The sequence below is a fragment of the Achromobacter sp. 2789STDY5608615 genome (genome assembly GCF_001298995.1).
GTDB classification, from domain to species: domain Bacteria; phylum Pseudomonadota; class Gammaproteobacteria; order Burkholderiales; family Burkholderiaceae_B; genus Achromobacter; species Achromobacter insuavis.
Genome location: NZ_CYTY01000026.1, coordinates 1 through 57671, shown reverse-complemented (window position 1 = coordinate 57671; position 57671 = coordinate 1). Strand labels below are relative to the sequence as shown.

Annotated in this window: 52 protein-coding genes and 1 pseudogene (1 of these 53 running past the window's edge); 10 read left to right on the top strand and 43 right to left on the bottom strand. The window is 63.5% G+C overall.

Annotated elements, in window-relative coordinates:
• Positions 1–660, top strand: the 3' portion of a protein-coding gene (locus tag AOZ49_RS32650; RefSeq protein ID WP_156355705.1) for a DUF4145 domain-containing protein. The gene continues 150 nt to the left of window position 1, outside the view; the window shows 660 of its 810 coding nt (coding positions 151–810); its start codon lies off the left edge, out of view; the stop codon is at positions 658–660.
• A gap of 1001 nt (positions 661–1661) precedes the next feature.
• On the opposite strand, the gene AOZ49_RS31885 is transcribed toward AOZ49_RS32650, so the two are convergent.
• Positions 1662–2782, bottom strand: a protein-coding gene (locus AOZ49_RS31885; protein WP_156355704.1) for an IS3 family transposase whose coding sequence is annotated in 2 segments (ribosomal slippage) — positions 1662–2524 and positions 2524–2782 — 1122 coding nt in all. Because the reading frame shifts where the segments join, the coding sequence is not laid out codon by codon here.
• 85 nt (positions 2783–2867) lie between these two features.
• Between AOZ49_RS31885 and AOZ49_RS34030 the strand changes: the two are divergent.
• Together AOZ49_RS34030 and AOZ49_RS32640 are read left to right on the top strand one after the other, a co-directional pair.
• A pseudogene (locus tag AOZ49_RS34030) lies at positions 2868–3128 on the top strand (H-NS family nucleoid-associated regulatory protein); the annotation flags it as partial.
• 329 nt (positions 3129–3457) lie between these two features.
• Positions 3458–4198, top strand: a complete 741-nt coding sequence (locus tag AOZ49_RS32640) for a hypothetical protein (protein ID WP_156355703.1) — start codon at positions 3458–3460, stop codon at positions 4196–4198.
• On the opposite strand, the gene AOZ49_RS21135 is transcribed toward AOZ49_RS32640, so the two are convergent.
• The 31 genes from AOZ49_RS21135 to AOZ49_RS21015 all read right to left on the bottom strand — a co-directional run bounded on the left by AOZ49_RS21135 (position 4182) and on the right by AOZ49_RS21015 (position 36270).
• Positions 4182–4442, bottom strand: coding sequence for a hypothetical protein (locus AOZ49_RS21135; RefSeq protein WP_054477561.1), 261 nt, complete (start codon positions 4440–4442; stop codon positions 4182–4184). The two genes, AOZ49_RS32640 and AOZ49_RS21135, sit on opposite strands and share 17 nt — an antisense overlap.
• Positions 4443–4555: 113 nt before the next feature.
• Positions 4556–4771 carry a hypothetical protein gene (locus tag AOZ49_RS21130; RefSeq protein WP_054477559.1) on the bottom strand — a complete coding sequence of 72 codons (216 nt, stop codon included), beginning with the start codon at positions 4769–4771 and terminating at the stop codon, positions 4556–4558.
• 161 nt (positions 4772–4932) lie between these two features.
• Complete coding sequence (locus AOZ49_RS32635; protein ID WP_156355702.1) at positions 4933–5823, bottom strand: tetratricopeptide repeat protein; 891 nt, start codon at positions 5821–5823, stop codon at positions 4933–4935.
• 184 nt (positions 5824–6007) lie between these two features.
• The gene (locus AOZ49_RS21125) at positions 6008–6469 is read right to left on the bottom strand and encodes a hypothetical protein (protein ID WP_156355701.1); all 462 of its coding nucleotides are present in this window, start codon (positions 6467–6469) and stop codon (positions 6008–6010) included.
• Positions 6448–6987, bottom strand: coding sequence for a lysozyme (locus AOZ49_RS21120; protein WP_054477556.1), 540 nt, complete (start codon positions 6985–6987; stop codon positions 6448–6450). Before AOZ49_RS21120 ends, AOZ49_RS21125 begins: the two co-directional genes overlap by 22 nt.
• Entirely contained in the window at positions 6984–7217 is a 234-nt protein-coding gene (locus tag AOZ49_RS21115) for a holin (protein WP_054434488.1), read from the bottom strand. The genes AOZ49_RS21120 and AOZ49_RS21115 overlap by 4 nt, the downstream gene beginning before the upstream one ends.
• The gene (locus AOZ49_RS21110) at positions 7217–9088 is read right to left on the bottom strand and encodes a glycosyl hydrolase family 28-related protein (protein ID WP_197286758.1); all 1872 of its coding nucleotides are present in this window, start codon (positions 9086–9088) and stop codon (positions 7217–7219) included. Before AOZ49_RS21110 ends, AOZ49_RS21115 begins: the two co-directional genes overlap by 1 nt.
• 396 nt (positions 9089–9484) lie before the next feature.
• On the bottom strand, positions 9485–15649 hold the full coding sequence (locus AOZ49_RS21105) for a PBECR3 domain-containing polyvalent protein (RefSeq protein ID WP_054477552.1): 6165 nt from the start codon (positions 15647–15649) through the stop codon (positions 9485–9487).
• Complete coding sequence (locus AOZ49_RS21100) at positions 15649–17712, bottom strand: transglycosylase SLT domain-containing protein (RefSeq protein ID WP_197286757.1); 2064 nt, start codon at positions 17710–17712, stop codon at positions 15649–15651. Before AOZ49_RS21100 ends, AOZ49_RS21105 begins: the two co-directional genes overlap by 1 nt.
• A 157-nt stretch (positions 17713–17869) precedes the next feature.
• Positions 17870–18358, bottom strand: a complete 489-nt coding sequence (locus AOZ49_RS31875; protein ID WP_231689893.1) for a virion core protein, T7 gp14 family — start codon at positions 18356–18358, stop codon at positions 17870–17872.
• A 25-nt stretch (positions 18359–18383) separates the two neighbouring features.
• On the bottom strand, positions 18384–18866 hold the full coding sequence (locus AOZ49_RS31870; protein WP_054434497.1) for a hypothetical protein: 483 nt from the start codon (positions 18864–18866) through the stop codon (positions 18384–18386).
• The gene (locus tag AOZ49_RS21095; RefSeq protein ID WP_054477548.1) at positions 18856–20940 is read right to left on the bottom strand and encodes a phage tail protein; all 2085 of its coding nucleotides are present in this window, start codon (positions 20938–20940) and stop codon (positions 18856–18858) included. Before AOZ49_RS21095 ends, AOZ49_RS31870 begins: the two co-directional genes overlap by 11 nt.
• Positions 20941–20943: 3 nt before the next feature.
• Entirely contained in the window at positions 20944–21627 is a 684-nt protein-coding gene (locus tag AOZ49_RS21090; protein ID WP_054434501.1) for a phage connector family protein, read from the bottom strand.
• A gap of 72 nt (positions 21628–21699) precedes the next feature.
• The gene (locus tag AOZ49_RS21085) at positions 21700–21882 is read right to left on the bottom strand and encodes a hypothetical protein (RefSeq protein WP_054434503.1); all 183 of its coding nucleotides are present in this window, start codon (positions 21880–21882) and stop codon (positions 21700–21702) included.
• A gap of 13 nt (positions 21883–21895) precedes the next feature.
• Positions 21896–22327 (bottom strand): Bbp16 family capsid cement protein, encoded by a 432-nt coding sequence (locus tag AOZ49_RS21080; protein ID WP_054434504.1) that lies wholly within the window; start codon positions 22325–22327, stop codon positions 21896–21898.
• Between the two features lie 17 nt (positions 22328–22344).
• Entirely contained in the window at positions 22345–23385 is a 1041-nt protein-coding gene (locus tag AOZ49_RS21075) for a major capsid protein (protein WP_054434506.1), read from the bottom strand.
• 12 nt (positions 23386–23397) lie between these two features.
• The gene (locus AOZ49_RS21070; RefSeq protein ID WP_156350565.1) at positions 23398–24117 is read right to left on the bottom strand and encodes a hypothetical protein; all 720 of its coding nucleotides are present in this window, start codon (positions 24115–24117) and stop codon (positions 23398–23400) included.
• Entirely contained in the window at positions 24074–24430 is a 357-nt protein-coding gene (locus AOZ49_RS21065; protein ID WP_054434510.1) for a Bbp19 family protein, read from the bottom strand. The genes AOZ49_RS21070 and AOZ49_RS21065 overlap by 44 nt, the downstream gene beginning before the upstream one ends.
• Positions 24431–24472: 42 nt before the next feature.
• Entirely contained in the window at positions 24473–24790 is a 318-nt protein-coding gene (gene gp10 / locus AOZ49_RS21060; RefSeq protein WP_156350567.1) for a capsid staple protein, read from the bottom strand.
• Between the two features lie 9 nt (positions 24791–24799).
• Positions 24800–26476, bottom strand: coding sequence for a portal protein (locus AOZ49_RS21055; RefSeq protein ID WP_054434513.1), 1677 nt, complete (start codon positions 26474–26476; stop codon positions 24800–24802).
• 2 nt (positions 26477–26478) lie between these two features.
• Positions 26479–26823: a hypothetical protein gene (locus AOZ49_RS21050; protein WP_156350569.1), complete on the bottom strand. Its 345-nt coding sequence runs from the start codon at positions 26821–26823 to the stop codon at positions 26479–26481.
• Between the two features lie 63 nt (positions 26824–26886).
• Positions 26887–27177 carry a hypothetical protein gene (locus AOZ49_RS32630; protein WP_156350571.1) on the bottom strand — a complete coding sequence of 97 codons (291 nt, stop codon included), beginning with the start codon at positions 27175–27177 and terminating at the stop codon, positions 26887–26889.
• Positions 27178–27190: 13 nt separating this feature from the next.
• Positions 27191–28711, bottom strand: coding sequence for a terminase (locus AOZ49_RS21045; protein ID WP_054434517.1), 1521 nt, complete (start codon positions 28709–28711; stop codon positions 27191–27193).
• Positions 28712–28819: 108 nt separating this feature from the next.
• On the bottom strand, positions 28820–29296 hold the full coding sequence (locus tag AOZ49_RS21040) for a terminase small subunit-like protein (RefSeq protein ID WP_054434522.1): 477 nt from the start codon (positions 29294–29296) through the stop codon (positions 28820–28822).
• A gap of 728 nt (positions 29297–30024) precedes the next feature.
• A complete protein-coding gene (locus AOZ49_RS21025) occupies positions 30025–32340 on the bottom strand; it encodes a phage/plasmid primase, P4 family (RefSeq protein ID WP_197286756.1) in 2316 nt (771 codons plus the stop codon).
• Positions 32341–32462: 122 nt separating this feature from the next.
• A complete protein-coding gene (locus tag AOZ49_RS32625) occupies positions 32463–32699 on the bottom strand; it encodes a hypothetical protein (RefSeq protein WP_156355700.1) in 237 nt (78 codons plus the stop codon).
• Between the two features lie 10 nt (positions 32700–32709).
• Positions 32710–33525 (bottom strand): NUMOD4 domain-containing protein, encoded by an 816-nt coding sequence (locus tag AOZ49_RS31865; protein ID WP_082380523.1) that lies wholly within the window; start codon positions 33523–33525, stop codon positions 32710–32712.
• Complete coding sequence (locus tag AOZ49_RS33030) at positions 33522–33731, bottom strand: helix-turn-helix transcriptional regulator (protein ID WP_082380522.1); 210 nt, start codon at positions 33729–33731, stop codon at positions 33522–33524. The genes AOZ49_RS31865 and AOZ49_RS33030 overlap by 4 nt, the downstream gene beginning before the upstream one ends.
• 371 nt (positions 33732–34102) lie before the next feature.
• Positions 34103–34426: a hypothetical protein gene (locus AOZ49_RS32620; RefSeq protein ID WP_156355699.1), complete on the bottom strand. Its 324-nt coding sequence runs from the start codon at positions 34424–34426 to the stop codon at positions 34103–34105.
• A 283-nt stretch (positions 34427–34709) separates the two neighbouring features.
• Positions 34710–35006 carry a hypothetical protein gene (locus tag AOZ49_RS32615; RefSeq protein ID WP_156355698.1) on the bottom strand — a complete coding sequence of 99 codons (297 nt, stop codon included), beginning with the start codon at positions 35004–35006 and terminating at the stop codon, positions 34710–34712.
• A 61-nt stretch (positions 35007–35067) separates the two neighbouring features.
• Positions 35068–36270: a tyrosine-type recombinase/integrase gene (locus tag AOZ49_RS21015; protein WP_054477536.1), complete on the bottom strand. Its 1203-nt coding sequence runs from the start codon at positions 36268–36270 to the stop codon at positions 35068–35070.
• A 405-nt stretch (positions 36271–36675) separates the two neighbouring features.
• Here AOZ49_RS21015 and AOZ49_RS21010 point away from each other — a divergent pair, with 405 nt between their 5' ends.
• The gene (locus tag AOZ49_RS21010) at positions 36676–37308 is read left to right on the top strand and encodes a class I SAM-dependent methyltransferase (RefSeq protein WP_054433440.1); all 633 of its coding nucleotides are present in this window, start codon (positions 36676–36678) and stop codon (positions 37306–37308) included.
• A gap of 25 nt (positions 37309–37333) precedes the next feature.
• On the opposite strand, the gene AOZ49_RS21005 is transcribed toward AOZ49_RS21010, so the two are convergent.
• The 5 genes from AOZ49_RS21005 to AOZ49_RS20985 form a co-directional block, all read right to left on the bottom strand.
• Complete coding sequence (locus tag AOZ49_RS21005) at positions 37334–38614, bottom strand: hypothetical protein (RefSeq protein ID WP_054477535.1); 1281 nt, start codon at positions 38612–38614, stop codon at positions 37334–37336.
• Between the two features lie 75 nt (positions 38615–38689).
• Entirely contained in the window at positions 38690–39616 is a 927-nt protein-coding gene (locus AOZ49_RS21000) for a hydroxymethylglutaryl-CoA lyase (RefSeq protein ID WP_054477533.1), read from the bottom strand.
• Positions 39617–39645: 29 nt separating this feature from the next.
• Complete coding sequence (locus AOZ49_RS20995; RefSeq protein WP_054477531.1) at positions 39646–40605, bottom strand: Bug family tripartite tricarboxylate transporter substrate binding protein; 960 nt, start codon at positions 40603–40605, stop codon at positions 39646–39648.
• 73 nt (positions 40606–40678) lie between these two features.
• Entirely contained in the window at positions 40679–41902 is a 1224-nt protein-coding gene (locus AOZ49_RS20990) for a CaiB/BaiF CoA transferase family protein (RefSeq protein WP_156355697.1), read from the bottom strand.
• Between the two features lie 141 nt (positions 41903–42043).
• On the bottom strand, positions 42044–42964 hold the full coding sequence (locus AOZ49_RS20985) for a LysR family transcriptional regulator (RefSeq protein WP_054477528.1): 921 nt from the start codon (positions 42962–42964) through the stop codon (positions 42044–42046).
• A 373-nt stretch (positions 42965–43337) separates the two neighbouring features.
• On the opposite strand from AOZ49_RS20985, the gene AOZ49_RS20980 reads away from it, so the two are divergent.
• Positions 43338–44174 carry an RDD family protein gene (locus tag AOZ49_RS20980; RefSeq protein WP_082380518.1) on the top strand — a complete coding sequence of 279 codons (837 nt, stop codon included), beginning with the start codon at positions 43338–43340 and terminating at the stop codon, positions 44172–44174.
• Positions 44175–44201: 27 nt separating this feature from the next.
• Positions 44202–45737, top strand: a complete 1536-nt coding sequence (locus AOZ49_RS20975; protein ID WP_054477526.1) for a tetratricopeptide repeat protein — start codon at positions 44202–44204, stop codon at positions 45735–45737.
• Between the two features lie 70 nt (positions 45738–45807).
• Here AOZ49_RS20975 and AOZ49_RS20970 read toward each other — a convergent pair whose 3' ends face one another.
• Positions 45808–46752, bottom strand: coding sequence for a LysR substrate-binding domain-containing protein (locus tag AOZ49_RS20970; RefSeq protein WP_054433447.1), 945 nt, complete (start codon positions 46750–46752; stop codon positions 45808–45810).
• Between the two features lie 91 nt (positions 46753–46843).
• Here AOZ49_RS20970 and AOZ49_RS20965 point away from each other — a divergent pair, with 91 nt between their 5' ends.
• The 3 genes from AOZ49_RS20965 (at position 46844) to AOZ49_RS20955 (ending at position 49815) form a co-directional block, all read left to right on the top strand.
• Positions 46844–47767: a carbon-nitrogen hydrolase family protein gene (locus tag AOZ49_RS20965; RefSeq protein WP_054477524.1), complete on the top strand. Its 924-nt coding sequence runs from the start codon at positions 46844–46846 to the stop codon at positions 47765–47767.
• Between the two features lie 473 nt (positions 47768–48240).
• Positions 48241–49173, top strand: coding sequence for an alpha/beta hydrolase (locus tag AOZ49_RS20960; protein ID WP_231690404.1), 933 nt, complete (start codon positions 48241–48243; stop codon positions 49171–49173).
• A 9-nt stretch (positions 49174–49182) separates the two neighbouring features.
• Entirely contained in the window at positions 49183–49815 is a 633-nt protein-coding gene (locus AOZ49_RS20955) for a PIN domain-containing protein (RefSeq protein ID WP_082380517.1), read from the top strand.
• Here AOZ49_RS20955 and AOZ49_RS20950 read toward each other — a convergent pair.
• From AOZ49_RS20950 to rpsO, 5 genes are all read right to left on the bottom strand, one after another.
• Entirely contained in the window at positions 49793–52249 is a 2457-nt protein-coding gene (locus AOZ49_RS20950; protein WP_054477518.1) for an ATP-dependent nuclease, read from the bottom strand. The two genes, AOZ49_RS20955 and AOZ49_RS20950, sit on opposite strands and share 23 nt — an antisense overlap.
• Positions 52250–52340: 91 nt before the next feature.
• The gene (locus AOZ49_RS20945) at positions 52341–53558 is read right to left on the bottom strand and encodes a threonine ammonia-lyase (RefSeq protein WP_054433450.1); all 1218 of its coding nucleotides are present in this window, start codon (positions 53556–53558) and stop codon (positions 52341–52343) included.
• 13 nt (positions 53559–53571) lie between these two features.
• Positions 53572–54297: a hypothetical protein gene (locus AOZ49_RS20940; RefSeq protein ID WP_054477516.1), complete on the bottom strand. Its 726-nt coding sequence runs from the start codon at positions 54295–54297 to the stop codon at positions 53572–53574.
• 203 nt (positions 54298–54500) lie between these two features.
• Entirely contained in the window at positions 54501–56657 is a 2157-nt protein-coding gene (gene pnp, locus AOZ49_RS20935) for a polyribonucleotide nucleotidyltransferase (RefSeq protein WP_054477514.1), read from the bottom strand.
• A gap of 90 nt (positions 56658–56747) precedes the next feature.
• Positions 56748–57017, bottom strand: a complete 270-nt coding sequence (gene rpsO, locus AOZ49_RS20930; protein WP_006223612.1) for a 30S ribosomal protein S15 — start codon at positions 57015–57017, stop codon at positions 56748–56750.
• Between the two features lie 318 nt (positions 57018–57335).
• Here rpsO and AOZ49_RS20925 point away from each other — a divergent pair.
• On the top strand, positions 57336–57671 hold a 336-nt coding region (locus AOZ49_RS20925), incomplete at its 3' end, for a hypothetical protein (protein WP_054477606.1).

Genomic DNA, 57671 nt, shown 5'->3' with positions numbered 1-57671 from the left:
CAGACACATTGCAACGCTTGCGGCGGGATCCGTGATCATGAGGTCATAGGCAAGGCGACGCAGAACCACTACGAGTACGAAGGTGATCAGCGCTTTAATATGGGCTACGACCTATATAGGATGCTTCAATGCGCCGGCTGTAAGCTCGTCAAGATGAATAGGATCCGCTGTGTAGCAGGAGAAGAGCCAATCTTTTGGCCAGAGGAGCATTTCCCTCCTATGGAATCCCGACGCCTCTCAGACCTAATGCGCAGTCCTGTCTTCTCGCTTGGCCATGGTGAATTTGTTCCGGGCATGCTTGAAGAGATCTATGGCGCAACGAATGCTGGCCACCTCCGTCTGGCTGCTGCGGGCGTGAGGTCGCTCATTGATCAGGTACTGACCGAGATCGTCGGCGATATTGGCAATTTTTCGCAGAAACTCGAAGTATTCAGCCAGAAAGGCCATCTTTCCCTGCGGGAGCGTGACCGGATCAAACAGGTGATAGAGGCAGGGCATGCCGCAATTCACCGCGGCCATCAGCCGCAGCTGGGGGATGTTGGAATCATGCTCGAAATCACTGAGCACATGTTGTTGTCAGTCTATGTTCACGACCAGGCAGGTCAGAAGTTGGAGAGCAGTACACCGGCTCGGCCGGCGCGCGGGAGTGTGCGAGGGTGAGTGGACTCGGCAAGGCGCCCAGCAAAGGGGTAGTCAGTCGACGTGGCTTAGCTTATCCGGACTGATGCCTGCGGACTTCAACACGTTCGATGGTCATCGCTGCGGTGTTTAGCGTCATTGAACACATGAAGTCGCCACTGAGCTCGCCGAACTTGGAAAGTTGGTCTCTCAATTTGAAAAGTAACGATTGTGTGCATTCAAGGGTGATGCGGCCTTCCGCCTTTTTCATGTGCAGTGGCTATGTCCGTGGGGCTGCACCGGTGGGAAAGATGGTTTCGAGCGCGGGTGAGTGCTGGAGTTCAGGATAAGTGGAAACACTGCTCCTCGCGCAGCCGAAGTTGAAATTAGTACGAGAAAACTCGCTCAAGTTGGAAAACCGTCGTTGTCTCTATTTTGCGTTTCAACCCAGATCCTGGTCGTTTTGTTGAGGCGACGATGTAGTTGGCGTAGACGAATACGTAGTCCTCCATCCACGTCCACTTCTTGTTGGCAGTTTTGTATTGCCAGTCGGGAGTTCCGGATGCATGAGCAACTGCGTGCCCAATCGGCGAGACAAGTCAGGCTAGCATAGTGGCTAGTACGAGTGCATGGTTCATGCGTCTCAGCGATAGCGACGTTGGCAACGGACTCGAAGCGAACCTCCGCGATGAGTTCGGAGTCGGTCGGCACGATTGGGCCAGCGGTGATGACTGTGTCGCTAAGCATCACGTCAACGCCAGACTTTCTCTTCAACTCGACCAACAGTGCTGCCAGCGCGACCTTGCCTTGGTCAATGGGGCCTGCGAGATCAACGCGTGCCGCCTTTGCTATAGCGCTTTTGATGTCTTTCGAAGATAACCGACACTGCGGCCCAAAGAGCGTTATCGACCGCACGCGAGAATTGTAAGTCGGTGAGCGTGATCATCGTCCCGTTCTTTTCTACGACGGGCTTGGCGAGCCTGTTCGTATTTTTGTGGGCGAGGCGTTTTAAAAGTTGTTATCCACGTGACCTGCCCCCAGACTTAGTACGGCACCGAAATAGAGTCCAGGGTTAAAAACCTTTGTTGCCGATGCGCCTGAGCAAACTGCTCCGGCGTTAAGTATCCCAGCGCGCTATGCGGGCGTTCGGTGTTGTACTCGACGCGCCAGTCTTCGATCAAGGATTTGGCTTGGCGCAGCGACATGAACCAATGCTCATTCAGGCATTCATCGCGGAATTTTCCGTTGAAGCTCTCGATGTATGCATTCTCCACGGGCTTGCCTGGTCTGATGAACGACAGCTTCACGCCGACCTGATAGGCCCAAGCGTCCAAGGCCCTGCCGGCAAACTCCGGGCCGTTGTCCACGGTGATGGATTTGGGCAGCCCACGCAGTTCCGCAAGCCGTTGCAGCACCTGCGCCACCCGCAATCCCGGCAGTGATGTATCGACCTCGATGGCAAGACACTCGCGCGTGTAGTCATCGACGATGTTCAAGCAGCGGAACCTGCGGCCATAGGCCAGACCGTCGGACACGAAGTCCATCGACCAGCTTTGATTCGGCGCCGTCGCAACGGGTCGAACTACCCGTTCTGCGGGAGCGATGCGCTTGCGGCGACGCTTACGAACGCTCAAGCCGGCTTGGCTGTAAAGCCGCCAGACCCGCTTGTGATTCGTCTGCCAGCCTTCACGGCGCAGCAGAATATGGATGCGCCGATAGCCGTAGCGTCGCTTGAGCGCTGCCATCTCCTTCATGCGCTCGGTCAATGCCACATCGCCCGTGCGCTTACTTTCATAAGCGAATAGCGACCGGGAAATGCCTACCAGCCCGCAGGCCCGGGTGATACCCATGCCGCGCTCGGTCATCAACGTTCTGACCGCTTCGCGTTTGGCCTGCGGGCTTGCTACTTTCGGCTCAAAAGGTCCTGAAGCGCAGCCTTGTCCAGCATCGATTCAGCCAACAGCTTCTTGAGCTTGTTGTTCTCTTGCTCCAGCTCCTTCAGTCGCTGGGCGTCCGAGACGGTCATACCGCCGAACTTTGCCTTCCAGTTGTAGTACGTGGCCTCCGAGATCCCGTGCTTGCGGCACAGTTCGGCCACCTTGGCCCCTGCCTCGGCCTCCTTCAGCACGCCGATGATCTGTTCTTCCGTGAATCGTTTCTTCATTGCCGTTCCTTTGTGAACGGACTCTACATCGATTTCGTACTAACCACGGGGAGCAGGTCAGCTTCTCCTCGACAGACGTGTTGAAGAGCTGAGAAAAATTGTTCGAGCCATGCGTGCCCACTCCATTTCCCTGGAGGATTTGTCTGCGGCCTTTGCCAACGGCGAACAGCGCGACGAAGAATCAGCGCCCCAACCTCGAAAGCGGCCACCTATACCGCCAAAGTATCGGCACCCAAATACAGGCGAAACTTGGACCGGCCGCGGCCGTGCACCTCGCTGGCTTACTGCTCAAGAGCGAGCCGGCATGGATCGGGATGACTTCCTGATCTTAAAAGATCGCCAATAGGCTCTGTAGCGTTGCTGGTTGTTGCCATAGGCCGTTCGCCCCGCCCGCCAGCCTCATAGGCGAGATCCACGACGACCTGATGGCAGGCCTGGCCGACGAGCCCTGTGTGATCGAGCGCGACCAGATGACGGCCGAACGACTGGAGGAGCCGCGCTAGCGAATAGGGCCGCGGTAGAGATTATTCGCGTACGCTCTAATCGAGAAGCATCAGAGCTGGTGAGCGGAAAACAAACCATGTGACCAACAAGCTAAGCCCAGCGCGTGAATTCTGGTATCTTCATTTCGGCCCTAGCTAGCAGAACCCCAAGCCCCAACATTTGAGAGCCGCTATGAATAACAAGGTCCCACTATCATTTGGCGAAATCAAGAAAAGGGTACAAGCTCACCTAGGTCACCTTCTGAAATCGGCGAGAGAATATGATCAAGGCGACTTGAGCGAAAGTGTCCGGATGGCCGTTTCGCTTCGATCACTTCTTCATATTAATACTAAAAATGGGCGGGCAGGCATTGCTAACCTCAATGGCGAACGTTGGCACTTCTTGGACACCAGCTACGACATCATCCCTGGCAACTTAGTCAACCATCTGGGCTTGGTCTGCATGCGGTTCGGTGGTGGCGGCGGCCCAGATTCGGTCTATCAACCTCATCTGGATGCGGGATCAACCTCACGCAGATATCCTTTTCCAGAATGGTGGGATAAAAACATTGTTCTTTCGAACCTCAGTGGCAGACAATTTACCCGAGCTTGGATTATCAAAAGCGTCGCAGACCAAGAAGGAGCGCATATAGACATTCGCCACGAGGAGGCGTACCACCACCTGAATTCGGGCATTGCCACACCGGTCGTTTTCTCGTCGGGCGAAGCACATATACCGATACCCGGACTTCTTCGAGCTTGCACAAGGCAGATAGCACACGAAGCACTACGCACTTTTCGAAAATGCGCACCAGATATTTTTCCACAAGGAATCTATCCCACGTATGACCAGTTAATCCGGTTTTCTTACAAGCGCAGCTACCCTATTGCCCCCAATAGCAAAACATATTTTAGGGTCAAGCTTCAACCGTAGCCCGATGGCGCGCGGCGCAATGCCCATACTGCACCGCCAGCACTATGGGGCAGCGCGCAAAGCCATCCTTCCCGAACAGGCCGAAGCCCCGCGCTGGACTTCCAATCTCGCGACAGAGCATGACACGGCTTTCCTGCAGGCCGATAGCCAGCAGCATGACGCTCGCTACCGACGTTTCCATGACGGCCGGCAGCAGCGCCAGCGCCGGAGTGGTCGCAGTGTCGGTGATCGTCTTGAGATCCATTAATGGCTCCAACGAGGATGAGCCATTCTATGGCGTGCGCTTCCGGCTGCTGGATTTTCGCTAAGCAACAAAAAACCGCCTGGAGGCGGTCTATCGTTCCCGATTTGCGTATCTCAGAACGTCAGGACATTGCCGGCTTGCTGCTCCATAACCTGCCCATCCGGTAGCGACACGTCAGCATCAATAAAGTAGTCCGCTTTGATACGTTGCGCGTGCATTGCCTTAAGGATGTACCCCAAAGATTTGGACTTGAAAAACTGCTCATGATCCCGAGAAATGGTCGGATTCATCAGCGCAGTATATAGTTGGGCATGTGCCCCGCCCTTCACGCTAGAAGCATCTCCTTGCGAAGGAAGGTTTTGGGAGAATATGCGGGCATGATGGTATGCCGAATAATAGAAACGGCTAATCGAGCTACGAAGATCAGTCTCACAGGTAGATGAGGCAAGTGATCGTTGGCCCAGAGCTAGTAGGTCGGCAGGCGAGATGGTCAAGAAGCCACCCCCACGAATACAACGGCGACACCTGCAGGCACAACATCAAGGCGGCGAGCAACGAGCTCGGCGAGTTCGAAGTTCATAGCTCCGATTTCTTCAACCGGCGCCCTTACTACGAACTGCACTAACATGGTCTTCAATTCTGAATGATCAATCGCACTGACCGTTGGGCTGCTCGGGGGTGATAACAGCTTATGCGCACGCAACACCTCACCCGCCAAATCAAGTAGCTCCCCAGCTTGACGGTCGGTTGTTGACGTCTTTTGGTACACGGCATACGCCCCTAAGGCAGCGGATACGGCACCGTCATGTAGCGCAATACTCATGGCTTTCGCTTGGTTTACGAACTCGTGAAGCTTCTCAATCGAGCCACATACCATTCCCAAGTCAAACCGATTGGACATGTGACCACGCTCTGGACTCCCGACTTGTGCGTAGATCGCTTGAGCCTCTGAGAAATACCCCAAACTCACGAGCACCTGAGCAAGTTGGAAGTCCGCCTCGCTGGCATGTTCAGGGAGAACAGCTCTTGCCTGCCTCGCCAATTGACGAACCTCATCAGCATCCCCATAGGCTTCCGCCAAATACATGCGACAAATCGCACCGTCAAACGCGCTGGCTTGCTGCAACCGATCGCAATCCCTCAGCAACTGCCTAGCTTCGAAATTGTCTCTTCCCAGATAACGATCCGATCTTCCGATCAGACCCTGTATCCGGTCACTGAGATCCAAAGCAATTGTTCGTGGCTGAGGGGCGCCGGCCATGTAGCTCAAATGATCAAAAGTGGGAACCGCCATGCGACGGTCGAACCCGTTTTTTAACACACTGTAGCAAAAAGCCCCCTCCGCAGAGGGGCTGACGATGGGGCAACCGTAGAACATCATCCCGTCCGCCGCTGGGCCTTCTCTTACTCGGCCAGCCGCCGGCCGTCACCGCCGAGGACCGCGACTACCCGGTCGAGACCAACGCCGGCCACGCCGGCCTGGTGCGTATTACCTTCCGGCGCCAGAAGGCCCGGCGGGCAAAACACTCTCACTGGTTCTGGCTGGCGCAGCGTGCGGACGCGGTCTAGGGCATGGCCCCGCGCACGCCCTTGATGTAGCCCTGCAGGCCGTTTACCTGGTCGGCCCATCCTGCGGCGTCGGCAGCCAGGTCTCCATATTCCGCGTAGCACGCTGCAAAACCTCCGATCCAGTCGGGACCGGCTTCATCAGGTCGGCGGCCGGCTCGGGGATTCGCGGGATCACGGCCGGCGGCGCGGAGCACGCGGTCAAGCTCAGCGCGGGCAGCAGCCAAGCCAGCTTTCGCAGCCTCGCGCGCCAGCACGGCACCACGGTATTGGGCATCAGCACGATCTTTCTCCACTTGGTAGGCTTCGGTGATGGCGCGCTGCGCGGCCTCGGCGCGGGTGCGTTCCTTGGCGGCGCCGGCGGCCTCCCGGTGCGCGCCGTACAGCGCCACGCCCGCGCCCAACACCAGCGCAGCCCCGGCGCCGATGGAAACCGCAATCACTGTATGCCGGAAAGGCATAGCACACGCTCTTCGAGGCGCCGGCTGTACAGACCTCGGTAAAAGACACCGCCGGCATATGACCAGACCGGCTTGCCGGCGGGCCCGTGCGCCAGCGCGTCGCAGCCCTCTGCGACCCGTCCGGCATTGATCAGCCCCACGGCCCGGCTGGCGCAGGTCGCAGGTACGCCGAAATTGTGGGCATGGCTGCTCAGGGCATCGAATATGGGCTGCGTGATCGCAACCTGAATGCAGTCCGCCAGCCTGAGCTGCCCCTTGCTGATAACCAGCTGCTCGACTTCGGCACAACGCTCCGGAGACCAGTAATCACCGACGACAACGGGATAAGGACTGGTGTGCATCGTGATGCCCTTGCAGACCGTCGGCAGCCCTTTTGCAAGCTTGTCCGCATACACGACGTTCTGCCCTTCCCCTTCCCACTTTCCGAGGAATCGTTCCAATGCAGGAGAGACCAGCGCGAGCACACCGCTCGCAACGAGCGCGGCCGCTCCGCCGGCTATCTTCGTGCCGGGTTTCATGGCAGCAACCTTTCACGCAAGGCCCGCATGCGCGCTTCGCTCTCGACCTGCTCTCGATGATCACGTCGGCGCTGGTAGAAGAGATTCACGCCCACGCCCACCAGCGCGACAAATACGCCGGCCCAGCCGATCCAGTTGACTTGCATGGCCCAGCCAACCACGCCAGTCGCTGCGCCGGTTTCGGCTGTGCGATTTGCAATCATGATGGTCGCCGCTTCGTTCAGCCTCATCACAGCATCCTGAAAGTGGTGGTCGCGTTCGCAGCCTGGATGCATGAAATCTGTGCAGAGCTCGTTCGTCCAGGGAAAACAGCCCGTAGGCGCAGGGTCTCGCCAAACGCGACTTTCAATGTCGTATTAAGCATCACGGTATGGTTCTGGCTAGCACCCGGCAAGCCGGCAGGAAGTCTTACGGAATAGAATGACGCCCCGCCTTTGTACAAATGCAACTCCACCGGCAGGCCGACAGCGGCGACACTTGGCTGAAGCACCAAGTTCGCCGTGACACTGATGATTCCGCTGAAAGGAACAATGAACTGGCTATTGGGGCTGTCAAAGTTCTTTGTGTTGTACAGGGGCACCAGCGGGATGGTGGTCGCCGTAGTTTGAATGTCGGTTAGCGTGTTGTTCGAAGCGATTGCAACGACGTTTTTGTCATACGGAACTGCATTCGAACCGGCGACTTGTACTCCGAACTCGGTAGCGTAATCGCTCCCAGCATCTGAACGGAAGCTGTAGTTGGATCGCACAAAATCCGGAAACGCACCAAAGATGTTATCGATCGCAGCATTGTTAAGACACTGAGCATCGCCACGGCTGACGATGTCCACCAATGCCATGCCGACGGCTCCATTGTCGGCCCGGAAGAAATTGTTCCGAAGCACGTTGTTTGAAGTGCCGCTATTGGATCGCCCGTCGATATCTATGCACACCGGCGCACGGAACGCGTTACCACCAGGCCCCAACAAAGCGCTGTGCACAAGACGGTTGCGCGCTATCGAGTTGCCATGGCCTTCGATCTTTATGTGGTTGCCCCAATTGTTGTCGAACTCGTTGCCGGAAATTTCAACCGTGTGGGGAGTCTGTGAATTGGAGTACCACAGATAGACACCGGCGTCGGAATTCGTGTCAGTACCATTCCCGAAAATGGTGTTCTCCGAGATCACATGCAACGCGCCGCCCGTTTTTATGCCGCCGAGCGCGTTCCCGCCAATCGCGCAACTGTGGATTCGCCAGGTAATGGACCAAACGTCGGACAGGACTCCATAACCCGTACATTTGTCTATTCGAACATTGTCCACATGGAGGTTGCCGCACGAGTACGAATCACTGTTCGTGCCGCTACCGACAGAGGCATAGCGGTGCAGCCAGATACCGTTGCCTTTGACCTGCTCGATCACCAAGTCGTGCAAATAGCCCATCCAGTAAGATGCGAGCTTGATACCGCCCGACCCAGCTGGCGAACTTCCATCGGCGGCGATAGAGAAATGGCACAGCTCGCCGCCGGTAAACCGCACGCCATTGGCTTCGCTGTATTGACCGGCGGTCGGTGTGTTCTTGATGGCGTAGTCACCTGATCGATTCAGGATGACCGTGGTCAAGGCCCCGTCGCCGATCAGCCGTGATGCAGGTTGGTACTTCGGAGTAATGGCGGTGCTAGTGTTCAGCTCAATCGGCGCAGTGATGAGATAGCGGCCCGCCGGCAGGAACACTGTACGGCCCTTCGCGTAATTGATGGCTGCTTGGATGGCTAGCGTGTCGTCTACCGCGCCGTCGCCGACTGCACCGAAATCTCGAACACTGATCGCCTCGCGCAGCTTGTCTTGAGAGGTGCGAGTAACGGCGCCGACACCGCCTTGCGTAAAGCCAACCATAGAAGCGCCGGAGGGTCCTGCCAATTGGATGAGCACGTCTGCTGCGCTCCCTGATGTCGGGATGAGCACAGTTGGCCGGCCCGTAGAATCAAACCCAAGAAGTTTGTTTGCGCGCAAGTCGGGGGGAGGGAGTACCGCACCGGCGCCCGGATCGGACACCGAAAATTTCAGCGAGCGCCCCAACTCTTCTGCTAGCTGTTGAATCTGGACCGTAGAACGATCAGACATATCCTCAACTACCTGGGGGTAAAACCCCCCAGTGTTCTGGATATCGGTCGGCTGGTCGTAAGGCAAGCCCCCCCGTAACCGATAGGCGAAATCCAGTCGGCATCGGGTTGCCGGTACGAGGGTATATGATCTGCCCCCCGGGGTTCGCATCCTGATCGGCGTTCAGACTGATCGTGTAGTCGGAATCGAGCATCAGCAGGGTGTCCGCTCCTGATGCATCCGTTAACGTCACGGCTACGTCCTGCTTCTTGAACACCTTGAACGGGAACGGGAACGCGGTGGTCGCGTCATTCCCCAGGAACGGGCCTGCCTTACGCGTCGTCGAAGAGATAGTCATCGGGGGTCCTTGCAGATTCCCCGATTCTCAAAGCCCCAATCTCGGGCATGTACACCCGCCTATCGCCGCGGCGCACCAAATAGCAACGCCTCGGGCCCGGCATCCCCGCTCATCCAAGCATTGGCGCCGGCGACGAAATCGGAAATCAACTTACCGGGGAGCCCGAAAGCAAAGCTCGTCCCCATAATTACATTTTTCGTGTCGACAATATCCCCCTCCCCGCCGGTGATGTCCGCCAGCGACGAGATGCCCTTCACCACGCCTTCGCCCGCCGATTGCACGGGACTGATCTTGTAGCCGTAGTTGTACGTGTCCTTGTCGAAGACGGACCAAGTGTAGGAGGCCAACTCGCGCACGACAGGAAACATGCCGGCGCCATACATTGCGAGAGCCCGCGCGTAGCGTTTGGCGAGCTTGTCCTCGTCTTCATCGTCGCCGCCGTTGCCCATCATCATTTCAGTGAGAATCGCCGGCAGCACTGCGATCATCACGAACTGCACAGTGAATTTTGCGATGGCAAGGCCGGGGTTGCTGCTAGCCTCACGCTTGGCAACCGCACCGGCGCGCACCAACATCTGCAGCTGGCTGTTGAAATAGCTATAGAACATCGTGAAGAGCCGCTTCAGTTGACCATAGCCGCCGTGGCCGGACATGATCTTCGGCAAATCCACATCACGCCCGCTGCCTTGCGTCTGGCGGACTATATGGTCGGCGTAGTGGGCCGCCTTGGCATTGTCGTTGTCGAACTGCGCCATGCCGTCCTTGAACGCTGCATTCCACAACGGCACAGACACGCCGCGGTCAACCAGCCCCATCAGCGCCAGCATCGTCGCCGTGTCCGGCAGCAGCCGGCCCTTGACCGTCAGCTTGGCGGCCATATCGTTCAGGTCGCGGTCGAAGTTCTGGTAGCGGTGGCGCATGTACTCCGAGTGGTCCATTGCAAATCGATACCGCTCGGCCATCGCCGGGCTGTAGAAGCGCGCCACCTCCAGGCCGATGTTCCCTGCGTTCACGCGCGTCAACGCCGGCACCAAGCCCACCACGTTCTGCAACGCCGTCTTCACGCCCGACATCAGCACCACGATGGTGTTGCGACGCGCAATGGCCGCCGCCTTCTCGATGAGACCGGACGGATTGCGAGGTGGCGCCGCGACCTCGCGCACACGATTGACCAGCGCGCGGTAGGCCGGCACGCCAACCGACGACTTGATCGCGGTCTGGATGCCCTTGTCGTTCAGCAGCCGCATCGTGTCGGCCACCGCCTCGCGCAGCGCCAGATCGTGCACCGTCTCGTTCACGGCTTCAACGAAGACCCCCAGGTCCAGGCGCGGGCGCATGACAACTCCGTCCTTGCGTTGCGTGCTGCTGCCCTGGTTGGTCTTGGCGGCCATGCCCATGCCGCCGCCAAGCAGCTCGCGCACGGCGGCGCCCTCATCGAACCGGTGCGCGCGCTCGTCCAGGTCCGTGTCGTATTTGAGACGGAAATACCCGCCGCGGGCTTCGCCGAACTTCGTGGAGAACGGTAGCGGCTCGACCTTGGGCGGTGCCTTGCCGCGCGTGCGCTTGTTCAGGGCCTCGAGTTCGGGCCACAGCTTGCTGTCGAACTGTTCCCAGATGGCGTTGGCCAGCTTCCAGTCGCGCTCGTCCAGCACGTCCAGCACACCCTGCATGCGGTTCTCGTTCCAGCCGTAGTTCTCCAGCCGCTTGCGGCCGTCGGCGTTGCCGTAAAGCAACGCCGCCACCAGCGCGTTTTCTCGCGTGATACTGGTGCCGACGCTGGGCACCAGTACGCCCTTGCGGCCGTAATCACGGCGCTCTTTCAGGTTCCATTGCTTGAAGAGCGGTTTCAGGTCGCGGTAGACCTTCTCCATGCGCGTCGCCTTCCAGTTGGCGCGCGAACTCATACGACCGAACAGAGACTCGTGCACCTGGCCGAACTTGCCGCCCTCCAGGATATCGAGGATGGTCTCCGCGCTCAGGAACTCGCCAGCGAACCCGTCGCCCAGCTTCGAGACCGACTTGCGGATACTGGGGACGAATTCAGGTTCACGCGCCAGCGGGTCGCCGGCCTCATCGAACGCCTTCGGATTGAACTCACGCAGCCGGGCGAGGATCGCCGAACGTTCCTCATCGAACGACATGTCACGCAGCGCCGTGTACATCTTCTGCTCGCGGCGCGCGAGGTTCGCCAGCTGGCGCACACTATCCACCAGGCCCCGGAACTCTTCGACGGACATATCCTTGTAATGGCGGCGGAAGCCCTCGTCTAGAATATAGGCCGGCAGATCCGGCGTGACGGCGTCCAAGCGTTCCGACTCGCTGGCGATGAACTCGGCCAGGCTCTGGGTCTTCGCGGCGTCAATCTGCCGCAGCGAAATGCTGGTGCGCAGGTCGAACCGCGCCAGCAGCGCGTTCAACTGGACCAGGGATTCGCCGCGCATGCCCGACTGCGATGTCGACCCAGACAGTCGCTTCATGTAGTTGAGATCCTTTTCGATCTCGGCTTGGGCGGCTTGGGCGGCGCGCGCTGCATAGTTGTTCACCAACTGGCGCTTTTTCTCGACGGCCGCGCCCTGCAAATCGTTCTTGCGCAGGGCCGCTTCGGCGGCGCGTGCCGCGCGTGCCTCGGCCACGACCCACTGGCTGGGTCGAACGTCACGGATGCGCAGGCGCGCAATCGTGGCCTCGGCGAACTGGCGCGCGGCGCGGGTCAGCACCTGGCGCTGCCCGAGCGCTCGCTGCAGGGCGTTGACCTCGGTGGCGATGAACCGGCCGCGCGCCTCATTGTGGACCGCCTCGTCGGCGGCGCGCGCGATGCTCTGCGGGTCGGTCAGATCGCCGTAGCGCTCTAGCATGCGCTGGTCCGTCAGCGCCTCGATCTTGACGCGCGGATCCTCCGCCGCCTGCACCGCGCGCACCAGACTGTCCCCCGACGCGAAGCCGAAGCGATCGGCCACGATATCGGGGTTCAGCCCGTCTTCGGCCAGCATGCCGTACTTGCCATACCCCAGCTTGGACCAATCCAGCATGGCGTAGCGGTCGCCCTCGTCGCCGTACATGTCCTCCAGCGCACTGATCTGCAGCTTGGTCGGCCCCTCCGCCGGCTCGCCCGTGACGGGGTCGATGCCGCGCTTCATGAATGTCTTGGCCTGGTTGACAGGCTCGGCCATCACCTCGGCTTCGACTTCCTTGCGCACCGTCTTGCGCCGGTCGGCGGCCTCGCGCTGCATCTGGGCAATCACGCGGCTGCGCGCGCCCGACAGCCATTTCATGTCACGAATGCTGCGGGCCTCCAACTGCTGGACGGCGTCCTGGGTCGCTTCCAGCCCCAGGGCTTGGTATTGCGCCCACTCTTCCGGAGTCATGCCGGCTTGCTCGGCCGACGTGAAGGCCGGCTTGTAATCAAGCATGGTCTCCGTTTCGCGGATCTGCTCGGTGGATGCCAGCATGCGGTCGAACACGCCGCGCACTTCGTCGGACAGTTCCACGTTCAGCGCCGACAGCGAACGGTAAACCGCCACCATCCAGGCGCGGAACCGCTGGAACAGTCCCTGCAGCTCAGGGGTTGGCGCCTTGCCTTCAAAGAGGTAAGCCTCGAAGCCGCGCGCCAACTGCTCATGGTGCGGACGCTTGCCTTCCAGGTCGAGGGCATCCCAGGCGGCCAGGTCCTGCACGCCGAACCAATCCAGGAGCTTTTGCACGTCATCGCGCACCGCAGCCGGCGCGGCCGGCTGGCGGGCGATATCAGTCAGGACTTCCAGATAGAAGTGGCCAGACTCATGCAGGAAAGTCGACAGGTCCGCGTTCTGCAGCAGGGAGATCGTGCGCGTGTCGATGTTGTACGCGCCGCGCGCCGACTGCTCGCCCTGGTTGAGTTCGTTCGCCCCTGGCTCTATACTGGATTCCGGAGACGGAGTTTGCGCGTCGGATTCATAATCCGAAAGTGTGCGGTGCGCGTCCCCCTTAAGCCCGGCTTGCCGGGCTTTCGTCTTTTCTGCTCCACCGTTCAGTGCGGAGTCCAGCACGGTGCGCACGTCCGTGCCCGCCGGGTACTTCCACAGCGTTACTCCACGCATATCGTTGCGCTTGCGACTAACGTCCTCGATATAGACCAGCACGCCATCGTCCAGCGCCTTCGCGTACGCGACACGTTGGGCCCCCTGGTCGGTTCGCAAACTCGTGCGAATGTCGTCGTAAGCTGTCACAACGTCGGGGATGCGCGCTACGTCCTCGGCTGTTACCGCTTGCTGGCCCCTGTGGCGTTCGGTTTCTCCGTCCCCGTGCTTGCCTTTGATGTGGTTGATCGCTGACTGATCCACAGAATGTGAATAGCCCGCCAGCGTCGGCGCGTCCTGCGCCAGCTTACCCGCGAGATCTGTCCAGAATACTGCCCGCGAATCGTCGCTCCCGTCCCACAGCGCAGCCGCATCCGCCCCTGCCGTAGAGTGCTTCCAACCTACAGGCGGCTGCGTTGCCAGCGCCTGATCCAGCTGTCCGAAGCCTTCGGCCCGGATCTGGACCGGGTAACGTTGGTACATCTCCTGCGGCGTGACGCCCAGGCGGGCGGCCTGCACGGCGTAAAAATTGGACATCATGCCGGCGTAGGCGCGGTTCACATCCGGCGTGAAGCGGGCGGCCTGTTCCAGCTGTGTCATCAGCTCGGCCTCAACCAGGTCGCGGGATTCCTTGAACGGCGCGTCCGTCTCGCGCTCGGCCATGACCTTTTCGACCTCGGCGCGCAGCTGCTCGCTTCGGTTCTGCATAAAGTCCTGCGCCTCGGCCTGGGTCATCCCGGCCGGGTCCGTCTTCAAGAACGGCAGCATAGATTGCGACAGGTCAGTGCCAGCCACGCGCGTCGCGTACTCGTCGACGGGAATGCGCACGTCGCCGCCCGTGGCCAGCGCCTGCTCATATTGCGCGGCCACGGCCGGGGACACCTGCGCCAGCTGCCCCACATCGACGCCCGACTGCGCCAGGTCCTCGGCCCGAATGTAGACGTCCTGCACCGGCCCATCCCCCATGGCTTCCTTTATGAAAGCCTGGAAGTCATCGGGCGAGCGCGCCCGCAACTTGGACGCCGCCGCCGTTGCATCGAGCTCAGCCAGGACCTGACCGTCCAGCTGCGCGCGCTCGGCCTGCACGGTTCGGCCGGCCAGCCGATCAGCCGCCGTGCTGGCCAACTGCGCAGTTCCCACGGCGCCGCCCGACGCCACGATGGTGGCCACCAGGGTCTGCGCCGCGGCATCTGGACGCGCCGCCAGGTACTCAGAGAACGGCTTTTCCGGGTTGAGAATGGCCCACTCATTCAGGTCTTGCAGCGCCGTCGCCACCTGCTCGCCCGGAATCTCGGCTGCCACCTGGCGCATCAGCATGTTCCACAGCGGCGTCCCGGCCTTCATGTCGTGCAGAAACCGCCCGACCGGGATGCGCTCGGTGGCGTACTCGATGGCAGCCTGCGACGTGCCGAACATCAGGGCCCGGTATGGGTCCAGCCCCGACTCACGGGCCTGACCGTAGGCCTGACCGCCCGTGATCCCCGCCATGCCGTAGAGCGTGGGCGCCGGGTTGCCGGTCACGATGCTGGCCGGCAGGGTCAGCCCCATCGTCACGAGCGACTGAACGCCCGAGTAGACACCCGCCTCGATGTTACCGGTCGCCTGCGGCATCAAGTCTTTTGCGGACGCTTCGCCCGCCCGCCCCAAGCCGGCCATGCCAGCGGCGAGGCGGCGCAGCGGGTTTTCCGGCAGCAGCGTGCCAGCGAGCGGGTCAAACAGCGGCGCGACGTTTTCCGCCGCAGCCTGACCGACGCGCCACAGCGCGCCACCCGCCTGGGGGAAGGCCGACGCGGCGGCACTACCCAGGTTCGAAAGCCCTCGGATGCCCTTCTCGAAGACGCCCATGTTGTCGACGTCATCGTGCGCAATCCGCGCATTCTCGACGCCGGCCAGGTACGCCGCGGTGGAGGGGTAATCTCGGGCCAGCCGTTCGAAGTCGAAAGACGTCAAGGCCGCCTCGCGCTTCACCTCTTCGGGGTGACGGCGCACCGAATCGATCGGTATGCCAGTGCGCGACGCGACCTGGCGCAGCTCGGCCTCCAGGTCGGGGTTGCTGCCCAGGGCCGCCGCTACCGATACCCGCGTGGCGCCGGCCGGGTCCGCCGGAGGCGGATTCGGGTCGTTCAGATAGGCCGCAACGGCGCTCGAGGTGTCCAGTTCTTCGGCCATCAGTCCGTCACCACTCCAGTAGCGCGCTGGCGTTGTAGCGCAGTTTGCATCCGCCAGTAGGCTCCCAACAGGTCGGCCTCAGTGGGATCGTCGATCCCGTTCTTCTTGAAGTCCGCCTTCAAGGACTTCTTGACTTCGCTGGGGATATCACCGACCTTCAGCGTGAGCAGCCGCTCGTTGGTGGTACCGAACCAGAAGCTGCGGAACTGCACCGACTTGGCGAACAGCCCGTCAATGAATTCCTCGGTCTCCCGATCGTTCATTTGCTTGCCTGTGACCTTCTGCTGGGACAGCACGGCATCGTTGACGAACTTGCGAATGGCGCCGACGCGCATGGCGTCGCTCGACCCATCCTTGGGCGTCGGGTCAATCTTCAGGGTCGCCATCCGGTTGTTCAGGGTGCTGTTGATAGCAGAGGTGTTCAGCTCATCGGCCTTATCCACGCCCCGGCCGGCCGCCGCGCCGCGTTGGTTGGCGAAGGTCTTGAAGTCCGATTCGCTCAATTCCCCGCGCAGGCGGTAGAACTCGTTGTCGGACAGACTACGCAGATACGCGGGATCGCCGGCAAGCTTCTGGTAGACGGCTTCGTTGGTGCGGTCCTCGCCTTTGGCGATCTTGCCCGCGAAACTCATCACCTCGGCGATATCCTTGGCCGGGATATTCGCGCGCACCGCCAACGGCAGGTCGGCATAACGCCCGCCGTTGGCGACAATCTCACGCATGGCGCCAGCCACGGCCTCATCCTCTCGCTGTTTGATCGCCTTGTTCGCCACCTCGTACTGCCGCGCCGTCTCCTCGAGCGCGATACGGATACGCTCCGGGCTCTGGCCCTCCATTTGGTCGCGGACATTGCGTTGCAGCTCAAAGAGCGTGGGCTTCGCCGGGGCGCCCTGCCCCGCCTCGTACTTCGCCAGGACACCTTGCACGTAAGGGACAGTCTCGTCCGGCTTGGGCAAGTAGCGCATCCAGTTCGCCCGGTCACCCGCCTTGTCGGCCTCCTTCAGCGCCCTATTGACGTTGCCTGGTCCTGCGTTGTACGCCGCCAGGGCCTGCGTCAGATTGCCGCCGTACTCTTGCAGCATGGCCTGGAAATAGTCGCGCCCAACCCGCGCTCGCTCTTCCAAGCTGTCGTCACGCGCCGGCGTCACACCGTAGCCCGGATCACGATTGGTGGCGTCCATGACCTGCATTCGGCCTTTGGCGCCCTTGGAGGACGTGACGACCGACCCGTCAGGGTTCAGATCCCGGTCGTTGCTCTCGGCTTGCGCGACCAGCGTGGTCAATTCGGTCGGCAACTGCGTGCCGCTGCCCGTTACCAGGTTGACAAGACGATCGGCCGGGGTGGGCATGATGCGGGGCATCGCGCGGTTCACAGCCGTGGTGGCCGCCGCGGCGCCCAGGCGCGCGTCCATTTGCTTTGTCAACAACCCGTTAACCCGCAACATGTCATCCGCGTCCATCTGGGGCGCGTACTTGCGCATATATGCGTCCGCGTATGCTACGTCGTTTTTTTGCAGGGCTGAGGTCAAAGCAGTCACATGCGCATTGCTAGTCGCTTTACGGGTCTGCGCTTCGATCAGCGAAGCGGACAAGCCTCTCATGCGGCCGAGGTCCGCCACGGCCGCCTGGATCGACAGGACGCTTTGGTCGACTTTCTGGGGGTCGTTGTAATAAAGTCCAATCTCGTTGGTGCTGTTGGCGATTATCCCCTCACGCACCGACGCGGCATAGGTACGAAATTGCTCACCCTCGTACCGGGTGGCCTGCTCCTGGAACTGAAGGCCGATCGCCTGGGAAGCGCGCCGAAACGCGAGACGCTGGGCGTCATTGCCCAACCCTTCCGAAATGGTCTGGATCCGCTGGTTAAGAAGATCACCATACTCGGTCGCCAACGGCTGCCCGCTCTCACGCTGCAACGCCTGGATACCCTTGACGTTGGTATAGCCAGATTGAGGGTCGAAGGTGAGCTTGAGTGCGGCCTCCTTTGCCTGGTTGACAGCGTCATCCACGCGCAGCTGGTTAGCCTGCTGCTGCATGTCGGTAGCGATATTGGTGGCTGCCACGCTTGCCGACGTAAGACTCTGGCCCAGCTGCACCGATTGGCGTGCCCCCATCTCGGCTGCAAGCGCGCCCGCGCCGGCCTGCTGACGGACACCGGGAAGACCGGATGAGCTGACGCGCGGGGCGTCTAGGGTAGGTACGCGCGGCACTGTTCAGCCCTCACTTGGTCGCTTTGGAGTATTGGTACCAGCTTCCAGCGAGTTGACCGGCACTTCCTAGCAGGCTCATACCCACAGCAGAACCCGGACTGACCGCACCGGCGCCTGCCCGAAGAGAGGCGGCGTTATCGCTGTAGTTCGCCCCTTGTGTCCGGTAACCCCAGGCCGATCGCGCGGCGTTGGCCCGGATCGTGCTTGTGTCTCGTTCGTTCAAGTAATCCGTGGACGTCAATATGTCCACTGCACTGCCTTCGTCCAGAGCTACGCCATTGGCGGCCAGAGCCGCGCGCTGCGATCCCTTATCGGCCGCGTACTGCATGCGACTGTTCTGCTCTTGTTCCTGGCCCTGGCGAATGGCGTCTTGCGCCTGCCACTCGGCAATCTGCGCATTATTGGCGGTTACGTCCGCTTGATAGTTTAGACCGGCTTGCTGCGCGCTCGCGCTGTTGGCTGATCCAACGGCGGACGCCGCCGAGGCGGCGAGCATCATGTAGGGTGCAGCTGCAACGCACATATCAGACCTTCTTGCTGAATGGGTAGAAGAGCACTGCGTCCGGGCCGCATGCGACCGCCTCGTCGGTGTGGATGGTGAATCCAAGACGTTGCAGCCAGGCAATACTCACCGCGTTACGGTGGTCGATTAGATTGCGTAGCTCCGGGTAAACGGTGTGCATAAAAGCAACATATCGGCGACCTGTGCGGGTAAGCGCACCCGGACGCCGAAACATTACCGACGAGCCTAGTAGCCAGGGGCTGCCGATGTTGCCGCCAAGCAACGATCCGACAGGCGCCACGCCGCCAATCATCGCTATGCTTCCCTGCAGGTGTGCTGTCCAGGCATGGCTGGAAAGCGCAATGCTCTGGCGAATAGCCTCCGCAAAGTCAGCCCCAGCGCCCCGCATCGCGGTAATCTCTGCGGCATCCTGGGGTCGCAGATCCGTGGCAAGGGCCGCGGCGTCTGATAGCTCCGCGGCTCGAATGGCGAGACTAGCCCCCAATTGCTGCCTCGATCGTCATGGACACAAGCGTCACCGGTAGCGGATCCGTTTGACGTACATAGACCTGACCGCCCTCCGTCCAAGAGCCTTTAATCGCGTGCTTGTACTCGCCGGATATCCACCGAGGTGGCGACCCATAGGGCTCATCTGTGCGCTGCTTTACCTGGGTTAGCAGACCCGGGTTGGTTGGCTCGAGTTTGTCGAAGGAGGGGCCGGCCCGCACGCCGGAAGATTCATTAAGCCGGAGCCAGACGTAGTTTATGTTCTTGACCCGGCCCTGGCCCGCTGCTTGGGCTTCGAACGCGAGCGGCAGCGTGATAATGTCCGCCTGTATCGGCAATCCGACATGGATTTTGCTGGCGGCCTGCTCAACTCCGATTTTCCCACCCTCTACAACTTGTGGGGGCATTACCGCTCCATCGGCCAATATGCTCACCTTTTGACCCTCAAGATGGCCCAGGCCTGAAAGCACCGTCACCGGCACACCGCTGTATGTCAAGCCAGAATCGACGAAGAACGCATCCGCCTCGGCGGGCATTAGGCGCGAATGTAAACGCTCGACGTATCGAACTTGTGCGCCGTTGATGGTACGGCGCACGATGGTGTAGAGAACGTCCTCGTCCCCTTCAGCGACACAAGCTACCGATTCGAAGAACCCGCCCACCGTGGTGTGCCTGCGCCAGCCTTGCACTTGTTGCTCCGGGACGTAGGTGAGCCCGAGCAGGTCCCCCGATGACGAGACGCACCACAGAATAGGATGCGGCGCCCGGGAAAAGGCCATGTCGCGAACGGTACGGTAGTCGAAAAGGTGCGGCGCTAGGATAGAAACATCGGCCGTCACGTACCCATTTGCTTGCCAGTTGTACGACATTTCCCGGACATGACCGCCCCGCCCCGCCGCGTACAAAAGGTTGTTGTTGACCAACGCCGGCTGCACGTTGTTGGCCCCATTGTAGGATTGGGGCTTAGGCGATGCCGTCTTGGGAGTCAGCACATCAGAGTTCGCCGGCGACACGCGCCACTCCGCGCTGGCGGTGAGCACCACCAAGTTGGAAAGCGGCACGATGTGGCGAATCGTGTTCACCTCGCGCGCCGCGATTCGAAATGCGATAGCATCATCGTCCCGAGTCGGTATAGACGACGACAGATTAGATTCCGTTCCTGAGCGGGTAGCCCAGACGTTCTGCGGCTTGTTACGCGTGCCTGCAAACCACCGCCGCTGTTCGTAATACGACACTGCGGCGGGGTAGTTGTTCACCCCGTTGAAGGGGTCCGCAAGAGTCGGAGCCGCCTGCGATATGTCTGGCGTGATGTTGTTGTCTCGGAACGTCAGCCCACCCGACTGACCCACATATCCCCAGATGCCGTTACTGAGCTTGTAGACGTTGTACCTCGTCGCCCCGCTCGCTGAGGGCCAAACTACATCGTTGTACGCGCCCTGCAGAAAAAGATCGTTGCTGACGGTATTGGAAGCGGACGAGATCAACGATTCTTCCAGGGTGTCCACTGCCAACGACGTGACTGCGTAAGTGTGGTCCACATTGTTCGCCGTTCCCGACCCGGCATGCGCCGACGCTGTCACGCTCGCCGGTGCGCCGATGTTGGGAACAAACGAGATTGTCGTAAGCGTCCAATTCAGCGCACCGAGTCGGCGCAGTTCACGTGGTGCGTAATTCGGGTGAACGATAGTCAGCACATCGGCAGACTGAACATAGTGCAGGTCGAAGAGATCGGGCTCAGCGTAAGGGGTAATCACCTCATACGGGTTTCCACCACCGTCGACAAGGGTGGCACCCATAGTGTGGAAGCGTACGTAAGCTGCGCCCAACTCGATAGCAAAGGTTTGCTCCGTGTTGAACGCAAAGGGGATAAGCCGACTTTTCTGAGCGCTATTCTTCGTCTCGCGCACGAATTCAAAGCCCGGCCGGTTCTGGGCCGGACCATGCGGTAGGGTGATGAAATTTCGGCAGGTAGCCAACCCGGTTTGATACTGTGGCAGATCGACCCGACCGAATAGCTCCGGGCTGATCTCGCCGCGGGCAAAAGAGCGGGAAAGAGTACGGACATTGGCCATGGTCTAGCGCCCCGAAATCCACGGCACATTGTGAACGGGCCGACTCTGGCGTTGATTGGTGTCCGATACCGTCGCCTGCGCGATGATGGCGCGGTAGGCCCCCAACTGCGCCTGCGCCACGCTGACACCTTCGGTACCCTTGACTACAGGCCCCGCCAGGTAGGAGGCGAGCAACCTGGACAACGCATCCACGAACAGCGGAGAAAAGCGCGTCGTGTCGGTTACGCGGCGGGTGTACCGCAACACTGCATCGGGCTGGTTTGTGTACAGCAGCCGCCGGTCGCGCTCGTCCGTTTCAATTGCGTAGTCCTGCGGGGAGTACACGGCACCATGCTGCGCCAGACTTGTGCCAGGAAAGCCCAATTCGGCTCCACCCCCACCAGAAATTCCAACGCTGTAGTCATCCAACGCGTTCGGGGGCAGCACGCTAACAGCTCGAATACACGAGACGGGGAGTTCGTAGCAGAACGCCCAGGAAGGCCAGGCCGACCCCACCTGCGCCAGCACAGAACGAGTGGTAGCGAAGTTCCAGTCGTGCGCCTCCAACGCCGTGTCGCGCGCAATCGGATAGAAGCGCGCGCAGTGCTCGGCCTGGGCGCTTCCTTCGGGGGGATCGATACTCGATACGGTGGCATCGTCGCCAAGATGGCCGAGCGCCAAGTTGCAAATGTCGACAGCGGACGCCATAGGGAATACTCCAAGAACAAGCGGGGGCACAGCCCCCCGCTCCTTCAACGTCGATTCAAAGGCAGGGGCGGCTTACGCCAAGTCGTGCCCGGACTGCTGCTTGCCCTTCTTGCCGCCGACCGGGGCCGCTTCCTCTTCGACCGGTTCGTACCAGCTGGCTTTGGAGCCGTCCGGTACTTCGAACTGGTCGCCCGGTTCGCGCAGTGCGTGCTTGTCCTTGCCGCCGTAGCCTTGAGCGATTGCGATAACGCGCATGTCGGATCTCCCTTTAGGCCACGGTGAAGCCGCTGGCACCATACTGCAGGGCCTCGACGTCTTTCACGATGTACGCGCTGGCGGTGCCAGCCGTGGTCGTCGCGCCGCTGATGCGGAAGGCGACGCGCAAGTAGCGCTTCAAGCCGATCGGCACGCGGATCTTGGCCAGGTTGGCACTGGCGCCAGCCGACGTTACGGGCACCACGGGGCCGGCAGCCGCGTCGGTGTAACCCGAACCCTCTGCGGACGAGGTCTGCAGGACGACCTGAATGGAAGCGCCAGCGCCAACCAGCGCGGCGTTCATCTTGGCCAGCAGATAGAAGTTCTCACCGATGCCGGTGTCGGCCGCGGCGCCCGTGTCGTAAACATTCGTGCTGACCACATCGCCGGCCGCGGCCGCCACCGATTGCGCGGCGGCGAAAGTTTCCTGGGTATCGATATACATGGTGTGGGCTCCTTGCCTTAGACGACTTGGGCTTCGGTGGACAGAATCTGATCGACCGTGCGCACCGGAACGCCGAAGAACCGCAGCGTGCCGTTGCCGACGCTACCCGGTGCAACCGTGCCGAACTGGTTGGTAGCGGCCTCGATGGCCAGCGCATTCTGCGACTTGTCCAGGGCGGCGATCGACAGCATTTCCTTGACCGTGCGGTTGGCGTAGAACACCGGAGTGCCCATACCCATCGCGGGAATGCGCGCCATCGCCCGCAGCATCAGCTTCATGATGGCGGTGGCGGCCGTGGGCGCTTGCGTGCCGGTCTGGCCCACCAGGTCGCTGATGTCCACGTTCGCGATACGCACCACGTAGCGCCAGTCGCGCAACGTCAGGCCTGATTTCCATTGCCAGTGGTCGGCGTAGGCGCGGAAGCGGTTGTTGTTGGAGTCGAACGCGTCGATCAGACCCATGTCCTCGTGGATCAGGCCGGCCTTGGAGCCCTTGGGGAAGATGCCGTGCGCGGTGTTCTTGCCCCACACCACCAACCAGACCGACGTGTTGTCGGCGCCGGTACCGCCTGCGTCGATGATATTGCCGCCATTGGGGGCCGACTTCAGCGAGAAGCGGGGCGCCAGGCCGGTGATGCGCTCGGGATTGACCGACTGATCGCCGTAGAACAGCGAGCTGGCCATGGTCTGGTTCATGCTTTCCAGGAAAGCTTGGGCCTCGGAGAGGCGGAAGTCGGACGTATTGCCGTTCAATTCCGCGATGTCCTTGTCCACTTCGGCGCGAGTTTCCAGCATGCCGCAGGTGTCATCCACCTGCGCACGCGTCGACTTCGACGCCGGCACGCCCTGGTACAGCTGGCGCCAGACGGAGGTCGGCAGACCGGTGCGGATCGTGCTGCGGTGCCCGGTGGACTGGTTGCCCTCCAGCCACATCATGTCGGTCAGGATTTCGTTGGTCTGGTTCAGCAGTTCGACCACGGTTGCGGTCTTGCCGTCCGGGTCGATGGACTTGGCGAAGTCCAGCAGGGTGACGGCGCCGGCTTTCGGGAGGGTTGCCATGGTGAAGGCTCCTTATGCTTGGTTCGGGTACAGGGTCTTCGCCGGGTCCTTGCTGGCGCTGGCGCCGCGCTTTTCCCCAGCGACGAACGTGTCGCTACTGATCGCTTTGCCGGCGCGGACCATGAACCGGATCAGTTCCGGGTGGTTTCCGATACCGGACTCGTTGAGCAACGTGCGCAGTTCCGGGGTGCCGAACGAATCGAGGGCCTTCTTGGCCGCGCCCAGGTTCTCGGCGAATGCTTCCCCGCCGTATTCCTTGTCGGCTTTCGCTTGGTCCGCCCAGGTCTGGCGGATCTGTGCGAACGCTTCGGCCTGCTTCCCTTGCAGCTTTTGCATCAGCTTGGGGCCGAGATCGGCCACACGCTGCGCGTCCTTCTGCGACAGGTTCAGTTCCTTGGCGACGGTCTTCAGATCGCCAACCAGCTCGGCGTCCAGCTGCACCCCTTCAGGCGCAGCGAAGTCCTCGTACTGCTCGGGCGCGCCCGCTTGCTTGTCGCCGGCCTTGAGCTTGGCGCCCTCTTCCTTCGACTGCTCGCCGTCCGGCTTGGCCTCGGCGACCGGCTTGTCACCGGCCTGGGTCGCACCTTCTTGCATGGTCTGCGCTTGCTGCTCGGTCGCGGGGGCTTCAGCGGTCAGGACGGTAGTGTCCTGGGTCGCCGGTGCGGTCGCGGCTTGCTGCGTGCCGGGATCAGTTGGCGTTGTTCCGGTCGTCGCTTGGGTTTCGGTGGTCATGCTTTTTTTGCTCCTGGAGCATTTCGGCGTACCGTTCGGGGCAGGTCTGGAGCAGCGACGACATCAGTCGCAACCCCTCGTTCCGGTTTCCCTCGTTGAAAGCCATTTGCATGGCGTTCGTACTGAAGGACGTTCGATAGACGCCGGCCCGTGAAAGTAGGCGCCACACGATGCGGCGGCCTCGACGGTTTCCCATGAGCCACTTCATGTCGTCCGACTCCACCCGCGATTCGTGCTTAGCGTCTTCACGCTTGGCTTCGCGGCCCGTTTCCGTGACCGACGGGTTGAGAGGGTCGTAATTGGCGGAACTCATGCGCCTGGATTCTGCGAGCTGAAGCGTGCGGTATGCGCACCCTTAGCCGTAGAGCATTTGCGCAGCATCCGGCCCCGCGCCGTCCAGGCCCATCTGAGTGATCTGCAACGATACACACTTGTCGGTGCCTTTTTGGTTGGCGTGCTGGCTCGTGCCGCACACCTCGACAGCCGCCATCAGACGCATCTGCCGCCCAACCTCCGGCAACTCCGTCATGCCGAGCTTGCGCAACGTCACATCGTCCAGGGAAATACTCAACCCCCACGGGTACTTCGGGCTTCCGTCCGGGGATTCGCTGCTCACGCAGCATTCCCCTTCCTTGGCCTCTTCAGGCGACAGTTTCATGTCGATCAGGTTCATGGCGGTCACCTATTGCGGGATGCTATATCCCTGGAACTGGTTGATGAGGTCGGACGCGGCGTTGCGCTCGCCCGTATTGACAGCGCCCAAGCGCTGCGCCGCGGTAGCGGCCTGCTCGGCGGTGGCCGCGGCCTGCATCATCGCCTGCTGCTGGGCGCGCTGCTGGCGCACCAGCACGGCTTGGTCCAACGGCACCACCAGGCGGGGGTCTACGCCAAGCTGATCGGCGTAGCTGTCGGCCAGCGCGTCCGCATCCAGGCGGTCCAATACCTCGGGCTTGATTGCCGCGACCTGGCCCAGCGTCATGACATAGCGGTCGGTGCTGTTTACGCCGATCGCGCGCTGGGCCTGGGCTAGCATCGAAACGAACTCAATGTTCAGGTCCACGCCTTCCAGCTCGGGCGGCGGCGGCGGTAGCGCGCCTGCGGCCGCCAGACGATGAAACGCCATCTCGACCATCGGGTCGAGCATCTCGTTGTGGAGCCGCTGCAGCACCGGGCCCAGCATGAGCAGCTTTTCCTCGTGCCGTTCGGCCACTTCGGTCGCGGTCATGCGCACGTCGACGTTGGCCAGCATCAGAAACAGGTCGGCATAGAACGTCGAACGCAGAATCTCGCGCGTATCCTGGATGTTGGCCTGCATTCCGGCCAGATCCAGTTGCACCTGCCAGGCCGGCCGGATCGCAGCGTTCGGGTTAGCGGCGTCCACAAACGTAACGCCGCCCGGCAGCATGTCGATGTCGTGATTCTTGAGCGCGGTCGGCGCCTGCACCGGCGGCTTGGTTGTGTAATCCAGCCCCTCGGCCAGCCGCAACTGGCGGTGCTGCAAGCCTTTGACAGTACCCAGCGCCAAGCCGCCCGGCCCCACGCCATACACGTCACCGCCCCACACCTGCCATCGCGGCGCCAGCGCGGGGAATTCCTCGAAGCCCGAGCGGCGCAGCCGCTTGTCGGGGGACTGCCCAAGCTCGAAGTACAGGGACGTGAACTGCATATTGCGCGCATCGCGCATATTCGGGTCTCGATCGACGTTCGGCTCGACGCATTGCACCACCGTCACCCAACTGTCCAGGGAGCCGTTGTCGTAAAGCGACTTCACCGTAGGACTGACGTTCTCGATACCGAACTGCTTCACCAGCTGCGCCACGGTCATGTCGAACTCACGATACAACGTGTCGACAGTTCCCCGATCATTCGCGGCTAGATAAAACTCGCCGACCGGCAGCGGGGAATGGTGGATGACGTCCTTGAAGTCCGGATGCACGAAGCTGACAGCCGTGCCGAACACACCCAGGTCCTGGTACATGCTCTGCAGACTGTTGTACGTATTCGAACGTGCGAACACGTCGAGCATCAGTTTCGTGACGTCTGACAGCCAGACCTTGACCGAGTGGTACTGCATCAGGGCCGGATCCGGTGTGGCGAGGCGAAACCACGGCCGGGCCGGGCTCGTCATGCCCGCCATCAGGCCGGCCGACAACGTGTTGGCCGACAAAGTGCCGGTGGGGTCGTAGATATTGTTGAAGCGCCGCGTACCGCGATTTCGATCAGACGTGAAAAATCGACCGTTGTAAGGCAGGATGAAGTCAGTGAGTTCGCGCCAGAAGGCTTCCCAGCTCGAGCGCTCAGTCTTCAGCCCAGAATATCGGGTTAGGTACTTGTCACGAGGGACGTTCGGAAGCGCCATATTTACAGGCCCAGCAGAGTGTTCTTGCCGAGGTCCAAGGCGGACGGGTCTACGCCCTGCGTCGTGCCGCCGGTCAGCAGCGTTCCGATAGACGAAGAAGCTCCACCACCCGAGCCACCTGCTCCGCGGCGTGCATTCTGAGTGTCCTGGCGTGCAGCGGGCTGCCCGCTCTGTTCCTGCAAAGCTGCTTGATGCCGGCCTGGATTCTCGGTCTTCCACCTTTCGATGGCAGCATCGCGCAGTACCTGCAGGGCGTTCATGCCCGCTTGGGTCCGCCCGTCGGCCTCAGCAGCCGAGTCGTAGCCGCCTTGGTACATCGGCAACGCATCAATCTCTGCCTGAGTCATACCCGCCGCGCCTAACTTCCAGTAGTCCTGGGCCGTGCCAGGCATACTCACGGAGCACATGTCCTAGCCCCCCAGCAGCGTGTTCTTGTTCAACGAGAGATCTGACGAGTCGATGCCGCCCGGCCCGGTCAGAAGCGTGCTGCCGGTGGACGCACCAGGGCCCACGTTGACGCCGTTGCCACTGTTGTTGCGTCGCAGCTGGTCGACATTTGCAGCTTTCTCGTTCTGCTTCGTCTGCGGCTGCTGCGGAGTAGTAGGCTCGACTTTTGGCACACTCGGCGCCATAGCGGACGACAACACCGCCCCGCCCGCCAGCGCGGCGGCCCCTAGAGCAATGGTTGTGGGTTCGCACATTGAAGAGTCCGTCCTATCGGTTCAGGTTTGCGTACGGATCGTAGGAGGCGCGTTGCCGGGTATGCGCACCCGGGATGTCCTCGACGCGGGGCGTGTCGTGCAGGGCCAGGATGTAGGCACTGGCCCAGTCCGGTGACCGGCCAATGCGTTTGATTATGTCTTCGCGGCTTTCGACGTAGATCGTGCGCCCCTGCAGGCGCCACACTGGCGCGCACAGATCAACCAGCAGCTGGCGATCAGGCGGCAAGGCGATTCCGTTGTCCGCCACAGGGTCCAGCGCCTCGCGCATGCGCCACCAGTCGTGGCTGCGGACATTTGCGAAGGTCAACCGGCCTGACTTGTCCGTGCCCGGTGCCGCTTCGGCGCCGTTGATGCCAAGAACGTGTTGGCCGGCCTGCGCCAGGAAGTCGTACGGGCTCGCACCGACGCCCACGACGTCAATGTGGATGGGCGACTTGTCGCGCACCGCGGCGATCGTGACGCCGGCCACGCTCGGGCCGTCGGGCGTCGACTTACCGGCGTAAGCCAGTGGCTCGTCGAACCACCAGCCGTGGCGCCGCGCGATGATCGTGTTGTCGCGCCCGCCGCGCGCCACGTCCACGCCCACGCTGTCCATGCGCGGCTTGTTGTGCATCGCTTTCCAGCGTGCCTGCGCTGCCTCCACCCAGGCCGTGGGGATGACCTGCATAGCGTCGTCTTCCATGCCCGCCTGGAAGTCACCGTAGAGCATTTGGGAGCGCAGCGGCTCGGGCAGGGATTGCAGGGTGGCCATGTATCCGGTCCCCATCAAGTACGGGTTGTCGCTCACGCGCGACGGAATGAAGGTGCGCGACAGGGGCGTGATTAGGTCGCCGTTGTGTTCGAACGGCGTGCCGTCGGCGCATTCCATATCCTTGCCGTCCACGGTGGCGAACCATCGCAGCTCGCCCGGCTGGGCGGGGTTCGGGTGCTTGGGGTCCAACCACGGGGCGAAGAAATCGACGATCCACCGACCCTCTGCGCTCGTGGGCGGGTTGAACGTGAGCAAGGCCTGGCAGCGCTGGGTGGGGTCCACGGACCGCAGCCAGCCCAGCAGCGCGCGCACCTGGCCTTCCAGGAAGTTCGCGGCCTCGTCGAACACCAGCAGGTCGTGCGGTCGGCCTTGGTACTTGTTCCAATCGTCGGGGTTGGGCGTGGATCCGAATTCGATCTGACGACCCGGTAGGCGCCATATGCGTTCGGCGCCGTTGTAGCCGTCGCGGTTGCTCAAAAGCTCGGTGAAGCGGTCCACGATGCCGGTCAGCTGCGTGGCCTCTCGACGCAGCACCAGGATCTTCTGGTGCTGCGTGAGTGACTTGCCGCACGCAAGGTCCGTCTTACCGCCGCCCGCCGCGCCGCCGTACCCGATGATCGTGGCCGTGCTGTCGTAGGCCATCATTTGCGGGCCAGGCAGCGGCCGCCAGATGGTTTTGTCCTGCACAAGGATGGCCTCGACCTCAGCGCGCTCCGCCGGGGTCAGATAGCGCAGCAACTGCAGGATCTCGGACGCGTTCATAGCGCGGCGAGGGCGCCCATCCCCCAGCACCAGCACGCCAGAAGCGGTTCGCCGCAAAGCACCAGGATGACGCCGGCCAGGAAGAAACGCCCGTTCATGCCGGCACTCCTACACCAGGTCGGCGCCAGGCTCGTCGCTCGCTTCCTGCGCCTGGCGGGCCTGCGCCACGGCGATGAGCGCGGCCAGGCGGCCCGCGACTTGCGAATCGCTCATCTGCACCGGACCGCCGTTGGCGCCCGTCAGCTCAAGGCCGGTCTTTTCGCGGTATTTCGGATCGTGCGCCTTGAGCAGGAAGATCGCGAGCGTGTCGCTGTACTCGCGGATCGTGCCGCACTGCAGGCCTTGGTGGAAGACGGGTTTCTCGGTGCCGTCATGTGCGCGGCGCAGCACTTCGTCTTCCAACAGGCCCATGCCAATGCGCTTGGCCTTTTCCCACGCCGCGGCGAACTCCTCGTCCTCGTCGCGCCATTCGTAGACCGTGATTCGTGCTACGTCGATCGCTTTCGCCGCACGCGATACATTTCCCGTTTCCGCGAGGGCGGCGAGGAAGGCGATCTTTTTTTCAGGTGTCAGCTTGGTGGCCATGCTCGGGACGGTAAATTCCGCCGCCCGACACATGTACACCCTACTCCGCTAGGGTCTTCCAATTGCTAGCTACCTGAGCGCGCTGGCGGTACAGGCAAATGTTGCGGACCTGCGCCACGCTGGTATCGAACATTCTGGCGAGCCGCTTGTAGCCAATGCCCTCCACCTCGTGCATCTGACGCATCAACTCCACATCGTGGTCTGTGAGCGTGGCTCGAGGGTGATCTTCCCCGATTCGGGCGCCACGATCGTTCACACCTACCGTGATTCGGGCCATCGCAGTCCTCCAGATCGGTCGGCAGCGTGCGCCAGCGCTACCAATTCAACCCCGCCTCGTACTCCGCCCAGGCCTTTTTGCACGCCAATGCCGCAGCATCACCGGAGTCGGCGCCCACACTGTCCAAGTACGGGAGCCATTCGGCGAGGCTTCGGAGCCTATACGTTTGCCTGTCGTCGAACGCGTCTCGCGCCAAGTCGCCCACAGGGTCGTTCCGCTCCCGCTGTTGGCCAAGCCACTGAGAAAATTCCGTGTATTTCAGGGTCACGCCCTTACTTGCTAATTTCTGCATATTCGCTGTTTCCAGCAGGGGGGACTCGTAAAATTTTCGTTCCTGGAAGCCTGGAAGCGCTGGAGGCACTTACTAGGTTTTTTTTTAAAATCAAATTTCTGAGTTTCCATATGGGAAAATGTAGTAAGTGCCTCCAGCGCTTCCAGGCTTCCAGGATTTCTAGTCAAAACCACCCTCCTCAGCTCTCAATCCGTAAAAATTCCCGGATTCAAGCTTTTTGACAGCTATCCCTTCCCGCTTGAGACGCGCAGAAAATGCGTTTTTGTTGCTGCATCCGCTCGTATCGTGTCCCTCTTCCCGGCACCAGTTGATAAAGTCGTCAAAAAGTGCGGATGCCTTCGACCCGCCCTTCGGGTCGCATTGCTCGCGCTCGCCAAGCCACAGTCCAACCGGATCCTGGGCGCGGAAATAGGTATTCGTCATGTCCGACACCTCGGGCGGCGGCTCCAAGCCCTCGCAGTTGTACGCCATCGCGCCCGCTACCAACCATGCTAGGATGCCGGCGGCCTCGGCCTTGAGCTTACGCACCAGATCCTTGTCGCCGTCGGCCAGTTTCGGGTCGCGCGTCGGAGCACCGGGCCGGTTCCAACGCCGATCGAAGGGAATCAGGTGCAGGCGCCCTCGGACTGCGCCGTCGACGTGGTCGAGATCCGGCCTGTGGTTCGTCATGAGCCACAGCTTGTGCGTGATCTCGAAAGTGAAGGGGCTTTCGTGCAGCCCACGCGCCGTCATGTAGCCGTCACCTGTGTGGCGCTTGACAAGCGCTACGTCCAGCCGCTGATTCTCCTTGCTCTCGCTGCTGATCGCTGCGCGGGCGCCGGCTAGCTTGCGCGCGCTGGGGGTGGGCCTCTCTGCATCGGCGTCACCCTTGCCGGCCATCAGCGCCTCAGGTGCAATCGTCTGACAGTAGTCGCCCATGATCCAGGTCAGGATATCGAGCAGTACGTTCTTGCCGTTGGCGCCCTCCCCCACCGCGATGAACATCTTGTGCTCCCTGGCCAGACCGGTGAGGCTGTAGCCTAACGCCCGCTGCAGGTAGCTTGCCAGGCGCGGCCGCATGCGGTAGCCGCCCGACGCTCGGGGATCCGGCTTGGATGTGATCTCGTCGATAAACTGACGCCACCGTAGCGCCGAAGCGCCAGCATCGAATGCAACCGGCGCGCGGCGCGTCACAAAGGCATCTCGGCCAGCATCCTGTAACTGGCCTGTACGCAGGTCCACCACTCCGTTTTCCGCCCCGAACAACCACGGGTCTTGGTCCAGATCGAGAATAGAGACCGCAAAGCGCGCATCGCATTTGGCCAACCCTTGCATGTTCACCAGGGCGCTGCGATTGCGGCAGTGGACCGCCCATTTGTCCAGGTTGTCCGCCGCTTTGGCTATCGCCTTGCGCTCCTTGTCGTCATGAGTCGGGTCACTCGCCTTCTCGCGCATCTCGGCGCCCTTGGCGTAGTAGAACTCGGCCACACGTAGCGACTGCGACTGCGCCGCCAGACCGGCGGCGTCAACCTGCCACCGCCCCTCGTTCCAGAATAGCCAAGAGCTCGTCTCAGTCACGTACCGTAGATCACCGTTAGTTAGTTCGGCCAGCAGTGCCAGGTTGCCAGCGTCGGTGCGGTCAAGACGCGTGTCAGCGGTGGCTCTGGCCTTGAGCGCCTGAGCGCTTTTCGGGTTGACCCAGCCGCGATCCATCGCCCATTTGAAGATGGACTGGTACGTGAGTTCCTGCGGCTCTAGGTCTTCCTCCCACTTGCGCTGCGCCTCCACGGGATCGTACTTCGGCGAGAGCCCGCTGAAGGCATGCCACATGTCAAGCGCCTGTGTCTCGCGACCGGCTTGCGCCAAGCTTTTGAGCGCTAGGCCCATCTCGGCCCAGAAGGCGTAACCGTCGGCGTCTTCCACGCTAAATGCGGTCATCGCAGACAGCACGTCCGCGATGGTTTCGTCCGACACGCGATGCAGCGTCACGGTGCGATCCAGGTCACTCTGCATTGATGCTGCTGTGCCGCGTTCGGGCCGTTCGATAGTGTCCGGACCGTGCGTGGCGCTCAACCAATCAAAGAAACCTTCCGGCGCCTGCATCACGTCAGCCGGCATATCGGGTAGCCGATGCCCCGTCACTGTCAGGTATCGCCCGCCGTTCCCGCCATACACTTCAATCGGCTTTGCCCAATCCCGCGCGATGGAGCCTTTAAGGAAGATGCGCACACCGCGACCGGAAGGTGAGAGTTCTGCATAACTGCCAGCTCGCGCCACGATCTCAGCGGCCCACTGCTGCAGCTCGCCGTCTGGACCCATGCAGTCGTCCAGGTCGATGCCGACAAGCGACGACTGTTCCGACATCCGAAAGCCCAACCCACCCTCGCCGACCAAGCTTAGGACGTCGTAGCCAGCAACAGCGGTATCGAAGTCACTCCAGCCCGTGCCCCGATTGCTCGAAACATTGCGGGATACGTTGAGTGGATTCTTCGGCACTTTGGTGTGCTTGGTCCGTTCTTCCGACCAGACAGCCTCCCATACGCACCAGCGCGCCGGATACGCTCGTAACGCCGCCGGGATGTCAGCAATTGCGGGCGAAAGAATGCTCGGAGGCGCCCTCATTTGCTAGCACCCAACCGGGCGATATCATGGGCCAGCTTTTCACGAAGGTCCTTCAGGTCCTGCCATGCGCGCCCGTGCGTATCCCGCATAGCGCGATTGCCCCATTCATTGGCGAACTCAAAGGCCGAGCGTGCGGCTGCCTCGGCGGTCTCGACTGTTGCCAAACCGCGTTGCAGTTCTGCAATGGGGAGCGATTTGCCAGGCGTACAATTCCAGTTGCTGATATACAACATGTTCAACTCCTCAAACAACATGGCCCCAGGTGCGGCCTGCTGCAATGCTTAGCACGGTGGTTTTGCTCACATTGAACTGGCGCCCGATTCCGCGCGCGGACTGTCCTGCGGCGACAAGGCGACGAATTGACCGCACATCGGCTTCGGTCAATCGATGAAGCCCGTGGGCTTCGCCCGGCGGCCGCCGCCCATTCAAAGCAGCCCGCCGCATGTTCTCGGCGTGCGTCACCCATTCGAGGTTGTCCACGGAGTTGTTGGCAAGATCGCCGTCGATGCGATGGATTTCTGGTAGCTCCTCGGGGTTTGGGATGAAAGCTCGTGCGACCAACTGATGCACCCCAAAGCGCTTCACCGATTTATCTACTTTGAGTGTCACGTTGTAGTAGCCATTGTTCCCTCGCGCGCATCGCATAATCCCACCGCCCACACGTCGGCCGCGGAGCGTCAATCGCGGAATTGATCTCACGCGACCAAGGCAGCTCACTTCGTAGGCTGCTTCATAGCCGGGTACTGCGCGCCAAAACTCTGTCATATCACCCTCCACTGTATGACCTAAGCGCTCGTCTTCCATTCGTAGGACGCCCACAGGATCGAGACTACCGATAGGCAGCGCCAGGCGCGCCTCGATCTTCCGTGCCATGCGCTCGCTGATGTTGCGCTTCGGGTTCTTGCCGATGAGCTGGGATATACAGGCCTGGCTGACCCCCAGGCGTCGCGCCAGCGCGTCCTGGCCGCCCTCGTTCTCGGCGATCTTGCGCAGGTGGGTCAGCCGGGCCGCGTACACCGCGGCCAATGGATCTTCGTTGCTCCTGCTGTGATGCCTCATGACGCACCTTGCTCGAGCAGGCGGTAGATATCTTCAGCCCGCCACATCGTCATACGCTTTCCGAAGCGTACAGGTGCAGGGAAACGACCGGACTTAACGCCGTTCCACCAAGTCGTGTGTGATACGGGAAAAATTGGCGGGACGCCTCTTTTTTTGTCACCAAGGATCTGTTTGGCGCGAAGAAAGATTGGTACAGAGTTCTGCATGGCAAGCTCCGAATTGGAACAATGCCGCCGGCTTGCATAAGAAGAGAGCGCCGGCAGCGGATCCCGGCGAGCGCCGGGCATTTTGATCCGCAATCCGCCGGCTCCGATCAAAATCGGAGGGAGGACATTCCCTGGAAGCGGAGTTGCCAGGGGCTTAGTCCTCTCCGTCTTCAGCCAGATAGGCTTCGGGGACGTTACCCGTACCACGCGAGTGCTAGCCCACTGCGCAAGGCGATTTAAGCGACCGTAGCCGAATTGACATTGTATGACGTTGAACAATTTCTGACCCACCCCATTGACTCGAATTGAGCGTAGCGAGGCGCCTGTGGCGTCCTCGCGTTGCCTGATTGCGACAGAAAATTAGCCTTTGCTTATGTTCCTGATACACCAGTCGCCACAACGCTGGCTTCGCGTTCGAGCAGTTGGAACGTATTGGCCATGAGCCGCAACAGGGCTTGTTCAGTGGCCGAAGAGAGGGGGGCCACTTCAATATCCTCGTCACCGGTGCGTGCTTCGCGCTCGACGCTGTTGTTCAGCAGCACGGCCAAAACTCTAGCTGCGTCACCTGCGACCGCTTCAGTGAAGCTTGCGAGCTCGACAACACGGCGCAATGGCGCGGGCGTGGCCAGCAGCGCTTCGTCGCTAGGGGTGCTATGGGGAAATTCAAGAATCGAGACGGGGATTTGGTTAGCCATGGCGGCCTCCTTCGTGAGGTAGGCCCGCCGCTCATCGCCAAATGAGGTGGGCGGGCAGAAAGCAGGGTTGGCGAACCGGACACAAAGGAACCCGGCATACCCGAAGGTATCCCCGCAATCGCCCGCCCGAAGAGGGTGCGCAAAAGCGTATGGACGTAAAAATACCGCCTTATGGCGGTCGTCCGCCGATGTGATTCCAGGTCGCCAAACCTGGTCCCTGTTGAGCAGGGACAACGTCAGTATATAGAAGCTGGCGTCGCTTGTGAATAGATTTCGATGCCGCCTATTTTTTAGACGAACGCGCCGCCAAAATCATCGCTTGCTTTGCTTCGCTGAAACTCAACTTCGTGCCCGATCCCAAGGGAGACTTCGCGACCGGCGCGTCGGCTGGCGAGGCTGTAGACCTTGAAGCTTTATAGTCGTCCCAGGCGGCATCAAGGTCAGAGCGCTCGTAGATGATGGAAGGACCCGCACGGGTACCCTTGCCGGCCAGTCGCGGCGCGATGTTAGTGTCGAAGAACCGGCGTCGCACGCCCAGGTATGCCTGGGCCTCTTGCGTTGTGAACCCGCGCTTTTCCATGCTGCATAGCTCGTGCTGACGAGAAGACCAAGGCTACTTCATCTGGCACATAGCTGTCTGCTCAACCGGCTTTAGCAGAAGCTACTCTTGGAGTGCACCAGGCGGCCCAGTCTCGCATCATTTGGCGTCGCCGATCAAGCATATCTCCACGACGATAAGCCGCCTCAACCTTGTCGCTTACCGCGTGCGCCAGCGCCATTTCGGCCATCTCGGAAGGGTACTCCGTTTGTTCGGCAGCCCAATCGCGGAACGAAGAGCGAAACCCGTGGACGGTATAGCCGGGCCGCATGCGACGCAGCAACATTGTGAGCGACATATCGGTCATAGGCTGTCCGCTCCGCACGCCGGGGAACACCCACTGGCTTTGGGCGATTCCTTTGGCGCGCTTCAGCACCTCTTGTGCGGCTTCGGAAAGGGGAACACGGTGCGCCCGTCCAGCCTTCATCCGATCGCCAGAAATGGACCAAAGCGTGCCGTCTTGCGCAAACTCATCCCACGTCGCGCGCAACACTTCGCCACTGCGCGCAGCCGTGTAGATGAGAAATTCCACCGCAAGCGCGCTCACCCCGTCCACAGCTCTTAGATCCGCCACAAACTCCGAGAGTTCGCCGTAAGGCATCGCAGGATGGTGGCGCACCTTCGCGACCTTGGCAGGCTTCGGCAGCAGTTTATCGAGGTGCCCACGCCACCGCGCCGGGTTCTCACCTTGACGCAGCTTGCGCGCCTTCGCTGCATCGAGAATGCACTCAATGCGACCGCGCAGCCGGCTGGCGGTTTCCGTCTTCGTCTCCCAAATGGGTTGAAGCACTTTCAACACTGCAGCGTCGTCCACTTCGCCGACCGGCACGCTACCAAACACTGGGTACGCGTAGGTCGCCAGGGTGTTCTCCCACTGCTGCAGGTGCTTTGAGTTTTTCCAGCCCGCACGATTGGCTTTGATGTACGTCTCGGCCGCGGCTTTGAACGTCACCTGTTGGGCACGGTCGCGCGCATCCCTCTCAGACAGTTCCGCCAACATCCTTTCCCGGTTATCCACGGGGTCAATGCCGTCGGCAAGTAGCGCTCGCGCCTTGATGGCCTTTTTCCTGGCTTCTTTGGCGGGCACCGCCGTGAGCGCCCCAAGCCCCATTTCTCGCCTGCGCCTGTTCAACTGATAGCGGAATATCCAAGATTTCGCGCCTGTGCTGCTGACCTGCAGGTAAAGGCCATCACCGTCAGAGTGCATGCCTTCGCCTGCATGCTTGATTTTCAATTCGCTAAGCATCGGAATCCTCGTCCACACCCGCCATTTTACCCACCACATACGGCGTTTATTGTAGCGAATCAAATTTGACAACAAAGTACAAACTTTACGGATTTAAGTCTTTTTGTCCAATTAAATCAATAACTTAAATTTAATCAATCGAACGAACATGAACCTTATTTTAGTAATAAATGGCGGACACCGCTTCCGCCAGAAGACCGCCCCCCATCCCCTTCGGTTCACCCGCGCCACCCGCCCGCCATCACGGTCCAGGGCGCGTCCGCTCGCGCCCCTGTTGCGCAGATATCATTAACAGCTGAAAAACCCCTGAATAGAAACGATTTCGTCTACTATCTGGCGCATTCCGGGCGGCTCGCGGTGGCGAACCCGGTCAAAGAACCGGCGACACAGCCAGGCGCGATCCGTATGCCCAAACTCAAAGACGCATTCAAATCAGGCCTGTTCCGGCTGTCTCCGGCCCTGGCCGCGCGCTGCGGCGTGCAATTCCCGCTGCGGGCGCCGAACCGGGCCTTCCTGGAACAGCAGATATTCGACTATCTCAACCACCAGGCGGACGGCCCGCAAGGCCCGGGGCGCTGCCTCTTCCTGGGCATGGGCGAATACACCTGGCACTATCCGCGGCTGCTGAAGCCGGAATTCCATTCGCTCGACATGGATCCGGAACAGGCTCGCTACGGCGTGCCCGGCCGCCACCTGACCGGCAGCGCCACCGAGATGGCGGCGCTCTACGAGCCGGGCTATTTCGACGTGGTGATCGCCAACGGCCTGATCGGCTATGGCCTGAACGAGCAGGCCGGCTATGAACGCATGCTGGAGCAATGCCACGCCGTGCTCAAGCCCGGCGGCCTGCTCATCCTGGGCTACAACGACACGCCCGAACGCGCGCCCTTCCCGGTGCATATCGACGCGCTCGGCCTGTTCGCGCCCTTCGTGCCGCCGATCGACGGCGTCGAACAGCCGCGCCATCCCATGCGCGACAAGTACCACCACGTATTCGTCTTCGCCCGCCGGCGGGAACGCGACGCCGTCGCGGCCTGAGCGCGCGGTGGGCCCACGACCAGTCCTATTTATTGATGACGGCGCCGTCGCCGCGATGCTCGCGGCTGCCCGCCCTGGCGGGCGCCTGGGCGCCCGCGGGCGTCGCGGGCTCGGCCGTCGGCGCGGCCTGCGGCCGCTGGCGCTGGATCTGCTCCAGCCGCGCCGCCGCCTCGTCGCCTTTCAGCTCCGCCACCCGGCCGCGCACGACCGCATCCATGTACTGGCGCGTGAAGGGTTCGCCCACGCGCCATGCGTCGCCCTCCTGCAAGAACTCGAAATCGCCTTCGAACACCTGCCAGTCGGCGCGGCCGATGGCCGACATCAGCCGGTCACGGTACTCGCCCTGCAGGCGGCATGACCACCGGCCGCCGCCAAGGTCCTTGCAGTCGCCCAGCGGCTGAATATTGCGCACGTTGCGCGTGTCGGTTTCCGGCGGCAGGCCCATGCGCTCGCGCTGCCTGTCTTGGGCCGCCTTGCGCGCCGCGCCCCGGGTCAGCTCGTCGAAGGCCGCCGCCCCCTGCTCGAAGGCGGCGGCGAGCCTTGCCGCGCCCGCCGGCTGGCCGACAGCGCGCGGCTTGCCGTCGGCATCGAGCTGGCCGTAGCGGGCCCGCACCACGCGCGGGTCCGCACCGGCGATCATCATCTCACCCTTGTCGTTCGGACCGATGGCGTAGGCCAGGGCCGACGCGGCCTCGCCGACCTTCAGCGTCGCGGTGCAGCCGCGCGATCGCTCCGGCTTGATGTAGCCGACTTCCTTCACATCCGAAAACGTCGCCAGGTACAGGTCGGCCGGCGCCACGCCCCCGGCCAGCGGGTTGCGGGACATCTGCTGGAGACGCGAGGTGAACAGGCTGGCGCGCAGGGTTTTCTGCACATCGCCGTCATCGCACTGCGGCGGCGTGGCCGGCGCGAACAGATACCAGGCCGCCGCGGCCACGGCGATCGCGCCGCCGCCCAGCCAGGCCCAGCGCGGACCGGGAAAGGCGCGCTTGAGCGCGACCTGGCGTATCTGCCGTTCGTATTCCTCGAGCTTGCGCTGCATCAGCGCGTCCATTTCGGCCAGCGCCTGCTTGCGCGTGGCGTTGCTGGCAAAGGCGGCCTCGGTCACGGACAGCTCGCCGATGGCGGCCAGGTCCTCGTCGGACACGATGTGCTCGTCCACCAGCCAGAACAGCGCCTCGCCGAGCGTGCTCCAGGGCTCCGCCGTGGCGTCGCCCAGCCGCTGGCGGGCGGCGTCGTGATGCTCCTGGCGGATGACGCCGTCGGTCAGCAGGCGGTCGAGCAGCGGGGTGGAGACGATGGCCATGGATGCGCGGCGGCGGGCCGCCTGAATGAGGACGGCTCATGATACCGCTGCCTCATCTTCCCTCCCGCGCGGCGCTCAGGCGGCCATGGCCGCCGGATAGGTCCTGGGAATGCCCGCCGCCGCCACCCCGCTGCGCAAGGTCTCCCGCGGCAGCGACGCCGCCAGCAACGCGCGCGCGGCCAGCAGCCGGGGCAGGTCCACGCCGGTGCGATAGCCCATGCTCTCCAGCATGAACACCAGGTCCTCGGTGACGATGTTGCCCGACGCGCCCGGCGCAAACGGGCAGCCGCCCAACCCGCCGAGGCAGGCGTCGAAAGCGCGGATGCCTTCGTCCAGGCCGGCCAGCGCGTTGGCCAGGCCCAGCCCCATGGTGTCGTGCAGATGCAGTTTCACCAGCCGCGCGCCGACCGCGTCCTGCGCCGCCCGCACCGCCTCGCGCACGCCCGCCGGATGGGCGTAGCCGACCGTATCGGCCAGCGCGATCTCGTCGGCGCCGGCGCGCATCACCGCCGCGGCCACCTGGGCCACGCGGCGCACCGGCACCGCCCCTTCCATCGAGCAGCCGAAGGCCGTGGCGACCGCCACATCCAGCCGCGCCGGCCGCGCCTGCGACCGCAGCCAGTCGGCGATGGCGGCCACGGCCTCGACCTGCGCGTCCGTGCCCTTGCCGACGTTGGCATGGCTGTGCGTGTCGCTGACCGACACAGGGATGGCGATCACGTGCGCGCCCGCCTCGTAGGCCGCGATGGCGCCCTTCAGGTTGCAGGCCAGCGCGCACACCGTCAGGCCGTCGATGCCCAGCACTTGCGGCAGCAGCTGCCCGGTATCGGCCATCTGCGGCACCAGCCGGGGCGACACGAAACTGCCGACCTCGATCTCGCGCAGCCCGGCCGCCGCCAGCTGCCGGATCCAGCGCAGCTTGTCGTCGGCGGCCATCATGCCGCGCGCCATCTGCAGGCCATCACGCGGCCCGACCTCGCACAACCTCACTTCCTGTTCCATGGCGTTTCCCTGGTCGAATGCGCCGGCCGTTACTGCTGCACCACGATGCCCGCGGTGGCGATGGTCTGGCGCGCCTTGCCGATGTCCGAACGGATCAGGGCCGCGAACTGTTCCGACGACACCGGATCGGCCTCCAGCCCCTGCGAGGCCAGCGCATCGCGCACGTCCTGGCGCGCCAGCAGTTTGTTGAAATCGGCGTTCAGCCGCGCCACCACGGCGGCCGGCGTCTTGGCCGGCGCCAGCACGCCGTAATAGGTCACCACGCTGAAATCCTTGTAGCCCAGCTCGGCCACGGTCGGCACGTCGGGCAGCGCGGGATTGCGCTTGGGCGAGGTCACCGCCAGCGCGCGCACCTTGCCGGCCTTGATCAGCGAGGCCGCCGACGAGATCGACGAGCCGGCGAACTGCAGGTGGCCGCCCATCAGGTCGGCCAGCGCCGGCGCCGAACCCTTGTACGGCACGTGCTGCATCTTGAAGCCGGCCGCGTGCTGCAGCATCTCCATGGCGATGTGCACGCCGCCGCCCGTGCCCGAGGTGCCGTAGGACAGCGTGTTGGGCGCCTTGCGGGCCGCCTCGATCACCTCCGGCAAGGTCTTGAAGGGCGAGCTGTCGGACACCAGCAGCACCATCGGCGTGGTCGCCACCAGCGCCACCGGCGCCAGGTCCTTGACCGGGTCGTAGGCCACCTTCATCAGCAGCGGAATCAGCGTGACGTTGTCGGACTGCCCGATCACCAGGTCATAGCCCTGCGCCGGCGCGCGCGCCGCCTCGGCCAGTCCCAGCGCCGTGCCGGCGCCCGGCTTGTTTTCAGGCACCACGGACCAGCCATTCAGTTCATGCAGCTTGTTGCCCATCAGGCGCCCGATGTAATCGGTGCCGCCGCCCGGCGTGGACGGGATGATGATGCGGATGGGCTTGCTGGGATAGTCCTGCGCGTGCGCCACGCATGCGACGGCCATCGCGGCCACCGCCAAGAGTCTGCGGATCATCGGATTGTCTCCTCTTTGATGGATGTCTTGGCGGTCTGGCGCCGCCTCGACGGGGACCGGCTCTACGGCCGGTTCATGCTTTGTCCTCGCAATGCACCACGCCCGCCGAGCGCAGGGCGTCGATGCGCGCGGCATCCAGCCCCAGCCCTCGGAGGATGGCTTCGGTATCGCGGCCCTGGGCCGGCGGATCGAACCGCTTGCCGGCCTTCAGGCCATCGAATTCGATCGGCAGCGCCGCCGCGGCGATTTCGCCGCCGTCCGGCAAGGCCGTGGCCAGCAGCGCGCCGCCGGCGTTCAGGTGCTCATCGTGCAGCAGGTCGTGCGGCTGGCGGATCGGCCCGTACGACAGATTGGCGGCCTCCAGCGCCGCGCACAATGCGTCGGTCTTCCAGGTCTTGAGGATCGCGCCCACGCCCGGCACCAGCCACGAACGCGCCGCCTCGCGGTCCACCGCGGTGGCCAGGCGCGGATCGGCGGCCCATTCCGGCGGCAGGAATTTCTGCGCGAAGTTGCGCCATTGGGCATCGCCCACCACCGCCACGAACACGCGTCCGTCGGCGGTCTCGAAGACGTCGTACACGCCCCATGGCGGCTTGCGCTCCGCGCCGAAGGGTTTGGGCGCGGCGCCGGTCAGCTGGTACTGCGCGATGAACTGCGCCACCAGCAGCAGATTGTTCTCGAACAGGCCCGAGCGCACGTGGCGGCCGCGCCCGGTGACGTGGCGGTCGTGCAGCGCGGCCAGCGCGCCCACCACGCCGAAGGTGCCGCCCAGGATGTCGTTGACCGACGCCGCCACCCGCTGTGGCGTGTCGGCGCCGCCGTTGATGTAGGCCAGGCCGCCCATCATCTGCACCACTTCATCCAGCGCGGTGCGGTGCTTGTAGGGGCCGGACAGGAAGCCCTTGAGCGACACGTAGATCAGCCGCGGGTTCTCGGCCGACAGCGAGGCGTAGTCCAGCCCGTACTGCGCCAGGCCGCCGTCGCGGAAGTTCTCCACCACCATGTCGGCCTGCAGCGCCAGTTGCCGCGCCAGCGCCTGTCCCTCGGCCGATTTCAGGTCGATCGACAGGCTCTGCTTGTTGCGGTTGAAGACGGGAAAATAGCCGCTGCCCGATCCCTTCAGGCGGCGCGTGCGGTCGCCGTCGATCGGCTCCAGCTTGATCACCTCGGCGCCCAGGTCGGCCAGCGCCAGGCCGGCGGCCGGCCCCATGATCATGTGGGACAGCTCCAGCACCTTGATGCCGCGCAAGGGCAATTCGCTGTGGTCCATGAAGGGTGAAGCGGGCGCTGCGCTCATCGACGTTTCCTCTGCCTGCGGCGTGGAGGCCCGGGCGCATGCCCCAGGGCCGGTACGCAGCCATCATCGCGGGCGCGGCGGCATCGCGAAAGCGGTCTTTCAGCACCGGGGCATTCTCGTTTCGGAACGTCCGGGTAAGCCCTAGGGCCAGGGCGCCGCCCCCAGATGCGCCAACAGCGCGCGCGCCGCGGGCGGCAGCGTATCGAGTTCGCGCACGGCAATGCAAAGCGGCGTGCCCGACCAGGGGCCGGACAAGGCGATGAAGCGGATGTCCTGGCTGGCATGGCGCGGCTTCAGGTACATCGGCACCACCGCCACGCCCATGCCGCGCGCCACCAGGTTGCAGATGGTCTCGTGCGAACTGACCCGGGCGCTGATGCGGCGCGCCACGCCGGCCTCGCGCGCGGCCTGCTCGAACACCGCGCTGATGCCGTTGTCGCGGTTCAGCTCGATCTGTTCGTAGGGCAGCAACTGCGCATAGTCCAGCAGCTCGCTGTCGGCCAGCAGGTGCTGCGCCGGCACCACCGCGGCCAGCTCGCAATAGCCGCAGGCGAATACCTGCAGGCCATCGTGGCCGAAGTCCGATCCCACCGCCACATCGGCGTGGCCCGCCAGCACTTCCTGGAAGACCTGCTGGGTGGTGCTTTCCTCGAGCGCGATCTCGATCTGCGGATACGCGCGGCGGAACGACTGGATCTGCGCCGGCAGGTCGCCCGACAACGCCGCCACGCTGGCCGCCAGCCGGATGCGCCCGCGCACGCCGGTGGCGAAGCCCGCCATCTCGCGGCGCATGCGCTCCATCTGCTGCAGCACCAGCCGGGCATGGCCCGCCAGCGCCTGGCCGGCCGGCGTGGCCTGCACGCCCTTGACGTCGCGCGCCAGCAGCGGCACGCCGAGCATTTCCTCCATCTCGATCATGCGCTTGCTGACCGCGGACGGCACGATGTTCTCGCGCGCCGCGGCGCGAGCCAGGCTGCCCTCTTCCAGCGCCGCCAGGAACAGGCGCAGGGAAACCGGGTCGACATCGCGGGGATGGGCGGGGGTGGGCAACGGACGCTTCATGGCCGCCAGTGTCCCGCGTTGGCGGCTCGGGCCGGGATCGGGGTTTTCCCGAGCCGTCCATCCGCCGGGTCCGATACACTGCGCCTGGCCATTGCGCGGCGCACCCGCGCGACGCAGGACACTCTCCGTTTGATCGGCAACCAGAATAAGGCTCGCATCATGCAGTGCCCCAAATGCAATTGGCAGAACCCGGCCTCCCACACCCAGTGCTTCAGCTGCCACGCGCCCCTGCCCGCGCCGACCACGCCCAGCATGGCTGCCGCCAACGTCCCCGCCCTCCCCGGCATCTGGTCGCGGCTGGCCGCGAGCGTGATCGATGCGGCCGCCATGATCGCCGCCATGTTCGCCTTCTCGGCCGCCGCGTCCCTCAGCTATGAAGCGTTGCTGGAGCAGCCCCGCCCCCCTGGCGCTCGCCCTGGCCGCGGGCCTGCTCGGCCTGCTGTTGCCCGCTTTGATGGACGCCTGGGGTTCCGGCTCGCCCGGCAAGCAGCTGTTCAAGCAACGCGTGGTCACGCGCAACGGGCAGAGTCCCGGCCTGCTGCGGTCCCTGTGGCGGCACCTGATGAAGTTCCCCCTGAACCTGGCCCTGCCCGGCGTGTTCCACCATATCCAGCAGGCCATGTTCGGCGAACGCGCCATGCACAACTGGGCCGCGGGCACTTACGTCGTTTCGAGCCGGGCCGATCCGCGGGCAATCCAGGCGGCCCTGGGCCAGACGCGCTCGATCACCGGCGCCGGCAAGCTCCTGCTGTTCGCCGCGGGCGCGGTGGTGCTGGTGCTGGCCGGCTTCGTGCTGGCCGCGCTGACGCTCGGTCCGCGCGACGCCGACAACCCCGTGATGGCCGACGTACGGCGCCTGGATCGGGTATCGCAGCCGGTCCGGATGCTGGCGGAAAACCACTACCGCGGCACCGGCAAGTTCGCCGCGACCTTGCAGGACCTGGGCGTGACGCGCGAATCGCTGGCCTCCAGCGGCTTTTCCAACCTGGAGCTGAACCCCGTCAATGGCGTGCTGCGCTTCACCATTGCCGGCCCCGCAAATGCCGATGACGCCTCGCCCCTGGCGGGCAAGCATCTGGTCTACCTGCCCGAGCTGCGCGCCGAACGCAAAGGCGGCGGCATCCGGCGCTGGCAATGCGGCAGCGACGACATCGCCGCGAGCGACCGCCACTATGGCTGCCGCCACGCCGCCGGCGCCGCCGCCCCCTGACGCCTGCCTGCCGCCCGAGGAATCCGCATGTCCAATCTGATCGAATCCATCCTGCGCGCCGAGGACGGCGACGACACGCCACGCATGCTCGCGCTGTGCGAGCAAGGGCTGCGCGAGCAGCCGAATACCGCCGTCATGTGGGCGTTGCGCGCCCGCTGCCATGCCAGGCGCGGGGCCGCGGCCGCGCGCGACGCCGACCTGGCGCGGGCGCTGGCGCTCGATCCCCATTGCCCGGATGCCATCGCGGTGCAGGTCACTGCACGCTATGACGAGGGCGACCCGCAAGCGGCCTGGCGCCTGCTGCGCGACGCCAGCCAGCGCACTTCCGGACATTTCGGGCTTCTGCTGGCCGAAGCCTACCTGCTGATCAACGACCGCCGCCTGCAGGATGCCATCGACTGCTGGACCCGCGCGATCCAGCGGCGCCCGCAGGCCGGCGCGCCGCATTGCTACATCGCGTCCAACCTGGCCAATGCCGGACGCCACGGCGAAGCCGTGCCCTACTTCGAACGCGCGGTCGCGCTTGCCCCTGGCAACGGCCGCTTCATGTACGACGCCGGCAACACCTATCGCAGCCTCGGCGACCTGCACAAGGCCATCGCCATGTTCGACCGGGCCCGCGCGATCCTGGGCGAGGAAAACGCCATCCAGCACAACCGCGCCTCATGCCTGCAGGCGCTGGGCCGCGATGCCGATGCGGTGGAAGAGTGGACCAGCCTGCTGCGCCGCGAACCCGACTGGGACTGGCCGCTGGAAGGCAAGGCCCGCTCGCTGCACCGCCTGGGCCGGGCCGGCGAGGCCGCCCCGCTGTGGCAAAAGCTGGATGCGCTGTCTGACAATGGCTGGGAGGGCCGCAAGGAACAGGCCCGCGAATATGTGCGCAGCCGCCACCCCGAACTGGCGCAGGAGGCCCTGCGCGGCCTGGATCCGATGACCAGCGGCGATGCCCAATTGCTGTTCGTGGCCGGCAACGCGCAGCGCGACCAGGGCGAGTGGGAGCAGGCCCTGGCGTACTACCTGCGCGGCTACGAACTGGCGCCGGACAGCGACTTCCTGCCCGGCAACGCCGCCGACATGCTCGCCCGCCTGGACCGCTACGACGAAGCCTTGCCCCTGTCCGAAGTGGCGATCTCGCTGGACCCCGAGTGGCTCAAGTGGCGTCGCGTGCGCATCGACGCCTTGACCCGTCTGGGCCGCGGCGCGGAGGCGGTGGCCGATGCCGAACGCGCGCTGCAACGCTGGCCCGACAACAGCATGCTGCAGGCCGACGCCGTCAACGCCCTGATTGCCGCGGGCCGCCACGACGACGCCCTGGCGGCCTGCGACCGCCTGATCGCGATGGACCCGGAGTTCCGCAGCTGGGCCCTGTTCTCGCGCGGCGAGATCTACGGCGCCATGAAACGCCACGCGGAATCCGCTTCGGCATTCCGCCAGGCGGCCGCGGCCTACCAACAGAACGGCAAACCCCAATACCAGGAACTGTCGCTGGACAACGCCCTGGCGGCCGAACGGGCGGCCAGCGCGCCACGCGGCCTGCTGGGGCGGTTGTTCGGCCGCAAGTAGCCATCGCGGACGGCATGCCGCGCCGGATTCGGCGCCGGCGGGAATACCCAGGCCGACGCCATGGCGGCACTCACTCGGGCAGCGCCGGCGCGGTCACCCAGCCAAACCCCTGCAACAAGCCCAACAGGCAACGGCGCGCCACCGCCACCGCCTCATCGCGCAGCGCATCGGCGCGCCAGCCCATTTCGATGGCGTAGCCCGGCATGGCGATCGGGCACGGCAGCAGCCGCAGGCCCGCGACCTCGGCCAGCCCGCGCGCCGCATGCGCCGGCAGGGTGGCCAGCGCCTCTCCGCCGCGCAGCAGGAACGCCAGCGCCGAGAAATGCGTGGTCGCCGCCAGCACCCGCCGGTTCAGGCCCAGGTCGTGCAGCACTTCATCGACCACGCCGATAAAGCCGCCCGACGACACCAGCACGTGCGCACGCCGGGTGAAATCCTCCACTGACAACGCGTCCTGGCCCGGCGCCAGGCTGGCCGGGTCAACCAGGCAGGCATAGCCGCCCTGCCCCACGGTCACGCGCTGCAAGGTCGGCGCGGTCAGGCCGCCGGATGCGATCACCAGGTCGACCTCGCGCGCCATCAGCATGTCGGCCACCAGGCGGCTGTGGGTCTGGCGGAAGATCAATCTCAGTCCCGGCGCCGCCACGGCCAGCGCCGCGATCGCCTCGCGTCCCAGCGCGATCTCGAAGTCATCGGACAGCCCCAGCGTGACCGAGCGCCCGCCGAACCCCGCCGCGCCCGGCCGCGCCAGCGACAGGCTCTGCCGGCACTTGTCCAGCGCCTCGCCGATGATCGGCCGCAGTTCGCGCGCCCGCAGGCTGGGCGACAGGCCGCGCCCGGTGCGCACGAACAACGGGTCGGCATAGAGCACGCGCAGCCGCGCCAGCGCCGCGCTGACCGCCGACTGGGTCACGCCCAGGCGCAGCGCGGCGCGGCCCGCGCCGCCCTCGTCGTAGATCGCCTCGAACACCTTGAGCAGGTTCAGGTCGGTCGACTCGATATCGATCTGGTTCATATCATTTATCGCCAGGCAGGATTGATTGATTTTAGGCCGCCCCCGACACTAGGACGCATCGACTCCCCTCCCCCGTGAAAAAGGAACCCCCATGACCGCCACCACCGTCGCCGCGCTGCAGATCGGCGCCTCGCCCGAAGGCAAGGACGCCACCCTGGAACGGATCCTGGCCTTCGAGGCCGAGATCAGCGCCTCGGGCGCCGCGCTGGTGGTCATGCCCGAGGCCCTGCTGGGCGGCTACCCCAAGGGCGAGATCTTCGGCACCCGCCTGGGCTACCGCCTGCCCGAAGGCCGCGACGCCTACGCCCGCTATTACCAGAACGCCATCGACGTGCCCGGCCCCGAGACCGACGCGCTGGCCGCGCTGTCGCAACGCACCGGCGCCAGCCTGGTGATCGGCGTGATCGAACGGGCCGGCAGCACGTTGTACTGCACCGCGCTGTACTTCGATCCCGCCACCGGCCTGGCCGCGAAACACCGCAAGCTGATGCCCACCGGCACCGAACGGCTGATCTGGGGCCAGGGCGACGGCTCCACCCTGCCCGTGCTGGAGACGGCCGCGGGCCGCATCGGCGGCACCATCTGCTGGGAAAACCACATGCCGCTGCTGCGCACCGCCATGTACGCCAAGGGCGTGCAGATCTGGTGCGCGCCCACCGTCGACGAACGCGACATCTGGCAATGCTCGATGCGCCACATCGCCCACGAAGGCCGCTGCTTCGTCATCAGCGCCTGCCAGGTGCAGCCCTCGCCCGCCGAGCTGGGCCTGGACGTGCCCGGCTGGGATCCGCAACGCCCGCTCATCAACGGCGGCTCGCTCATCGTCGGCCCGCTGGGCGACGTCCTGGCAGGCCCGCTGCACGGCCAGACCGGCCTGCTCACGGCGAGCATCGATGTCGACGAGCTGGTGCGCGCGCGCTACGACTTCGACGTGGTCGGCCACTACGCGCGGCCCGACGTCTTCACCCTGGAGGTGGACGAACGCGCCCGCCAGACGGTGCGTTTCATCGGCTGAGTTTTCCACCGGGGCGGCCTTGCATGACGGGCCGCCCGCCCGCGAGTGGTATAGTCACGCCCGCCGGATACCGCAGCGCGCTCGCGCGGCACACCAGGTATCCCATTGCGGTTTCCTGTCGGAACCCCAATGCCCGAGTGGTGAAATTGGTAGACACAAGGGACTTGAATCCATTTGAGCCCCCCGGAGGAAACTCCAGAGGTGTAGCCCGTCAAACTCGGCGAATGCCCTGGACTTGTTCCGAGCCAACGCCGAGCCAAGCCCGGATCGAAAGAACCGGGAAGGTGTAGAGAGCAGACGGCGGGCACCTAAGGCCGCAAGGCTATGGTGAAGGCGTGCTCCAGACCACGAACGGCGCTCCGCGCGCCGGCGGCGAAAGCCGAAGTGGTACGAAAATCCCTCGGCCGCAAGGCCGTACCGGTTCGATTCCGGTCTCGGGCACCATTGCCGTCCCCCCTGATCCGGAGACCTGCGTGAGAGCTGCCGCACTGTTCACCCTGATGTTGCTGTCCGCGGCCTGCTGGCCGGGCGGCGCGTCCGCGAAAGACACGCCGGCCGCCAAGCCCGCCTTCTGGCAACGCGGCGCGGGCCAGCCCTACGAGGTGGCCGACAGCACGGTGTGGGACGTGCCCGATCCCGTTTCCGGGCGCGCCTACCAGGTGTTCGTCGCGCTGCCGCCCTCCTACGCCGATCAACCGCAGCGCCGCTATCCGGTGCTGTACGTCACCGATGCCGACTATGCCTTCCCGATCGTGCGGCAGATCGCGCGCCGCCTGAATGGCGAAGGGCCCGCGGTGGAGGAACTCATCCTGGTCGGTCTTTCCTATGCGAAGGGCGACGGCGGCATGCACAGCCGGCGGCGCGACTACACGCCCACGCCGGCCGGCACCAAGGACGCCCCGGCCGCCGACATTCACGGCGAATCCTCGGCCTATATCGCCTATCTGCGCGATGGCGTCGTGCCGTTCATCGCCAGCCGCTACCGCACCGACGAGCAACGGCGCCTGTTCCTCGGGCATTCCTACGGCGGCCTGCTCGGCGCCGAGATCCTGCTGAGCGATCCGCGCCTGTTCACGGGCTACATCCTGGGCAGCCCGTCCCTGTGGTACGACAAGCGCTACATGCTCGGCCGGGAGGTCGCCTATGCCACCGGCCACAAGGATCTGCCGGCGCGGGTCTACATGTATATCGGCGAATACGAGGAAGTCCGCAAGGGCGATCCCCGCTATGCCAGGACCTACAACATGGTGTCGGACACGAAGGCATTGGAAGCGGCGCTGAAGTCCCGCCGCTATCCGTCGCTCAAGCTGCGCGTCGACATCCTGAACAACGAAAACCACCTGACCGTCGCGCCTCGCGGCTTCACGCAGGGCCTGCTACACCTGCTGCCCGATTCTCGGCGCTGACCCCCGATCTTGACCACCCTGCCCGCTACCCCGCCCTTCATCGTCCTGGACGCCTGCGTCCTTATGTCCGGCATCCTGCGCCGGCTGTTGCTGCGCCTGGCCGAGGCCGGCGTGTTCCAGCCCGTCTGGACCGAGCGCATCGGCGAGGAATGGCGCCGCAACGCCTGCCGCATCTGGGACATCCCGCCCGAGGTGATGGCCGAGTTCTGGGCCGAGATGAACGCCCGCTTCCCGCAGGCCATCGAGCATGACACCCAGGTCTACGAAGCAGCCCTGCGCTACAGCGATCCCAAGGACTTCCACGTCATCGCCGCCGGCCTGGCGCGCCGCGCCCGCTGCGGCCTGGCGCAAACGCCCGTGGTGCAGGTGCTGACCTGGAACCTGAAGGATTTCAACCGCTCGGAGCTGCGCCGCCAGGGCCTGGACGTGTACAACCCGGACCGCATGCTGGCGCAATGGTGGCAGGACGGCGCCGACCGCATGCGCGACGCCATCGCGCAGATCCCGGCGGACTACGTGGCGCTGGGGCGCGAGCCCGAGCCGCTGGCCGCGACCCTGCATCGCGAGCGGCTGTACCGGCTCAAGAACCAGGTGGGACGGGATCCCAGGCTGGCCGGTCTCACAACGCATTCCAACGCGTGATCACCGTGTACAACGACGCGATACGCTCCAGCAAATCGCCGTCCTGCCGGAAGCAAGCGTCGAAATCATAGGCCGCGTTGACGAAGCGCCGTGCGATCTCGACTTTTGCAATGGTGTTGCACTGCTTGAGGCGACCATTTTCCTGCGTCACGAAATAGTTATCCCGGAAAGCCGCCGGCAGGTAGTTCTCGATCGTGTATTCCTGGGTCACCCAGCATCCACAGGAAGGCGACTCCAACTGCTCGATGGCCGTGCGAACCCGCTCCTTTGCATGGTCAGCCTTGACGGATTGGGGCACCCCGGCGGCATCCAGCCTGTAATCCAGGTCGCTATCCATCAACACAAAGGCATTGCGGTTCAGTTGCAGCAATGCGCGCAGGATATCGTCGCATTTGCCCGTTAAATGGCTCAACACCGAGCCTCCGTACCAGAAAATGGAATACGAAAGACCGCGCTCAAACAACGGCTTTCCTTCCTTGACGCAGTACAACCACAACCAATATTCAAGATAAATTGCATCGGACGGCCCCTCGACCCAAACAACGCCGTTGGCTTGCAGGAAATCACTCTGGCGCACCCCCAGGTCTTCCATCAACCGGAGCGCGTGGCCGTCGGCCAGGGTCTCTCGCAGGCAATGCGTGTCGGCCTGAAATATCTTGGGCGTAATTTCCTGCCATGACCGGGAATCGATTAACGCGGCGGAATGCGTCGAGATAAACAGCTGCAGGCTCCGTTCGCGCGCAATCAAACTCAAGCGCCGTGCCAGCAAGTGCTGAAGACGAGGATGCAAGTGCGTCTCCGGCTCTTCGATCAAGCAGATGCTGCCCTCCGGACGGCGCTTGATCCAGCCCAGCAATGACGCGAGCGCGCGCCAGCCGGATGGCAACTGCGCAAGATTGACGTGATTGGTCTGCGACAGGTCGTCCGACAGCCACATGCTCACCCGCGCACCGCTCATCGGCTCGACCGGCCTTGCCCGTTGTCTGGGCCACAACTCCGCCAGAAACGAGGGCTGGCTCAACGCGTGCGCTTCGTCCATGCTGGATGCCAGACCATTCAGGTAGGGACCGATTTCACTTAGCTCGGCGGCGATCGACTCGATATCCAGCGTCTGCAAGTCTGCATCGTAGAACTCGATGTCCTTGTCCAAAAGCTGCATCAACTCCGCAATGGGATTCAGCGATTCGACGTCCGGATCGAACTTCTTCAGATCGACTTGCCTCTCTGTCAATTCACCCTCTGGCGACACCATCGCGAGCGCCAGAGATTGCCAATCCAGCGCATCATCGACCTCGCGCGATATACGTTGGGAAAAACGGCCGATCACGCGCCAACCATTGCGCAACGCCACATCGAAACCCGCCTGCGTATCGCTCTTTGTGTTCTCACGCCGCATCGTCGCCAATCTGGTCGGATCGGCCAGGCAAGCAATCAGATCCAGCACCGTGGACTTGCCTGCACCGTTGACACCGATGAACAGATTGATTTGGGCGGCCTCAAATTTCTCCAGGCTCCCCAGCCAGTGCAGAAAGTCCTTCTGCGTCCTGATCGGACCACCGGAAATCGTGTTGAGACGGCGCAATGACGAGAATCCGAAATAGGCGACATGCCGGTCAGCCTTGCCCGATCCAACATCAATGAAGGGATTGAGGGAAAACGCAGGCACAGGTGGGGCGTGCGTGCCAAGCACGCGGTACTCGAAATAGGGTTGCCTGCCTTGCCGAATCCGCTCGGGCGGCGTCGGCCGTTGCAGCACGATCATGTCCGTACCCATCAACGGGAGCGCATGCAGCAACGCCTGCACTTCGTCGATAAGGTCATTGCCCAAGGCTAGCCACCCTCCCGCCTCGCCTGGTGACTTTTCCCTGGAGCCCGGCACTCTGGGCAGCAACGGCATGAAGACGACTTCCTTCAGTGTCCGGATGCCATGGCTTGCCTGCCGCGTCGAGGCTCCCTCTTTCGCGTAGGGCAGGAACAGCGCACCTGGCATACAGTGCCATTCCCGCACTCGATCTTGCCAGACCAATGACAAGACACAAACGCCATCCCGGCCCGCGACCAGATCAGGCACCACCGCCAAGGGGAAATGGCGCTGATAGGCGTCAATGTCCAGGCCCAGCGCCATGCGCCGCGAGCTGGAATTGCCACCAGGCGACAAGGAGGGAACCGGAAACTCGATGCAAACCACCGGCGCCGGCATCCTGGCCAAGGCTGGCAAGCTCAGGTTTCCGATATTGGCCGAGTCAATGGTCAGTTTGGCGTTGAGAAAAAGGTATTTCTCGCTTGTACGCAAGGCGTTCGCCACGCCGTCCCGGAAAGCTAGCGCTTCGTCTTGAAATGACGGGCCGGTCGCCACGTGAGCATGCGAAAACTCGTCCAGGAATTGAGCCGCATAGTCCAGCGTGCCTTCAGGTGACAAAAAAATAGCCTGCATGAGTGTGACAACCGCTCCCGGGTTCGGAAAAGAGGAAGTGGTTCACCGGGATGTCACTTCCAGTGATGGCGGACACGCGCCCGCCCCTGACTCAATGATCGTGGTTGCTAGCCGCGAAACCGGCCGCGTTGAGGATGTCGATGACTTCCTGGATGTGCTCCGGCCCGCGCGTCTGCAGCACGAAGTCGACCTCCACGTTGCGCACCGGCAGTGAGGTGAACGCGCGCTGGTGATGCACTTCGGTGATGTTGGCCTGGGCATCGGCGATCAGCTTGGTGGCGTGGGCCAACGCGCCCGGCAGGTCGCGCAGGTCGACGCGGATGCGCGCCAGGCGGCCGGCGCGCACCATGCCGCGCTCGATCAGCTCGCCCAGCATCAGCGGATCGATGTTGCCGCCCGTCAGCACCAGGCCGATGCGCTTGCCCTTGAACCGCTCGCTGCCCGCTTCCTGCGCGCGCAGCAGCGCCGCCAGGCCGGCCGCGCCGGCGCCTTCGACCACGGTCTTTTCGATTTCCAGCAGCACCACGATGGCGTGCTCGATGTCGGCCTCGCTGACCAGTTCGATGTCGTCGACCAGCCGGCTGACGATGGGCTGCGTCAGCCCGCCCGGCGATTTCACCGCGATGCCTTCGGCGATGGTGTACTGGCCCTGCGGCATCGACACGCCCTTGACCGCGGCGTACATGGCGGGGAAACGTTCGGTCTGCACCCCGATGATCTCGATGCCGGGCTTGAGCGCCTTGGCTGCGGTGGAGATGCCCGAGATCAGGCCGCCGCCGCCGATGGCGATCACCAGCATGTCCAGCTGCGGCTGGTCTTCCAGCATTTCCAGCGCCACCGTGCCCTGCCCCGCGATCACGGCTTCGTCGTCATAGGGATGGATCATGATGAGCCCGCGCTGCTTGGCCAGCTCGTAGCCATGCGCCTTGGCGTCATCGAAGGTATCGCCGGCCAGCACCACCTCGGCGCCGAAGCGGCGCGTGTTGGCGACCTTCACGGTCGGCGTGAAGCGCGGCATCACGATCACGGCGGGCACGCCCATGCGCTGCGCGTGGTAGGCCACGCCCTGCGCGTGGTTGCCGGCCGACACGGCGATCACGCCGGCGCGGCGCTCTTCGTCAGACAGCGTCAGCATGCGGTTGAGCGCGCCGCGCTCCTTGAAGCTGGCGGTGAACTGCAGGTTCTCGAATTTCAGCCAGATCTCGGCGCCGAAGATGTCGGACAGCGTGCGCGACAGCGTGAACGGGGTCTTGAGCACCTGGCCGCGCAGATTTTCGCGGGCGGTCTGGATGGAAGCGATATCGATCACGATGGAAATCCCGTTAGCGCACCGGCAGGAAATTGAAGAGTAAAAGGCCTTGCGCGTAGTTGATGCCGATACGGCGCGAATTCTCGCCAAGCAGGTTGGCGATCAGGTCGAGCCGGCCGATGATGGCGCCGAACTCGCGCTCGAAACTGAGGTTGGTGGCCTGCTGCGACATTTCATTGGCCAGCAGCAACGGCTCGCCACGGTTGTTGCGGCGCGACGCCAGCAGCCAGGCCGCCGCCTCGACGTTCCGTGCGGCATTGTAGACCCGCTGCCCGTCCAGCGCGTCGGTGGCGTACAGGCGGGTCTTGCCGTTGTGGGCGGCGATGATGGTGTCGGCCAGGCCGTAGATGAAGGCGCCGACCCGGTCGCCGGTGTAGTTGGGGTCGAGCGAGACCGCCAGGATCTGGATGTCGTGCAGGCCGCTCAGGTCGGCCGGCGGGATGCGCACCTCGATCGCGTGGCGGGCGCGCGCCACCGCGGTCGCGTGGTCGGGCGCGCCGGTCTTGCGCCATTCGCGCGGATTGCGGCGGTAGAGCTTGTCCAGCAGGCTGTAGAGGCTGGCCAGGTTGTCGCGCACTTCAAGCGTGACGGTGCGGTTGAAATCGGTCTGGACCAGCTGGTCGGCCGACATGCTCTCGCCCTTGGGCGATCCCTGGCCCGGCCCCGGCGGCGACATGCAGCCCGCCAGCAGCGGCCCGAGCAGCAGCATCGCGGCCGCGGGTGCTCGCCATCGCCTCATGCTCGATCCATCCCTATCCCCCTGTCTGGCGCCTGGCCGGCTTGCGCCGCCGACGCTCGTGTCACGCGCAAGACTTTACCGTAAGGGACGCGAAGATGGGAGATGCGGGGGATTCGAAGACGAAAGAAGATGAATCAGCCCGGGACCGCGCCAAAGAAAAACGGCGCCTCGCGGCGCCGTTTTTCAGCAGGGAAAGGCAGGCCTTATTCGGCTTGCGGTTCCGCTTGCGGGGTGGCTTCGGCAGCGGCTTGCTGCTGCTCGATGCCGCCGATCGCCTTGATGGACAGGCGCAGGCGGCCCTTGTCGTCGGCCTCGATGACCTTGACGCGGACTTGCTGGCCGACCTTCAGCACATCGTTGATGTTGGCGATGCGGTAGTTGGCGATTTCCGAGATGTGCAGCAGGCCGTCGCGGCCCGGCAGCACTTGCACGATGGCGCCGAAGTCCAGCAGGCGCAGGACCGAGCCGTCATAGATCTGGCCCACTTCGACGTCGGCGGTCAGCTCGACGATGCGGCGCTGGGCTTCCTTGGCCTGCGCTTCGTCGACGCTGGCGATCACGATCGTGCCGTCGTCGGAGATGTCGATCTGGGTGCCGGTCTCTTCGGTCAGCGCGCGGATGGTGGCGCCGCCCTTGCCGATCACGTCGCGGATCTTCTCGGGGTTGATCTTGATGGTCAGCATGCGCGGGGCGAAAGCCGACAGCTCGCCGCGCGAACCGTCCAGCGCTTCCTTCATCTTGCCCAGGATGTGCAGGCGGCCTTCGCGGGCTTGCGCCAGCGCCACTTGCATGATTTCCTTGGTGATGCCCTGGATCTTGATGTCCATCTGCAGCGCGGTGACGCCGTTTTCGGTGCCCGCAACCTTGAAGTCCATGTCGCCCAGGTGATCTTCGTCACCCAGGATGTCCGTCAGCACGGCGAACTTGCCACCGTCCAGGATCAGGCCCATGGCCACGCCGGCCACGTGATCCTTGACCGGCACGCCGGCGTCCATCATGGCCAGCGAGCCGCCGCAGACCGAAGCCATCGACGACGAGCCGTTGGACTCGGTGATTTCCGACACGATGCGGATGGTGTACTGGAAGTCTTCCGGGGCCGGCAGCAGCGGAATCAGCGAGCGCTTGGCCAGGCGGCCGTGGCCGATTTCGCGGCGCTTGGGCACGCCGATGCGACCGGTTTCGCCGGTGGCGAACGGAGGCATGTTGTAGTGCATCATGAAGCGGTCACGGTACTCGCCCATCAGCGCGTCGATGATCTGCTCGTCCTGCTTGGTGCCCAGCGTGGCCACGACCAGCGCCTGGGTTTCACCACGGGTGAACAGGGCGCTGCCGTGCGCGCGGGGCAGCACGCCCAGACGCACGCTGATCGGACGCACGGTGCGGGTGTCGCGACCGTCGATACGCGGTTCGCCGTTCAGGATCTGGCCGCGGACGATGGCCGATTCCAGCGAGAACATGATGTTGTCGACGGTGACGGCGTCCGGCGCCGGCTCGCCCTTTTCGGCGGCGGCGGCGTTCAGCTTGGCCGACACGTCAGCCGACACTTCGCGCAGCTTGGTGGTGCGGGCCTGCTTTTCACGGATCTGGTAGGCGGCGTTCAGGCCTTCCTGGGCGGCCGCGGTCACGGCGGCGATCAGGGCCTCGTCCTTGGCGGGCGCTTGCCAGTCCCAATCGGGCTTGCCGGCGTCCTTGACCAGTTCGTGGATGGCGTTGATGACGGCCTGCATCTGCTCGTGGCCGTAGACCACGCCGCCCAGCATGATTTCCTCGGACAGCTGGTCGGCTTCCGATTCCACCATCAGCACGGCGTTTTCGGTACCGGCGACCACCAGGTCCAGCTTCGACGACTTCAGCTGCGACGCGGTCGGGTTGATGGCGTACTGGCCATCGATGTAACCCACGCGGGCGGCGCCGATCGGGCCGTTGAAGGGGATGCCGGAGATGGCCAGGGCGGCCGACGCGCCGATCATGGCGGCGATGTCCGGATCGATTTCGGGGTTGACCGACAGCGTGTGGATGACCACCTGGACTTCGTTGTAGAAGTCTTCGGGGAACAGCGGACGCAGGGGACGGTCGATCAGGCGCGAGGTCAGCGTTTCCTTCTCGGACGGCTTGCCTTCACGCTTGAAGAAGCCACCGGGGATGCGGCCCGCGGCGTAGGTCTTCTCGATGTAGTCGACGGTCAGGGGGAAGAACGTCTGGCCGGGCTTGGCCTTCTTGGAGGCCACGACAGTGGCCAGGACGACGGTGTCCTCGATCGACACCACAACGGCGCCGGAGGCCTGGCGAGCGATTTCGCCAGTTTCCAGGACGACCGTGTGCTGGCCGTACTGGAACGATTTTGTCACTTTATTGAACATGACGATTATTCCTTACAAATGAAAAACCGTGGCCGTCGCGACATGCGTCGCACCGACCACGGTTGCGTCATGGGGAGCCAGCCCCGTCGATCACTTGCGCAGACCGAGTTTTTCGATCAGTGCGCGGTACGAATCGGGATTGCGGCCCTTGAGATAGTCGAGCAGCTTGCGGCGACGGCTGACCATACGCAGCAGACCGCGGCGCGAGTGATGGTCCTTCATGTGTTCTTTGAAGTGACCGGTCAGCTCGTTGATACGGGCGGTGAGCAGAGCCACCTGAACTTCGGGGGAGCCGGTATCGCCTTGAGCGCGTTGGAACTGCGCAACGATATCGGATTTCTTGATGTCAGCTACGGACATTGATGACCTCTTCGGACATGCGACAGGGCCGAGGCGCCCTGACGTGGTTTGGAAAAAAATCGCTGCCGGCGGTAAGCGTTGTTGCGTTCTCACTGCTGCTTCGAGACTGCCCTGGCAATGCCGGAAAACAAGGCTGAAAGCCCCATTTCATTCCGATCCAGTCCAGCCCCGTTGCCGGCGCAAAGCATCGTGCAAAATCAATACACTTGATAAAGCCTGCTGATTATAGCCGATTCGCTAGAATTACCCCAGTGACACCACCGACCCGCCGCCGGATGTCGCGCCACCGCCTCGGCGGCAGGCCACAGGAGCAACAACATGTCAAATTATTACAAACTTGCCCGCACCACCCTGGCCGCCGCGGCCCTCGCCAGCCTGGCCGCCTGCGCCAACCTGGCCCAGGTTGCGCCCGGCACGCCCCTGGCCGACGTCCAGGCCCAGTTCGGCCGCCCCAACTTCGAATGCCCGCAAGCCAACGGCGGCCGCCGCGTGATCTGGACGCAACAACCCATGGGCCAATACGCCTGGGGCGCCAATGTCGGCGCCGACGGCCGGGTCGACCGCGTCCTGCCGCTGCTGACCGATGCCCACTTCAAGGTGCTGGAGCAAGGCCAATGGAGCCCCGAGCGCGTGCGCTGCGAGTTCGGCCCCCCC

Excerpts from the sequence above, each read along its gene's own strand:
- AOZ49_RS32640 (WP_156355703.1), top strand. The coding sequence starts at position 3,458 with ATGAATAACAAGGTCCCACTATCATTTGGCGAAATCAAGAAAAGGGTA.
- AOZ49_RS21135 (WP_054477561.1), bottom strand. The coding sequence starts at position 4,442 with ATGGATCTCAAGACGATCACCGACACTGCGACCACTCCGGCGCTGGCG.
- AOZ49_RS32635 (WP_156355702.1), bottom strand. The coding sequence starts at position 5,823 with ATGATGTTCTACGGTTGCCCCATCGTCAGCCCCTCTGCGGAGGGGGCT.
- AOZ49_RS21125 (WP_156355701.1), bottom strand. The coding sequence starts at position 6,469 with ATGCCTTTCCGGCATACAGTGATTGCGGTTTCCATCGGCGCCGGGGCT.
- AOZ49_RS21120 (WP_054477556.1), bottom strand. The coding sequence starts at position 6,987 with ATGAAACCCGGCACGAAGATAGCCGGCGGAGCGGCCGCGCTCGTTGCG.
- AOZ49_RS21115 (WP_054434488.1), bottom strand. The coding sequence starts at position 7,217 with ATGAGGCTGAACGAAGCGGCGACCATCATGATTGCAAATCGCACAGCC.
- AOZ49_RS21110 (WP_197286758.1), bottom strand. The coding sequence starts at position 9,088 with ATGTCTGATCGTTCTACGGTCCAGATTCAACAGCTAGCAGAAGAGTTG.
- AOZ49_RS21105 (WP_054477552.1), bottom strand. The coding sequence starts at position 15,649 with ATGGCCGAAGAACTGGACACCTCGAGCGCCGTTGCGGCCTATCTGAAC.
- AOZ49_RS31875 (WP_231689893.1), bottom strand. The coding sequence starts at position 18,358 with ATGATGCTCGCCGCCTCGGCGGCGTCCGCCGTTGGATCAGCCAACAGC.
- AOZ49_RS21095 (WP_054477548.1), bottom strand. The coding sequence starts at position 20,940 with ATGGCCAATGTCCGTACTCTTTCCCGCTCTTTTGCCCGCGGCGAGATC.
- AOZ49_RS21090 (WP_054434501.1), bottom strand. The coding sequence starts at position 21,627 with ATGGCGTCCGCTGTCGACATTTGCAACTTGGCGCTCGGCCATCTTGGC.
- AOZ49_RS21085 (WP_054434503.1), bottom strand. The coding sequence starts at position 21,882 with ATGCGCGTTATCGCAATCGCTCAAGGCTACGGCGGCAAGGACAAGCAC.
- AOZ49_RS21080 (WP_054434504.1), bottom strand. The coding sequence starts at position 22,327 with ATGTATATCGATACCCAGGAAACTTTCGCCGCCGCGCAATCGGTGGCG.
- AOZ49_RS21075 (WP_054434506.1), bottom strand. The coding sequence starts at position 23,385 with ATGGCAACCCTCCCGAAAGCCGGCGCCGTCACCCTGCTGGACTTCGCC.
- AOZ49_RS21070 (WP_156350565.1), bottom strand. The coding sequence starts at position 24,117 with ATGACCACCGAAACCCAAGCGACGACCGGAACAACGCCAACTGATCCC.
- AOZ49_RS21065 (WP_054434510.1), bottom strand. The coding sequence starts at position 24,430 with ATGAGTTCCGCCAATTACGACCCTCTCAACCCGTCGGTCACGGAAACG.
- gp10 (WP_156350567.1), bottom strand. The coding sequence starts at position 24,790 with ATGAACCTGATCGACATGAAACTGTCGCCTGAAGAGGCCAAGGAAGGG.
- AOZ49_RS21055 (WP_054434513.1), bottom strand. The coding sequence starts at position 26,476 with ATGGCGCTTCCGAACGTCCCTCGTGACAAGTACCTAACCCGATATTCT.
- AOZ49_RS21050 (WP_156350569.1), bottom strand. The coding sequence starts at position 26,823 with ATGACTCAGGCAGAGATTGATGCGTTGCCGATGTACCAAGGCGGCTAC.
- AOZ49_RS32630 (WP_156350571.1), bottom strand. The coding sequence starts at position 27,177 with ATGTGCGAACCCACAACCATTGCTCTAGGGGCCGCCGCGCTGGCGGGC.
- AOZ49_RS21045 (WP_054434517.1), bottom strand. The coding sequence starts at position 28,711 with ATGAACGCGTCCGAGATCCTGCAGTTGCTGCGCTATCTGACCCCGGCG.
- AOZ49_RS21040 (WP_054434522.1), bottom strand. The coding sequence starts at position 29,296 with ATGGCCACCAAGCTGACACCTGAAAAAAAGATCGCCTTCCTCGCCGCC.
- AOZ49_RS32625 (WP_156355700.1), bottom strand. The coding sequence starts at position 32,699 with ATGTTGTATATCAGCAACTGGAATTGTACGCCTGGCAAATCGCTCCCC.
- AOZ49_RS31865 (WP_082380523.1), bottom strand. The coding sequence starts at position 33,525 with ATGAGGCATCACAGCAGGAGCAACGAAGATCCATTGGCCGCGGTGTAC.
- AOZ49_RS33030 (WP_082380522.1), bottom strand. The coding sequence starts at position 33,731 with ATGCAGAACTCTGTACCAATCTTTCTTCGCGCCAAACAGATCCTTGGT.
- AOZ49_RS32620 (WP_156355699.1), bottom strand. The coding sequence starts at position 34,426 with ATGGCTAACCAAATCCCCGTCTCGATTCTTGAATTTCCCCATAGCACC.
- AOZ49_RS32615 (WP_156355698.1), bottom strand. The coding sequence starts at position 35,006 with ATGGAAAAGCGCGGGTTCACAACGCAAGAGGCCCAGGCATACCTGGGC.
- AOZ49_RS21015 (WP_054477536.1), bottom strand. The coding sequence starts at position 36,270 with ATGCTTAGCGAATTGAAAATCAAGCATGCAGGCGAAGGCATGCACTCT.
- AOZ49_RS21010 (WP_054433440.1), top strand. The coding sequence starts at position 36,676 with ATGCCCAAACTCAAAGACGCATTCAAATCAGGCCTGTTCCGGCTGTCT.
- AOZ49_RS21005 (WP_054477535.1), bottom strand. The coding sequence starts at position 38,614 with ATGGCCATCGTCTCCACCCCGCTGCTCGACCGCCTGCTGACCGACGGC.
- AOZ49_RS21000 (WP_054477533.1), bottom strand. The coding sequence starts at position 39,616 with ATGGAACAGGAAGTGAGGTTGTGCGAGGTCGGGCCGCGTGATGGCCTG.
- AOZ49_RS20995 (WP_054477531.1), bottom strand. The coding sequence starts at position 40,605 with ATGATCCGCAGACTCTTGGCGGTGGCCGCGATGGCCGTCGCATGCGTG.
- AOZ49_RS20990 (WP_156355697.1), bottom strand. The coding sequence starts at position 41,902 with ATGAGCGCAGCGCCCGCTTCACCCTTCATGGACCACAGCGAATTGCCC.
- AOZ49_RS20985 (WP_054477528.1), bottom strand. The coding sequence starts at position 42,964 with ATGAAGCGTCCGTTGCCCACCCCCGCCCATCCCCGCGATGTCGACCCG.
- AOZ49_RS20980 (WP_082380518.1), top strand. The coding sequence starts at position 43,338 with ATGAAGCGTTGCTGGAGCAGCCCCGCCCCCCTGGCGCTCGCCCTGGCC.
- AOZ49_RS20975 (WP_054477526.1), top strand. The coding sequence starts at position 44,202 with ATGTCCAATCTGATCGAATCCATCCTGCGCGCCGAGGACGGCGACGAC.
- AOZ49_RS20970 (WP_054433447.1), bottom strand. The coding sequence starts at position 46,752 with ATGAACCAGATCGATATCGAGTCGACCGACCTGAACCTGCTCAAGGTG.
- AOZ49_RS20965 (WP_054477524.1), top strand. The coding sequence starts at position 46,844 with ATGACCGCCACCACCGTCGCCGCGCTGCAGATCGGCGCCTCGCCCGAA.
- AOZ49_RS20950 (WP_054477518.1), bottom strand. The coding sequence starts at position 52,249 with ATGCAGGCTATTTTTTTGTCACCTGAAGGCACGCTGGACTATGCGGCT.
- AOZ49_RS20940 (WP_054477516.1), bottom strand. The coding sequence starts at position 54,297 with ATGAGGCGATGGCGAGCACCCGCGGCCGCGATGCTGCTGCTCGGGCCG.
- pnp (WP_054477514.1), bottom strand. The coding sequence starts at position 56,657 with ATGTTCAATAAAGTGACAAAATCGTTCCAGTACGGCCAGCACACGGTC.
- rpsO (WP_006223612.1), bottom strand. The coding sequence starts at position 57,017 with ATGTCCGTAGCTGACATCAAGAAATCCGATATCGTTGCGCAGTTCCAA.